Source organism: Paenibacillus sp. ICGEB2008, from assembly GCF_000307675.1.
Taxonomy (GTDB): domain Bacteria; phylum Bacillota; class Bacilli; order Paenibacillales; family Paenibacillaceae; genus Paenibacillus; species Paenibacillus polymyxa.
Map to the genome: position 1 here is coordinate 57,672 of NZ_AMQU01000023.1, position 57,671 is coordinate 115,342.

At 47.1% G+C, this 57,671-nt stretch carries 48 protein-coding genes and 5 pseudogenes (2 of these 53 cut by a window edge); 14 read left to right on the plus strand and 39 right to left on the minus strand.

Annotated elements, in window-relative coordinates; translation table 11 throughout:
• Positions 1–61 carry the start of a GNAT family N-acetyltransferase gene (locus tag C400_RS0120230; RefSeq protein WP_016819525.1) on the minus strand. Its footprint begins 734 nt before the window's first position, so the window shows 61 of its 795 coding nt (coding positions 1–61); the start codon lies at positions 59–61; its stop codon lies beyond the left edge, outside the window.
• Positions 62–418: 357 nt separating this feature from the next.
• On the opposite strand from C400_RS0120230, the gene C400_RS0120240 reads away from it, so the two are divergent.
• A complete protein-coding gene (locus tag C400_RS0120240) occupies positions 419–2,476 on the plus strand; it encodes a glycosyl hydrolase (RefSeq protein WP_231124986.1) in 2,058 nt (685 codons plus the stop codon).
• A gap of 231 nt (positions 2,477–2,707) precedes the next feature.
• Here the strand turns inward: C400_RS0120240 and C400_RS0120245 are convergent, their stop codons facing one another.
• The 6 genes from C400_RS0120245 to C400_RS0120270 form a co-directional block, all read right to left on the minus strand.
• On the minus strand, positions 2,708–4,387 hold the full coding sequence (locus tag C400_RS0120245) for an ABC transporter substrate-binding protein (protein WP_017428012.1): 1,680 nt from the start codon (positions 4,385–4,387) through the stop codon (positions 2,708–2,710).
• Between the two features lie 42 nt (positions 4,388–4,429).
• Positions 4,430–5,368 carry a carbohydrate ABC transporter permease gene (locus C400_RS0120250; protein ID WP_016819521.1) on the minus strand — a complete coding sequence of 313 codons (939 nt, stop codon included), beginning with the start codon at positions 5,366–5,368 and terminating at the stop codon, positions 4,430–4,432.
• Between the two features lie 14 nt (positions 5,369–5,382).
• Positions 5,383–6,339: an ABC transporter permease gene (locus tag C400_RS0120255; protein WP_016819520.1), complete on the minus strand. Its 957-nt coding sequence runs from the start codon at positions 6,337–6,339 to the stop codon at positions 5,383–5,385.
• Positions 6,340–6,425: 86 nt separating this feature from the next.
• On the minus strand, positions 6,426–7,976 hold the full coding sequence (locus tag C400_RS0120260; protein ID WP_017428013.1) for a response regulator transcription factor: 1,551 nt from the start codon (positions 7,974–7,976) through the stop codon (positions 6,426–6,428).
• Entirely contained in the window at positions 7,973–9,754 is a 1,782-nt protein-coding gene (locus C400_RS0120265) for a sensor histidine kinase (RefSeq protein WP_017428014.1), read from the minus strand. The genes C400_RS0120260 and C400_RS0120265 overlap by 4 nt, the downstream gene beginning before the upstream one ends.
• Before the next feature lie 130 nt (positions 9,755–9,884).
• Complete coding sequence (locus tag C400_RS0120270; protein ID WP_017428015.1) at positions 9,885–12,068, minus strand: alpha-galactosidase; 2,184 nt, start codon at positions 12,066–12,068, stop codon at positions 9,885–9,887.
• Positions 12,069–12,308: 240 nt separating this feature from the next.
• Here C400_RS0120270 and C400_RS0120275 point away from each other — a divergent pair, with 240 nt between their 5' ends.
• On the plus strand, positions 12,309–13,148 hold the full coding sequence (locus tag C400_RS0120275; RefSeq protein ID WP_026065480.1) for an AraC family transcriptional regulator: 840 nt from the start codon (positions 12,309–12,311) through the stop codon (positions 13,146–13,148).
• A 67-nt stretch (positions 13,149–13,215) separates the two neighbouring features.
• On the opposite strand, the gene C400_RS0120280 is transcribed toward C400_RS0120275, so the two are convergent.
• Genes C400_RS0120280 through C400_RS0120290 form a run of 3 tightly spaced genes read right to left on the minus strand, consistent with a single transcriptional unit; the run spans position 13,216 to position 15,364 of the window.
• Positions 13,216–14,097 (minus strand): MetQ/NlpA family ABC transporter substrate-binding protein, encoded by an 882-nt coding sequence (locus C400_RS0120280; RefSeq protein ID WP_016819515.1) that lies wholly within the window; start codon positions 14,095–14,097, stop codon positions 13,216–13,218.
• A 29-nt stretch (positions 14,098–14,126) separates the two neighbouring features.
• Positions 14,127–14,897, minus strand: coding sequence for an SDR family NAD(P)-dependent oxidoreductase (locus C400_RS0120285; RefSeq protein ID WP_017428017.1), 771 nt, complete (start codon positions 14,895–14,897; stop codon positions 14,127–14,129).
• Positions 14,898–14,902: 5 nt separating this feature from the next.
• Positions 14,903–15,364, minus strand: a complete 462-nt coding sequence (locus tag C400_RS0120290; RefSeq protein ID WP_013369209.1) for an S-ribosylhomocysteine lyase — start codon at positions 15,362–15,364, stop codon at positions 14,903–14,905.
• A gap of 277 nt (positions 15,365–15,641) precedes the next feature.
• Between C400_RS0120290 and C400_RS0120295 the strand changes: the two genes are divergently transcribed.
• Entirely contained in the window at positions 15,642–16,442 is an 801-nt protein-coding gene (locus C400_RS0120295) for a GTP pyrophosphokinase (RefSeq protein WP_016819513.1), read from the plus strand.
• A 155-nt stretch (positions 16,443–16,597) separates the two neighbouring features.
• Here C400_RS0120295 and thrS read toward each other — a convergent pair whose 3' ends face one another.
• Positions 16,598–18,511, minus strand: a complete 1,914-nt coding sequence (gene thrS, locus C400_RS0120300; protein ID WP_017428018.1) for a threonine--tRNA ligase — start codon at positions 18,509–18,511, stop codon at positions 16,598–16,600.
• Positions 18,512–19,059: 548 nt separating this feature from the next.
• Between thrS and C400_RS0120310 the strand changes: the two genes are divergently transcribed.
• Both C400_RS0120310 and C400_RS0120315 read left to right on the plus strand, forming a co-directional pair.
• Positions 19,060–19,614, plus strand: a complete 555-nt coding sequence (locus C400_RS0120310) for a TetR/AcrR family transcriptional regulator (protein WP_017428020.1) — start codon at positions 19,060–19,062, stop codon at positions 19,612–19,614.
• A 13-nt stretch (positions 19,615–19,627) separates the two neighbouring features.
• Complete coding sequence (locus C400_RS0120315; protein ID WP_017428021.1) at positions 19,628–20,056, plus strand: DUF3995 domain-containing protein; 429 nt, start codon at positions 19,628–19,630, stop codon at positions 20,054–20,056.
• 15 nt (positions 20,057–20,071) lie between these two features.
• On the opposite strand, the pseudogene C400_RS0120320 reads toward C400_RS0120315, so the two are convergent.
• Positions 20,072–21,296 (minus strand): annotated as a pseudogene (locus C400_RS0120320) (MFS transporter).
• 190 nt (positions 21,297–21,486) lie between these two features.
• On the opposite strand from C400_RS0120320, the gene C400_RS0120325 reads away from it, so the two are divergent.
• A complete protein-coding gene (locus tag C400_RS0120325; RefSeq protein ID WP_017428022.1) occupies positions 21,487–22,065 on the plus strand; it encodes a TetR/AcrR family transcriptional regulator in 579 nt (192 codons plus the stop codon).
• 155 nt (positions 22,066–22,220) lie between these two features.
• Here C400_RS0120325 and C400_RS0120330 read toward each other — a convergent pair whose 3' ends face one another.
• A complete protein-coding gene (locus C400_RS0120330) occupies positions 22,221–22,643 on the minus strand; it encodes a MarR family winged helix-turn-helix transcriptional regulator (RefSeq protein WP_017428023.1) in 423 nt (140 codons plus the stop codon).
• A gap of 166 nt (positions 22,644–22,809) precedes the next feature.
• Between C400_RS0120330 and C400_RS0120335 the strand changes: the two genes are divergently transcribed.
• Complete coding sequence (locus tag C400_RS0120335) at positions 22,810–24,279, plus strand: MFS transporter (RefSeq protein WP_017428024.1); 1,470 nt, start codon at positions 22,810–22,812, stop codon at positions 24,277–24,279.
• Positions 24,280–24,286: 7 nt separating this feature from the next.
• Here the strand turns inward: C400_RS0120335 and C400_RS0120340 are convergent, their stop codons facing one another.
• The 9 genes and pseudogenes from C400_RS0120340 to C400_RS0120380 all read right to left on the minus strand — a co-directional run bounded on the left by C400_RS0120340 (position 24,287) and on the right by C400_RS0120380 (position 34,483).
• Positions 24,287–25,363 carry a Gfo/Idh/MocA family protein gene (locus C400_RS0120340; RefSeq protein ID WP_017428025.1) on the minus strand — a complete coding sequence of 359 codons (1,077 nt, stop codon included), beginning with the start codon at positions 25,361–25,363 and terminating at the stop codon, positions 24,287–24,289.
• Between the two features lie 200 nt (positions 25,364–25,563).
• Positions 25,564–25,977, minus strand: coding sequence for a DUF350 domain-containing protein (locus C400_RS0120345; RefSeq protein WP_016819503.1), 414 nt, complete (start codon positions 25,975–25,977; stop codon positions 25,564–25,566).
• A gap of 71 nt (positions 25,978–26,048) precedes the next feature.
• Positions 26,049–27,481, minus strand: a pseudogene (locus C400_RS0120350) (glutathionylspermidine synthase family protein).
• A complete protein-coding gene (locus tag C400_RS0120355; protein ID WP_017428027.1) occupies positions 27,478–27,822 on the minus strand; it encodes a hypothetical protein in 345 nt (114 codons plus the stop codon). The pseudogene C400_RS0120350 and the gene C400_RS0120355 overlap by 4 nt, the downstream one beginning before the upstream one ends.
• Positions 27,822–28,016: a hypothetical protein gene (locus C400_RS0120360; RefSeq protein WP_016819501.1), complete on the minus strand. Its 195-nt coding sequence runs from the start codon at positions 28,014–28,016 to the stop codon at positions 27,822–27,824. Before C400_RS0120360 ends, C400_RS0120355 begins: the two co-directional genes overlap by 1 nt.
• 451 nt (positions 28,017–28,467) lie before the next feature.
• Positions 28,468–29,373, minus strand: coding sequence for a M15 family metallopeptidase (locus C400_RS0120365; protein WP_016819500.1), 906 nt, complete (start codon positions 29,371–29,373; stop codon positions 28,468–28,470).
• Between the two features lie 151 nt (positions 29,374–29,524).
• Positions 29,525–30,250 (minus strand): hypothetical protein, encoded by a 726-nt coding sequence (locus C400_RS0120370; RefSeq protein ID WP_017428028.1) that lies wholly within the window; start codon positions 30,248–30,250, stop codon positions 29,525–29,527.
• 20 nt (positions 30,251–30,270) lie between these two features.
• Positions 30,271–33,397 (minus strand): annotated as a pseudogene (locus tag C400_RS0120375) (DEAD/DEAH box helicase).
• A gap of 141 nt (positions 33,398–33,538) precedes the next feature.
• Entirely contained in the window at positions 33,539–34,483 is a 945-nt protein-coding gene (locus C400_RS0120380; RefSeq protein WP_017428029.1) for a helix-turn-helix transcriptional regulator, read from the minus strand.
• Positions 34,484–34,586: 103 nt separating this feature from the next.
• On the opposite strand from C400_RS0120380, the gene C400_RS0120385 reads away from it, so the two are divergent.
• Positions 34,587–35,126, plus strand: coding sequence for a dihydrofolate reductase family protein (locus C400_RS0120385; RefSeq protein WP_017428030.1), 540 nt, complete (start codon positions 34,587–34,589; stop codon positions 35,124–35,126).
• A gap of 84 nt (positions 35,127–35,210) precedes the next feature.
• Here C400_RS0120385 and C400_RS0120390 read toward each other — a convergent pair whose 3' ends face one another.
• From C400_RS0120390 to C400_RS0120400, 3 genes are read right to left on the minus strand one after another with little or no spacing between them, the layout of a single operon-like run.
• Positions 35,211–36,506 (minus strand): ABC transporter substrate-binding protein, encoded by a 1,296-nt coding sequence (locus C400_RS0120390; protein ID WP_017428031.1) that lies wholly within the window; start codon positions 36,504–36,506, stop codon positions 35,211–35,213.
• Between the two features lie 47 nt (positions 36,507–36,553).
• On the minus strand, positions 36,554–37,390 hold the full coding sequence (locus C400_RS0120395; RefSeq protein WP_016819492.1) for a carbohydrate ABC transporter permease: 837 nt from the start codon (positions 37,388–37,390) through the stop codon (positions 36,554–36,556).
• Positions 37,391–38,272: a carbohydrate ABC transporter permease gene (locus C400_RS0120400; RefSeq protein WP_016819491.1), complete on the minus strand. Its 882-nt coding sequence runs from the start codon at positions 38,270–38,272 to the stop codon at positions 37,391–37,393. It lies immediately after the preceding gene.
• Positions 38,273–38,480: 208 nt separating this feature from the next.
• Between C400_RS0120400 and C400_RS0120405 the strand changes: the two genes are divergently transcribed.
• The gene (locus C400_RS0120405; protein ID WP_017428032.1) at positions 38,481–40,295 is read left to right on the plus strand and encodes a sensor histidine kinase; all 1,815 of its coding nucleotides are present in this window, start codon (positions 38,481–38,483) and stop codon (positions 40,293–40,295) included.
• 7 nt (positions 40,296–40,302) lie between these two features.
• Complete coding sequence (locus C400_RS0120410) at positions 40,303–41,955, plus strand: response regulator (RefSeq protein ID WP_017428033.1); 1,653 nt, start codon at positions 40,303–40,305, stop codon at positions 41,953–41,955.
• On the opposite strand, the gene C400_RS0120415 is transcribed toward C400_RS0120410, so the two are convergent.
• From C400_RS0120415 to C400_RS0120425, 3 genes and pseudogenes are all read right to left on the minus strand, one after another.
• Entirely contained in the window at positions 41,885–42,472 is a 588-nt protein-coding gene (locus tag C400_RS0120415; RefSeq protein WP_016819488.1) for a GNAT family N-acetyltransferase, read from the minus strand. The genes C400_RS0120410 and C400_RS0120415 overlap by 71 nt on opposite strands.
• A 109-nt stretch (positions 42,473–42,581) precedes the next feature.
• Complete coding sequence (locus C400_RS0120420; RefSeq protein ID WP_016819487.1) at positions 42,582–43,706, minus strand: NADH-dependent flavin oxidoreductase; 1,125 nt, start codon at positions 43,704–43,706, stop codon at positions 42,582–42,584.
• 250 nt (positions 43,707–43,956) lie between these two features.
• Positions 43,957–44,899, minus strand: a pseudogene (locus C400_RS0120425) (bile acid:sodium symporter family protein).
• A gap of 296 nt (positions 44,900–45,195) precedes the next feature.
• Between C400_RS0120425 and C400_RS0120430 the strand changes: the two are divergent.
• Complete coding sequence (locus tag C400_RS0120430; RefSeq protein WP_016819486.1) at positions 45,196–45,951, plus strand: tryptophan-rich sensory protein; 756 nt, start codon at positions 45,196–45,198, stop codon at positions 45,949–45,951.
• A 97-nt stretch (positions 45,952–46,048) separates the two neighbouring features.
• Here C400_RS0120430 and C400_RS0120435 read toward each other — a convergent pair.
• A pseudogene (locus C400_RS0120435) lies at positions 46,049–47,031 on the minus strand (undecaprenyldiphospho-muramoylpentapeptide beta-N-acetylglucosaminyltransferase).
• 84 nt (positions 47,032–47,115) lie between these two features.
• Positions 47,116–47,496 carry a RidA family protein gene (locus tag C400_RS0120440; RefSeq protein WP_013308546.1) on the minus strand — a complete coding sequence of 127 codons (381 nt, stop codon included), beginning with the start codon at positions 47,494–47,496 and terminating at the stop codon, positions 47,116–47,118.
• Positions 47,497–47,765: 269 nt separating this feature from the next.
• Here C400_RS0120440 and C400_RS0120445 point away from each other — a divergent pair, with 269 nt between their 5' ends.
• Both C400_RS0120445 and C400_RS0120450 read left to right on the plus strand, forming a co-directional pair.
• Complete coding sequence (locus tag C400_RS0120445) at positions 47,766–48,293, plus strand: sigma-70 family RNA polymerase sigma factor (RefSeq protein WP_017428034.1); 528 nt, start codon at positions 47,766–47,768, stop codon at positions 48,291–48,293.
• Positions 48,290–49,555, plus strand: a complete 1,266-nt coding sequence (locus tag C400_RS0120450; RefSeq protein ID WP_017428035.1) for a DUF4179 domain-containing protein — start codon at positions 48,290–48,292, stop codon at positions 49,553–49,555. Before C400_RS0120445 ends, C400_RS0120450 begins: the two co-directional genes overlap by 4 nt.
• A gap of 78 nt (positions 49,556–49,633) precedes the next feature.
• On the opposite strand, the gene C400_RS0120455 is transcribed toward C400_RS0120450, so the two are convergent.
• From C400_RS0120455 to C400_RS0120495, 8 genes are all read right to left on the minus strand, one after another.
• Complete coding sequence (locus C400_RS0120455; RefSeq protein ID WP_017428036.1) at positions 49,634–50,353, minus strand: NAD(P)H-binding protein; 720 nt, start codon at positions 50,351–50,353, stop codon at positions 49,634–49,636.
• A 37-nt stretch (positions 50,354–50,390) separates the two neighbouring features.
• Complete coding sequence (locus C400_RS0120460) at positions 50,391–51,836, minus strand: ATP-binding protein (protein ID WP_017428037.1); 1,446 nt, start codon at positions 51,834–51,836, stop codon at positions 50,391–50,393.
• Positions 51,837–52,009: 173 nt separating this feature from the next.
• A complete protein-coding gene (locus tag C400_RS0120465) occupies positions 52,010–53,512 on the minus strand; it encodes an HD-GYP domain-containing protein (protein WP_017428038.1) in 1,503 nt (500 codons plus the stop codon).
• A gap of 121 nt (positions 53,513–53,633) precedes the next feature.
• Positions 53,634–54,512 carry a (Fe-S)-binding protein gene (locus C400_RS0120470; protein ID WP_017428039.1) on the minus strand — a complete coding sequence of 293 codons (879 nt, stop codon included), beginning with the start codon at positions 54,510–54,512 and terminating at the stop codon, positions 53,634–53,636.
• Positions 54,513–54,667: 155 nt separating this feature from the next.
• Complete coding sequence (locus C400_RS0120475) at positions 54,668–55,123, minus strand: MarR family winged helix-turn-helix transcriptional regulator (protein WP_017428040.1); 456 nt, start codon at positions 55,121–55,123, stop codon at positions 54,668–54,670.
• A gap of 717 nt (positions 55,124–55,840) precedes the next feature.
• Complete coding sequence (locus C400_RS0120485; RefSeq protein ID WP_017428042.1) at positions 55,841–56,149, minus strand: hypothetical protein; 309 nt, start codon at positions 56,147–56,149, stop codon at positions 55,841–55,843.
• A 97-nt stretch (positions 56,150–56,246) separates the two neighbouring features.
• The gene (locus tag C400_RS28475) at positions 56,247–56,369 is read right to left on the minus strand and encodes a hypothetical protein (RefSeq protein ID WP_016819476.1); all 123 of its coding nucleotides are present in this window, start codon (positions 56,367–56,369) and stop codon (positions 56,247–56,249) included.
• Between the two features lie 339 nt (positions 56,370–56,708).
• The gene (locus tag C400_RS0120495; RefSeq protein WP_016819475.1) at positions 56,709–57,041 is read right to left on the minus strand and encodes a hypothetical protein; all 333 of its coding nucleotides are present in this window, start codon (positions 57,039–57,041) and stop codon (positions 56,709–56,711) included.
• 141 nt (positions 57,042–57,182) lie between these two features.
• Between C400_RS0120495 and C400_RS0120500 the strand changes: the two genes are divergently transcribed.
• Positions 57,183–57,551: a VOC family protein gene (locus C400_RS0120500; RefSeq protein ID WP_016819474.1), complete on the plus strand. Its 369-nt coding sequence runs from the start codon at positions 57,183–57,185 to the stop codon at positions 57,549–57,551.
• On the opposite strand, the gene C400_RS0120505 is transcribed toward C400_RS0120500, so the two are convergent.
• On the minus strand, positions 57,536–57,671 hold the end of the coding sequence (locus C400_RS0120505; RefSeq protein ID WP_017428045.1) for a CoA-disulfide reductase. 1,529 nt of this gene lie beyond the right edge of the window; the window shows 136 of its 1,665 coding nt (coding positions 1,530–1,665); its start codon lies off the right edge, out of view — the gene reads right to left on this strand; it ends in the stop codon at positions 57,536–57,538. The two genes, C400_RS0120500 and C400_RS0120505, sit on opposite strands and share 16 nt — an antisense overlap.

Below are 57,671 nucleotides of genomic sequence, written 5' to 3' on the forward strand. Positions count from 1 at the left end.
TATGAATCTGGTCCGTTAATTGATAAATAGTTTCGTAGGTAAGCAGTCGATGAGAAATCATGTATTAGTCCCTTTCATTTCCATGTGGGTAATCTTCTTATTGGCATGATACCACAAATTGAAACTATCCTTCCCGCTTACCCCATATAGCCTTAATAATCTTGTGTTATACATCTCAAAGAATATATGAAGATTGCTTGCCACCGGAGTATAAAAATCCATAATTTAAGGATGATTTTCTCCGAAATTCATTGTATGGTTCCTGCCTCGCCTCTAATTTATGATGAAATTAAAGAGAGGTGAGGTGCCAAAAAATGAATACCAAATATTGAAAACGTATACAAATGAAGAAAAAATGCTTACAAGTGCAAGCTAGTCCTTAATCACCTGTCATCGATTACTTCAAAGTGTACTTCATATGTACACAATAATGAAAGCGTTTTCTGTAATGCATGTTGCAGGTCAATTGAGGCGGTATCATCTACTAATTCAAGGAGTGAGTCATATGCCAGATCCATGGAAAAAAAGGTTTTTCAGTATTCTCAGTTTTGTTCTCTTATCCTTTTTGTTGGTATCTCTTGATTTAATTCCAAGCTTAGCTAAAGCAGAATCAGCTCACTTGGTCACCGATGTTGAAGGGCGAACGTTGATGAATGCAAGTCAAGATTCATCCACTAATGACAATTCCTCTTCTATCGTCGTCAGCTCCAAAGATGCAATTCTTCAAGGTTACGGTGTAGAAAAACGGGATACCCCCTATACCGGCGATACGCTTTATAAAGGCGATGGCTATGTATCCTTCTTTTATGACTACGACCCAAATTCCGGCAAGTCCGACGGGACGGCCACGTTTAAAGTGAACGTGCCCACAGCAGGTCTTTATAGACTGAGCCTCGGCTACTACATTCCGGCGGGCACTGGTTCCAAGGATACCAGCATCGAGGTCAATGGCACAATGTCTGAGAACATAACGCTGGCTGCTCCTCCGAAAGGTGCGGCAGTGAACGAGAAAATATTAACCAAGATCATGCTGAATGCCGGCACAAACGAGCTTACTTTTGCAAGAGGCTGGGGATATTACGGGATCGAATACGTGAAGGTTGAATTCGCCAATCTGCCTGCTGCAATTAGCAAAATTGAAGCCGAAGACGGAGTCATTACTGGTGAGGTCAACATCGAAGCTGCTGATACAGGCTATTCGGGTAGCGGTTACGCCGCCTTCAAAAGCACAGGATCGTTAACCTTTGCCTATAATGCACCTTCAAGCGGGCTTTACAATCTTGCAATCGGTTACAGTAACCCCAATGGAGACAAAAAGACCCAATTGGTGGTCAAGGGCCAGACCAGCGAAATATCATTGCCGACAACAGCAAGCTACACAGAGGTATCCGGCGGTAAACTGATGCTGAATTCGGGAAACAATATCTTACAGTTCAATGTCGACTCGGACCAATATCATATCGACTACGTCAAGCTATCAGCAGTGTCCCCCCCGAAACTGCATCAAATTGAGAAAAAGCCAGTAAACCCGAATGCGACTGCGGAAACCACGGCACTCATGGGTTATCTCGTGGATAGTTACGGCAGCCACATTCTTTCCGGTCAGCACACTTTGGAGGATGCACAGTGGATTAAAGACCAAACTGGAAAGTATCCTGCCATGTTATCAATGGACATGATGGATTATTCCCCCTCTCGCATCGAGCATGGCGCCACCTCAACTGAGGTGGAAAAGGCAATTCAATGGGCCCAAGAAGGTGGACTTGTCACATTCGCATGGCACTGGAATGCTCCTAAGGGACTGTATGATATTCCCGGTAAAGAATGGTGGCGCGGGTTTTACACGGACGCTACTACATTCGATGTTCAATATGCACTTAGTCATCCCGAGTCGGAAGAGTATCAGCTTATCCTAAGGGATATCGATGCCATTGCTGCTCAGTTGAAACGCCTCCAAGACGCTCACGTTCCGGTGCTGTGGAGACCGCTGCACGAGGCGGAGGGCAAATGGTTCTGGTGGGGCGCCCAAGGTCCAGACTCCGCCAAGCAGCTGTACCGTATCATGTACGACCGCCTAACACACTACCATCACCTGAACAACCTGATCTGGGTATGGAACTCCGAGAGCCCCGAATGGTATCCGGGGGACGATGTCGTCGATATTGTAAGTGTGGATATCTACAACCAGGCGGCTAATTATAGCCCAAGTATCGGCAAGTATGACAGCTTGGTGAATCTCGTGCAGGGCAAGAAGCTGGTTGGTCTGTCTGAAAACGGCCCGATTAGCGATCCCGAATTGCTTCAATCCTATTCAGCGCATTGGCTCTTTTTCACTACGTGGACGGGCGACTTCATCCGTAATGGACAATATAACTCCCTGGATCATCTCATAAAAGTGTTCAACAGTGATTACGTGATCACGAGGGATGAGCTTCCTCAAGACCTGCTTACTTTATCCAAAAATAAAGCGGAGTAAGGCGCTTTTATGAGAATTACCGTATCCGTAACTATACCGTCCCGTCAGCGTCATGAAGTAACGAAGTAGTCTACTTTAAACAAACAGCGGCCACCTCTAAAAATAACCGGGGTAGCCGCTGTTTGTTTGTGCCTTGAGCAAAAGTCGTCTATGGCAAACCATTATGAAAAAAGGACCGTCTCCTTTCCGGCAGGAAAGTGGAAACGGTCCCGTTCTTTTATGTGAATCAAGTTAGTTAGTGGACCACAGCTTAATTCGGTCTTGGATATGCTTGGTAAAAGATTCTTCCATTTCTTGTACTCCGGCTTTCTCCAGTTCTGCCATATAGGCATCCCAAACCTTGTCGAAGTTTTCCGGCTTGGTCATGACAGCTTCGGGAATTCGTTTCCATGTAATATCCTTCATCTTGGCTCCGAGAATAACAGCCGGATCGTCATTGGGAAGAGGCATCGTGTAAGCTGCTCCGTATGCTCTCGGTTGGAATTCATCTTCCTTCGGGAATAGATCCTTCCAGTGCTCAATCTTATAGCCCTTCAGAACTTCCTTCTCCGACTTGTTATAAGTCGCCGTCAGCAGTTCCGGATAACTACGAGTAAAATAGTTGCCAGTTGAGTCCTTGATGCCATCACCATAATGGACCATCAAGTTCCAATATAGACCGATTCCGGACTCTTTTTGGAAAGCCGCATTGTCATTGTTCATCCGTTCAAGTACAGCCGGAATAATCGTCCGTTTGCCGTCTTTAACCGTGTAATGCTTGCCTTCAATTCCCCAGTTATTCAGGACTTGACCCTCTTCCGATGCCAGAAAATCGAGGAACTTAATAGCGCGTACCGGGTCCTTGCACTTGCTTGAGATCGAAATTCCGTATCCCCCATCAAAACCAGGCAGCCAGAAGTTGGTATCCTTGTACTCCTTGCTCATGGTGACTGGGTAATGACCGTAAGTCTGGTCGAATTTGCCTTCCGCCTTCAGTGCATTTTGTCCATCGCCATAGTCCCATTCTGGATCGGCTAGACCCAGTACGCGGCCAGAAGCCACTTTTGCCTTAAACTGATCGGTCTTCTGCACGAAGCTTTCCGAATCAAGCAATCCAATGGCATTCATGTGATTTAACCAACGGAAATATTCCTTTTCTTCCGGTCGGCGGAAATGATAAGTCGCTTGGTGAGTTTTTTGATCAATGTAGTATTCGCCGTCGTCTGGTCCCCCGGTCGTTTGGAAGCCTGAGTTGGTTACCTGGTACATATGCCAATCGTCGGCATTTAGGGACAGTCCGATATTTTTGTTGCCATTTTCGTCCGTCGGATGCTTGGTTATATAGTCCTTAATGACTTTTTCGAAATCCTGTACTGTACGAATGTCCGGGAATCCCGCTTCCTTGACGACACGGTGCTGGAGTTTAAATCCTACGTCGGGTTTGATTTTTTCTTCTTCGACAGCGGACCAGGTCGGAATAACATAGATGGATTGGTCATCTAAACTGTACTTCGCCCGAACAAGCTTGTCTCCTAGCATTTTTTTGATGTTTGGTGCATGCTTATCGATCAAATCCGTCAAATCAATGATTGCGCCAGCATCGACAAGTTTGCCGACATCCGCCTTAGCAGCGATTAAATCAGGATAGTTTCCTGTGGCTGCAATCAAGGAAATCTTTTGGACCGGGTCACCGACAGCGAATTCAGCATCTAGAGTTACTCCGGTTTTTTCCGCGATGACCTTGCCGACTTCATCCTTCATATTATTCCAATTCGTGCTGGAGTCTTCCGAAAAATAAGTAAGCGTGATGTCCCCTGTAGTTACGGCCTTGGTAGCCTCAGACGGATTATTACCGCTGCACCCTGCTAGGGTAGCCACTAAAGTCAGTGACATTACGAAAGATACGATCATTCTGTTTTTTCTTGACTTCATGGAGCGAACCCTCCCTGTATAATGAATGTTTGCTGCTTCGTTTTAGCTTTTTACCGCTCCAAGCGTCATACCTTTAACAAAATATTTTTGTAAAAAAGGATAGACGATAAGAATCGGCACGGTAACAATGATGGTAATTGCCATTTTAACCGATTCCGGGGATACCTGTGCCATACGCTCCGCCATATTAGCAGCGTCCTGGGAATTGGTTGCGCTTGTTGTCGTACTTTGCAAAATTTTCATCAATTCATATTGCAGGGTCGTCAACGATTCATTGGACCCATTAAACAGATAAGTATCGAACCAAGAGTTCCATTGCCCAACCGCCAAGAAGAGCGCTACGGTCGCTAATGCTGGTTTGCAAAGAGGAAGTATAACGCGCCAGTAGATTGTGAAATCGTTGGCACCATCCAGCTTGGCTGATTCCTGTAACGCATAAGGCAGGCCGTCAATGAAGGAACGAATAATGAAGACGTTAAACGCACTTACAAGACCTGGTAAAATATAGACGGCAAATGTATCAATTAAATGCAGTTCCTTCATCAGGATAAAACCTGGAATTAACCCCCCGGAAACATACATAGTGACAGCAAGAAAGATGGAGATGAACCTTCTAGCTTGAAAATCACTTCGGGCAAGTGTATAGGCAAGCATCGAGCCGCTGACCAAACCCGCTACGGTGCCAATGATGGTCCGCAGAAAGGAGATCTTGAATCCAGTGATTAACCCCTCATAGGTGAAAATCAAATCGTAATTCTTCAACGTAAATTGCCTTGGCCAGATGGTGATTCCCCCTCTAATGGTGTCTACCGAATCGTTAAAAGAGATAGCCAGCACATTTAAGAACGGGTAGATCGTCAGAACGGTGACCACAATCATGAAAAGATAAACAACTACCCCCAGGATTCGGTCTTGTGGTGATTTCGCCTGAAGCTTGTTGTTTAATCCGCCGACCGGCGTAGTGCTTTTGACAGCCTCCATGTCCATTCTCCTCCTTACATAATGCTCTCGTTGGTATAGCGCTTAAAGATTCCGTTAGCCGCAAACAATAGGACTAGGCTGATCACCGAATTGAAAATATTAATGGCCGTTCCGAAAGAGTAACGTCCCATCGCCAGACCATAATTAAGCGCATACAAATCAAGTACTTCAGAGTAATCGATGACCAGGTGATTGCCCAGCAGAAATTGTTTCTCGAATCCCGTACCGAGCAGATGGCCAATAGACATAATCAGGAGAATGATAATGGTCGGCCGGATTCCCGGCAGCGTAATGTGCCACATTTGCTGGAATCGGCTAGCGCCGTCCACCCGCGCAGCCTCGTATAATTCAGGACCAATACCGGCGATGGCAGCCAGATAAATAATGGCGTTCCAACCCGTTTCCTTCCAGATGTCTCCGAAAGTTACAACCCACCAAAATAATTTACCTTGGGCCATAAACTGGACTGGCTGATCGATGATGCCTAGACCCATGAGCATATCGTTTACGACACCGCCATCCGCTGAAAGCATTTTGGTGACGATGCCTGCAGCAACCACCCATGAAACAAAGTGTGGCAGATAAGATACGGTCTGAACAAATCGTTTTATCACTTGTATGCGGACCTCGTTGAGCAATAGAGCAAAGACAACCGGTACAATAAAACCAGCGACCAGTCCCATAAGACTCATAGCCAACGTGTTCCGCAGTACTTGGTAGAAATGATCATCTTGGAACAAAGTACGAAAATGCTCCAAGCCCACCCACTTCTGTTCAAAAAAACTCAAACCGGGTCTGTATTTCTGAAATGCCATTGTCCAGCCCCATAGCGGCAAATACTGAAAGACGAAGACCCAAATAACAAACGGAATAGACATGTAGTAAAGATACCTTTGGCTTTTAAATACCTTCCAAGCATTCCTCTTCGGTTTTTTGTATACGTTTTCCGAATTTGCTGTTACCGCTTTCATTTTCTCATCCCCTCTCTTAAAATCCATCATAAAACAGAGGAGAGTCAGAGCCCATACAACGGATTTCGGGAAAAATCATCCACAAATTATGGATTTCTATATTCCGACGGTGAACAGCCTTCGTACCTTTTGAATTTGCTATAAAAGTAGTTGACGCTTGTGTAGCCGACGCTTTCAGCGACTTCGTAAACTTTCATTCCCTGGTCCAGCAACTCCTTTGCCTTGTGGATACGGACTCTGTCCAGATAGGTGTTAAAGTACTCCCCAGTCTTGTTCTTGAATAGCTGACCCAAATAGGCAGTACTATAGTTTAGTAGTCCAGCCAGCGTTTCCAGCTTCAGGTTGTCTGTATAATGACTGTGAATGAAGTCGATCATTTTTTTGAATTCCTGCTCCTTTCCACGAGGTTCGGAGTCTTTCGCCAAAGCTAGCAGGAAACGGTAGGTCTCTTCCAAAAGGTCATCTAGGTGATCATGCTGGTATATCCCATTCAAAAAACGGGAAACTTCCTCCGTCTCTTTCAACTCGATACAGAACCCTGCGGTCAGCTTGTGAATGATCGCATTGGATAGAAAGAAGAACGACTCTTTGATCGACTTTTCATCTTGCCCCTGTTGGAGAAAAAATGCTGCCACCTCGTTCAACAATGGTAGTATGACATTCTGGTTTCCTACTTCCAGACTGTAATACAGGCGGAAGATGAATTCCTCCATCGTTTCTTCAGCTTTATCGACAGACAATCCGGGGGAAGCCAGCGAAGGAGAAAAGAAAGGATACGGATCTAGCAGTCGGTTCTTCTCGCTGAAAAAGGATCGTTTTACCGCTTCCTGGGCCTTTAAAAAAGATTTGCAAATATCTTCGGGAGCAGTTACTCCCCCTCCGGTTGCAGCGGCGAACCGGACCTTATCCGCAGCGTTACGAATCTCGTTGTACAGAGTTTCGCGTCGTTGTCTTCCACGCAGCGGCTCGTTGAGCAAAAGGACCGTATACGGCGGGATTACTGTGACAAGCCCCATCATCTGCCCCTCGATCGTTGCCTTCAATCCATTCGAAAGCTGGTATGCGACATCGGAACGGTCCACTTCGGAAACGCGCGGATACACGACCACAACTTCGTAGTGGGTCCACAACAAGTCTGCTTCTACTGCCTTACTTCTCAACTTGGTGGGATCTTCCGTCTTCTCTTGAGAGACGAGCAGGCTGTGCAGGTATAAATCCCGATTTATAACCTCCTTCTTACGCCACTCCCGTTGAAGGCGCTCCTCTTCGATCCGCTCGCGTACCTGCTTTAAACTGGCCGACATTTCAACAATGTCCACCGGTTTAAGGAGATAGCCGCACACCCCGTATTTGATCGCTTGTTTGGCATACTCGAAGTCGGCATATCCACTGAGGATCATAAAATGTAAATGATGACCGTCAGATCTCAAGTGCTCAATCAACTGTAAGCCATCCATAACCGGCATGCGGATATCGACGATTACGACATCGGGGGACTTTTCCTGGATGACTTCCAATGCTTCTTTTCCATTGGCTGCCGTAGCTGTAACGGTAAACCCAAGACTCTCCCATGGAATCAGCGTTTGAAGGCCTTGACGAAGCTTCGGCTCATCGTCAACGATAACTACCTTAATCATTTGGATTCACCCCCAGGTATGAAAAACTGAATACAAGTGCCTTTCCCTGGCTCGCTCTCAATGCTTAAGGCACTAGAGGTCCCATACAATAAGACAAGACGATCGTTTACATTTCGCAATCCAATTCGCTGGACCTCCTGCTCATGTACGGATGCAGCAAGCTCTTCTCGTACAAGGGCGAGACGATCACCTGTGAAACCGGCGCCGTTGTCACATACCATAACTCGGACCCCTTCTGGGATTTCCTTTACTTTCACTTCAATGACAGCTCCTTCTGCTTGATTATCCAGACCGTGTACAATAGAATTTTCCACCAATGGTTGGATAATCAGAGGTGGAACCAATATTTCCTCTAAATCCGGATCAATCGTTAAGCGATACTCCAAACGCTCTTCATACCGGAACTTTTGAAGATCAAGATAACAGCACACCCGCTCAAGCTCTTTACGCAGCGGAATCTTGTCGTTACCGGCCTCCAGACTGCTGCGCAACAACGCGCTCAACTGCCATACTGCTTTGGCGATATCGTCCTGTTGGCGAATGTGGGCTTCCATTCTGATGGACTCCAAAGAATTGAAGAGAAAATGCGGATTAATCTGGCTTGCCAGCATTTTGAACTTGATCTCGTTTTGTCTTTGCTCCACCAGACTTTTCTGACGATTCGTTTCTTGAACCTCCTGGACCAAATGGTTTACGTTACTGACGAGCGCGTTAAATTCCTTCGATAGTAGACCAACTTCATCTTTTCCGTCGATATGGAGATAGGTTTCCCATGAGCCCGCCCCTACCTGGGTCATATGCTTGCTCAAGCGAAGAAGCCTTCTGGATAGTAGCGAAGCAGAAGCATAGATAAGTAAGGCTGCAAATATCAGGCTAGCCGTGATCACGACTCCACCGAGCCATATCACTTGATTAGCATCTCGGGTAATCTCGGAAACGGAAAAAACGGAGATAATGCGAAGTCCATTCCAGCTGTTCTGTGGCGTTAGATTTGCGATCACCACTTTTGACGCTTTTCCGTTAATGAGTGTGTTGTAACTTCCCTCCTGTTGGAAAAGTATATTCTCGTCGGCATGAATTTCAGATAGATTCTTTCCGAACAACTCTGCTTCATTGGACGCGACGATCTGATTCCGGTTATCCACGATCAAGGTAGGGAACGATTCCTGATTCAGGATTGAATTTAATTGGCGCTTACTAACATTGATGACCAATACTCCTTTTTGCCCTAGTGAATTCACTGCGAATGAACGAATCAGGCTGAGATAATCGGCATCGTCCCTCTCATCCTTGATTAAGTTCCAGCCAGCCAATCCTTTCTTCTCTATAGCCTCCTTGTACCAATCTGCGGTTGTGATTCTTTCGTCCGGCTGAATAAATTCCCAGTTGTTCAATGCTCCAGGATTAGAAACATAGACTCGGATGCCGGATATCTCTTTGTACAATTGGAGGTAGTCACGAATACCTGTATACTCCCGGTAAGCCTGAATGACTTCAATGTAGCTGTCATACTTCTGGCTAGCCACCATTTTCATCCGGTTATCATTGGTTAGCCGATACGAGATGTCCAGTGGTACTTTAATCAGTTCTTCTGTACGATTTTGGACCCGATCGACATTGTTGGATACTTGCATAAAAGCGTCCTTAATGACGGCCTCTCGGAGTTTTCCCGTCAGAAACAGGCCACATAACAGCAAGGGAAGAACAGCTACCGAAATGAATGTAAGCGTCATCTTCTTCCTTAGTTTCATATCATTCATCATTCGTATAAAAAACATGGCTTGCCCTCCCCGATCAGTACGGCTGCTGCGCGCAAAATGCCCCTTTTCATATAAAAAGGGGCATGCATAACTCAATCAATTGTTTTCTATCTTTCGCCAATGTACTGTTGTACTGATCCTTTAATCCCTAAGCCTTGCTGGACTTTATGGCCCGAAGCCTGAACCATCCACTTTCATAGTCTTTCTGTCTGTAGACAAGAGGGAGGCCCAACTTCATAAGCCTATCCCCCCCATGGATAGACTTTTCCCCGCTATTTCCAGACTGAACTTCATATTCGAGTTCTGGATTTAGTCCATCAAGGCGCAGAGCTCGCCAAGGCGCGTTCGGGACAGCCATCACTTGGAAATAGTAGATGACGGCATCCTCTTGGTCTTCGGAAACAAACATCCAAGCCGACTCGTTATGTTCAAACGGACTCTTTAAGCGATACAAGTCACCCTTCTGTACTAAGCCACGAATCTGCTTGTATGCTGTGACTTGACGTTTAACCGTCTCTTTTTCCTCATCAGTGAATTTCGTGAGATCAAGTTCATATCCAAAATTTCCAGACATGGCGACATCACCTCGAAAATCAAGGGGCGTTATGCGTCCAACTTGATGGTTCGGAACGGCCGACACATGGGCTCCGATGGCGCTTACAGGATAGACAAGGCTAGTTCCATATTGAATCTTCAGGCGTTCCACCGCATCGGTATTATCACTAGTCCAGACTTGAGGCATGTAGTAAAGCATGCCTGGATCAAAACGTCCTCCACCACTTGAGCAACTCTCAAAAAGAATATGCGGAAATTCGGTGGTGACGCGCTCTAACAACTCATACAATCCAAGAACATAACGATGTGCAGTTTCAGATTGGCGCTCGGGCGGCAGTTCAGCTGAACCAATTTCCGTCAGGCACCGATTCATATCCCACTTCACGTAAGAGACTGGAGCACTGGAGAAAATGGCAGCCAGCGAATCGTAGATGTAATCGCGCACTTCCTTGCGAGTATAGTCCAGCACCAGCTGCCATCTGGCTTCGCTACGCCGCCGTCCTGGAACGTGAAGGCACCAGTCTGGATGCTTGCGGTACAATTCGCTGTCTGGAGAGATCATTTCCGGCTCGAACCAGAGCCCGAATTTAAGACCCAATTGATTGATGCGTTTCGCGACATCGGCCAGTCCGTCTGGCAGCTTCCGGCGATCTTCGTACCAATCACCGAGAGACGAATTGTCAGAATCCCGTTTTCCGAACCAACCGTCATCCAGGACAAAGAGTTCGATGCCTAGCTCAGCCCCCTCTTTCGCTATCGATACCAACTTATCCGCATCGAAGTCAAAATAGGTAGCTTCCCAGTTATTGACCAGAATAGGGCGTTCTTCATCCCTATATGTCCCTCGGCAAAGCCGAGTCCGATACAAGCGATGATATGTACGCGACATTTCTCCCAGTCCTTGACCGGAATAAACCATAACAGCTTCTGGCGTTTGGAAGCTCTCCCCTGGATTCAGTAACCATGAAAAGTCAAACGAGTTTACGCCAATGCTAAACCGTGTAGAGCCAAATGAATCTAATTCTGCTCCCGCCTCAAAGCCTCCGCTGTACACAAGGCTAAAGCCGAATGCCTCACCCTGGCTTTCCGTGGTCTCCTGCGTGACTAATGCAGTAAAAGGATTGAGCTGATGGCTGCTCATGCCTCTTTTACTATCAATTCGGGTTTCACCTTGAAGAATCGGTTTGCGGGTAATATTCCCTTCCCGAGCCCATGCTCCCGAAAGATACATGAACTCTAAATCGCTTTTCCCCGCGAAATCGACACTGGCACTTAGCGCGCGGAGGAGTCGAAGATTTTGTTCCCCCGCATTACTTAGACGAGCCGAACGAGCGATTACGTTTCGATCCGCGAAGACGGTGTAAAGAAGAACCACTTTAAGACCTGAAAAGGCATCTTTTAATTCCAGTTCCAACGTATCCGCTTCGGCTTCATTCTCGGTATAAACGGCCGGAAGCCCGGGTAAAGATGGCTTTCCCTTAATGATCCGGTAACCATCGTACTTTAACTCCGTGATGCGTGTTCCATCCTCAAGCTCTACTTGATACGCCGGTGTACGGAAGTCTCCACTCCCATACTGTGGGTATTCTTGCGGCAGCCGATCTAATCCAGCCGTCGCGGGAGTGTGAAGCAATAGATCAGCCATGGGTTCGCGGTGCCTCAACCTGTCTCCCCAGTATACATGTACAGGAAATCCATCGACAATCTGAATAATATAACTCATGCCCGACGACTGCAAATGAAACAGCCCCGGTTGCTCTTGAACAATGATACCCATTGGGAAAATAACCCCTCTCTTAGATAATAATCATCGGAGATCCACACCTAAAATGGCACTTAGAACAACCCTTTTGTAACAGCCATCAACTAAGTCCATATGGTGTAAAGCTTGATAAGATTCAATGATATAGCAATAGGTTCTATAGAAATCATATATTAATTTTAGATATGAAGTACATGGCATGGTACTCACTATTTATGTTATAATGCTTGATAATTTACATAAGGGGATTTTACCGTGATAGAGTATTTGCCACGTAGTAAACAACACTCTGAATTGTATTTAACTCAGTTTGGCATAGAGGAATGCATACCCGGTCACTTTTTTGGACCTGCTATAAGAGATCACTACTTGCTCCATTATATTTTGGACGGAGAGGGTACCTTTGAGGTCGGTGGATTCAGCTACCGCCTGCGGAAAGGACAATGGTTCCTAATCTGCCCGCAAGTCATCACTTATTATCAAGCCAATGTAGTAAATCCTTGGTCTTATTGCTGGTTTGGTTTTAACGGGTTACTGGCAGAAACACTCCTCAAGCAGGCAGGCCTGACGATGATGTCCCCAATCCTTTACTTTGAAGGAGAGCACCTGATTTATCAGTATTTGCAGCAAATGAACGAATCAAGTGAGTATCATAAAGCTCGGGAAACCAGACTGACCGGTCTGCTTTACTCAATGCTATCGGAGCTAATTGAGTTCAGTCCGGCAACGTTCTCTGGACAAAAGGAAGGTCGGGCGGAAATTTACGTTGAAAAAGTGAAGGATTTTATCGAAATGAATTATGCTCAGAAAATTACCATTGAGCATATTGCAAATTTTATCGGACTCAATCGGAGTTATTTATGTTCGTTATTTAAACAACGAGTAAACACAAGCATTCAGGACTATCTGATTCGCTACAGGATCAACAAAGCTTGTGAAATGATGGGTAACGCTGAACTTTCGATAGGCGATATTTCCCGTTCAGTCGGCTATAATGACCCTTTACTCTTCTCAAAAATTTTTAAAAGGGTAAAGGGATTCTCTCCCAAACATTATCGAGCCGAAACCCATGCTCAAATGCAAAACGACTACTGAAATTACCAGTAGAAGCCTCTAACGAATAAAAGAGGTCAACCAGAAAACTGGCTGACCTCTTTTATGTTTATTTTGCAGTTTGTCCTTCCAAATAAGAAACAGGTTCTTTAACCTCTACTTTGGTACCGCCAAATTCATCCTTAATGTACTTTTGAGTATCCTCGTTATGATAGAGATCCGCTAATTTTTGTAGTCCCTTATCGTTTGCCTTATCCGATGAAGTTACCAGAACGTTAATATTGTTCTTTGTCGCCTGACTGATCTCTTCGTGGAACAAGGAATCCTTCAGTACGTTCAGACCGCCTTCTAAAGCAATCGTGTTCCCGATCAACACCAAGCCTACATCTTGAATCACGCGCGGACCTGTTTTGTCGTCGATGAGTTCAAATTTCAGGTTTTTAGGATTACTCGTAATATCATTGACTGTACCTAAAGCATCATTAAAGTCAGCTTTAAGTTTAATCAAACCGGATGCTTCCAACAGCTTCAAACCTCTTGCTGTATTCGCCGGATTGTCCGCCAAAGCCACCAACGCTCCGTCGGTCACTTCATCAATACTTTTGAACTTTTGCGAATAAATCCCCATCGGCTCCAGATAGGTGGTGGCTATCGCCTTCAAATCGGCTTTGCTCTCTTTGTTATAGCTCACCAGATACGCCCACGATTGGAATGCATTCACGTCCACATCGCCTTGTTTAGTCGCATTGTTTGTTTCGATTCCACCGTTAATTTCCTTTACTTCAATATCCAGCTTGGCATCCTTGGCGGCCTGGGATTGAGCAATATGCTTCCAAATCTGCGCGTCAGACCCCATGGAGCCAATGACTACCTTTTGTGTTTCCGCACCGGAAGCGGAGCTGGAGCCATTACTGTCTGTACTTTTATTGCCGCATCCTGCAGCTACGAGTAATAAACTAATCCCTAATAGTAAAACGAACGATTTCTTCATGTTGTTTTCCCCCAGATCATGCTAGTATGCTAGTGCATCGTCATTCCACCTGTAACATTAATCGCTTGTCCTGTCATATATGCGGAGAGCGGACTTGCCAGAAACAGCACCACATTGGCGACATCCTCTACCTCGGCGGTTCTCCCCAATGGTACCTGCGAACAATCTTCTTCATATATCTCCTGGGCGGTCATTCCGCGAATGACGCCCCCTTCAATCCGCTCACGATGCTTCATCGGCGTTTCTACGATACCTGGACAAACCGCATTCACCAAAATTTGATGCGGAGCAAGCTCAATGGCCATCACCTTGGTCAAGCCGAGAACCGCATGTTTGGATGCACAATACCCGCCCATAGCCCGATATCCATTTTTTCCAGCCTGTGAAGCAATTTGGATAATTCGCCCCGGTTTACGCGCATCCACCATTTCCTTGGCAAACCGTTTGGACGCTACATATAGCCCGGTTGAATTGATTGAAAATACTTTCTCCCAATCAGCCAACTCACTATCAATGACATAATCCATCGTAGAAGTACCTGCGCAGTTCACCAATATGTCAGGAACTCCCGTTTCGCTGATTAGCAGATTGCACCATCTTTCGATATCATCCGGCTTGGATATGTCCAATTGAGTTTCAACCAACTGTGAATTGACCACTCTATACGGTTCTTCATATGAAATATCAGCAGAAATCACCTTAGCTCCACTTTGAATGAAAAGCTCTACAATCCCCTTGCCTATTCCCGACTTACCGCCTGTCACTACTGCTGTCTGATGAGATAGGTCTATTGAAATCATAGATTTTAAAATACTCTTTTGAAAGGATCGCGGCTAATGCCAGCCTCCAAAACAATCTTCACATATTCCTGCGCGGAGAAAAGAGAATGGTCCTTATAGTTTCCGCATTCCAAAGCAGTAACAGCCGGTACTTCTGTCGTTTCCAGAATTCTCTTCAACGTTTTTTCCAAAGCAAGTGCAATTTCCTCAGGCTCGTGTTCATTCCATAAAATCAAGTAGAATCCCGTTCTGCAGCCCATAGGAGAAATATCAATAATTCCCTTGATTTCGTCTCTCAGATACGTCGCCAATAAATGCTCCAGCGTATGTACAGCAGCTGTTGGCAGTGCGTCTTCATTCGGTTGCAGAAATCTCAAGTCATACTTTTGTACCGTGCTTCCTTTTTCATCATGCTCTACTCCCGCTGCTCTTACATAAGGAGCCTTTACAATCGTGTGGTCTAATTGAAAGCTTTCTACTTTTGCCATTTTGCTCATCCTCATTTTCTGTAATTTATATTTTTGATCTAATAACGACTACTCAACATTTGTGCTATTTTCGAAAAAATTTAATGCTTTAAATCAGCATTTTTGCAATTATACATCGGATTACTCGGTTTTACCACTATAATTATTATTTTATTTCTTATTTCTTTGTCTGTCTCTCCTTTGCCTGTACGTTTTGACATAGTGTACAATATATACGGTAATCCATTTTTACGAAATAGATCGAGGACATCGTAAGCCTCATTTAGGAGAATGCTCTGTGAATGAACCGGATTGGAAGCACTTGAATGCCGTCCCTTTGCCCTTGCAGGAATTTCAGCTACAGCTGGACCAGAACAGTGTTGACGCCAAGCAACTAGAGGAATGGAGAAAGATTCCCGTCCTTTATCAACTCGCTCTGGAGGAATTAAAGAACAAAATTAAGCTGATCCAGACGGAATGGAAGCTAATAGATGGTTTTAGCCCGATTGAGCACATTAAAACCCGGATCAAAGAACCCCACAGCATTGTGGAAAAGGTTCGGCGCAAAGGGCATGAGGTCACCCTGGACAATATATTGCGTGAAATTCATGATATCGCAGGCATGCGCGTGGTATGTGCTTTTGTCAAAGATATCTATCGTCTGATGGATCACCTCCGCACACGGGAAGACATTCGGATTCTAGAGGTCAAGGACTATATTGCCCATCCTAAGCCCAACGGCTATCAGAGCCTACATGTTATTGTGGAAATTCCACTGATCCTGTTTGAGGGCACACGCTGGATTAAGGTCGAAATTCAATTGCGCACATTGGCTATGGATTTCTGGGCCAGTATGGAGCATATTTTGTACTATAAGTTTGATAAGAAAGTGCCCGAACACGTGGTTAACGGGTTGACCGAAGCTGCACGTGCAACCTACGAACTGGATCAGAAAATGCTCAAATTGCGTGGCGAAATTTTATCGCTTAGCGAGGAACAGGATGTGGAAGAGGCCTCGGTCAAACGAGCCGAGGAGTCAGCTTTGAAGGCACTTTCCCTCCCCGCAGATCACGCCACTTCTCGGTCGCAGACGTGCTAGGCATACAGGCACAGGATAACTAAAGCATTCAATCGAGGCTGTTCCCTCTCTCGTGCTGGAGCTTAGGAACTTATGTATGATGTATAAATAAAGAGCCGTCAAAACCACTATGATCATGGTTTTGACGGCTCTTTTATATATTTTTTAATCCAATATTACTGCTTCTCGTGAATCTCTGTGCTGATTTTCTCTACGATGTCCGAAATGCTGAATGATCCCAGATCGCCTTCGCCCCGTTTACGCACAGCTACAGTACCGGTTGTTTTTTCATTTTCCCCGATAACGAACATGTATGGAACCTTCTCCAATTGTGCTTCACGGATTTTATAACCAAGCTTCTCATTCCGAGTATCCACTTCGACGCGCAGACCCGCTTTCAGCAACGCTTCCTGCACCTCATTGGCAGTCTCGATATAGTTCTCGGATACAGGCAACAGCTTCGCATGAACAGGAGCCAACCACAATGGGAATGCACCTGTAAAATGCTCAGTCAGAATGCCCATGAAGCGGTCAATCGAACCGTAGATGGCACGGTGAATAACGACTGGACGGTGCTTCTGGTTGTCCTCGCCCACATAAGTGAGGTCGAACTTCTCAGGCATTTGGAAGTCCAATTGGATTGTTCCGCACTGCCAGCTGCGTTTGAGTGCATCGAGAATGTGGAAGTCAATTTTCGGACCATAAAAGGCTCCATCTCCCGCATTAATACGGTAGTTCATGCCCAGATGTTCCAGCACGTTTTGCAAAGCTTGTTCCGCTTGATCCCACAGCGCTGGCTCACCCATAAAGTCATCTGGACGAGTGGACAATTCCACTGTGAATTCAAAGCCAAACACACTGTACATTTCGTTAATCAGCTTGATTACGTCTGTAATCTCTTTTTCAATCTGTTCTGGTGTCACGAAAATATGCGCATCATCCTGACAGAATGTACGAACACGCATCATACCGTTCAACGCACCGGACAGCTCATGACGATGCACTTGTCCAAATTCGGATATACGAATCGGCAGGTCGCGATAAGAATGAAGTTCATTTTTAAACACAAGCATATGCCCCGGGCAGTTCATCGGTTTCAGAGCAAATGTAGTTTCGTCTACTTCGGAGAAGTACATGTTTTCTTTGTAATGGTCATAGTGTCCTGATTGTTCCCACAGACGGTTGTTCATCATCAGCGGTGTACGTACTTCCTCATAGCCATGCAAACGTTGAATGTCACGGGAGTAATCTTCCAGCGCAGTACGGACAACCATACCTTTAGGCAGGTAGAACGGCATGCCCGGTGCTTCTTCGGAGAACATGAACAGTTCCAGTTCTTTACCCAGCTTGCGATGGTCGCGTTTTTTCGCTTCCTCCAGCAAGTGCAGATGCTCATCCAGTTGCGCTTTCTTCGGGAATGCTGTTCCGTAGATCCGTTGCAGCATCTTGTTGTTGGAATCGCCTCTCCAGTATGCACCCGCTACACTTAACAGTTTGAACGCTTTGATACGGCCAGTTGATGGCAGATGTGGACCACGACACAGGTCAAAAAATTCGCCTTGATCATAAATCGTAATTTCCGCTTCTTCCGGCAAATCACGGATCAGTTCCAGCTTCAATGGATCTTCCAGTTCACCAAAAATGCGAGTGGCTTCCTCACGGCTGACCACACGACGTGTAATCGGCAGATTTTCCTGCGCGATCTTCGTCATTTCCTTTTCGATCTTCGCCAGATCGTCAACGGACAATGGGTTTTCGATATCAATGTCATAGTAGAAGCCGCTGTCGATGACCGGACCAATCCCCAGCTTCACGTTTTTCTCACCGTAAATGCGTTTGAGCGCCTGTGCCAGCAAATGCGCTGTACTGTGACGATAAATTTCCAGGCCGTCCGCACTGTCCAGCGTAATAATTTCAAGGTCAACGTTCTGATCCAAAACGGTGTTCAGATCTACAGCCTTCCCGTTCACTTTACCTGCTACTGCATTCTTTTTCAGACCGGAGCTGATCGAACCCGCCACGTCGGCGATGGATACACCCTGCTCGTACTCGCGTACGGCTCCATCCGGCAATTTCACTTGAATACTCACGATTAAAGCCTCCATTTCAAATTGTGTGCTATATCAAAATTGAACGCAAAAAAACGCCTCTCTCCCTCAAGGGACGAGTGCGTTCAGCTCGTGGTTCCACCCTAGTTCGGCTCGCTACTGTACGTACATTCATGTTCATCGGAACATGCTCATGCACGACCTGCGTGGCCCTCCATTGGTATCCGTTAACGGGGATAAATCGGTGGGCGCTTACTGATGTCACTGCCACCTTGCACAGTTACATGTTCAACGTCACGGCTACAAAGGGGTAACTTCACATGCGGTTGCCGGAAAAGCTCTCAGCCTTGGCTTTTCTCTCTGAACGGCCCTTCAAGGAAATCATGTCTTTGGTCAATGCCTTGAATATTACTATATGCTACAGCATTATAGTTCAAATTCACAGGTATTTCAAGTGGGCGTTTATGTAATTTTATGCCCGTTATTGATCATCTGGCTGTGGAGACGAATCGGCTTATATTTACACACCACTAAAACCATTGTAAAATCATTTTATCTAGACGATACCGTACAGAAAGAGAGCGCGAGAGATGCCTAAGATTATTGTCACAGAAGAACAATGGATTCAAAAAGGAATGGAACGTTTTGAGCAGGGTGGAATCGATCAACTTGTTGTTGAAAAAATGGCCGCTGCTTTAGGGTGCAGTAAGAGCAGTTTTTATTGGTATTTTAACAATCGCAGCAGCTATATTCGACAGATTGTAGAGACATGGAAGGCACAGACGACGCAACAGGTTATGGCCGCGTCCATCACCCATGCTGCCGCAGATGAGCGGATTCGAGAAGTGCTAACCCAGATGTTCGGCAAGACGAAACGGGGAGATTTTCTGTTTTATCTACGCAGGCTGTCATTGAAGGATGATAGTTACCGTGCTTTACTCGATGAAGTTGAACAGATGAGAATGGAGTTTATGAAAGAGCTTTTAATCCAGAAGGGAATGCAGGCAGAGAAAGCCTTTCAGAGATCATGGATATTGTACCATTACTACTTGGGTTGGTATGAGCGTCACAAGCAAGAGACGTTAAGTGAAGAAGCCATTCAGCAGCATATTCATATGATTTGGACAGAGTGGATTTCAAATTAAGGAGGGAAGTCAGATGTTGGAGTTACTTACATGGGCAGTTGGCGGAATTTTATTTATACTGAGCGGCATGCATGTATATTGGGTATTCGGCGGACAAACAGGCGCTAAGGCAGCGATCCCAAGCACGGGAACGGATTTGCTCTTTAAACCCTCCAAAATAGGGACATCAATTGTTGCCATTTTACTAGCTTTAGCCGCTTGGTTCGTTCTGGAGTTAGGGAGAGTCGTACCATTTCAGATTTTCCATTTCTTTTATTCCTATGGTGCAGGCTTGTTGTCGTGTTTATTTATTTTACGTTCTATAGGAGATTTCAAATGGGTAGGGTTCTTCAAGAGAAAAAAAGGAACGGTTTTTGCAAAATGGGACACCGTGCTCTACTCGCCCCTTTGTTTTCTCTTGGGAACAGCCATTTTAATGATGATGCTTTTACGTACGGCGTAATTTTAAAACTGATCTTTACCCGTTTTGTTTCTTTCGTACGTCTCCACTCGTTTCTTTCTCAGTGAAAAAGTACAGTAAAGCCAGCACAGGCAAGATGACTCCAATCAGAGCACTTAAATTCCAACCACCTAATGCGTAAGACCAACCACCTAATGATGATCCAATCGCTCCACCTATGAAAAAGATAGACATGAATAATCCGTTCAGACGCCCTCTCGCTTCACTTCCCAAGGAGTAAATAACACGCTGTCCAAGCACAAGATTTCCCGATACAGCCATATCCAGTGTAATGGCTGAAATAAAGAGAAGTATGAGCGCAACCGTCGAATGACTTTGAAAAATATAGATGACCAAAAAGGACAAGGCGGCAATGACCATAGCTAGCCCGGTTAATACTTTGCTCCAGCCTTTGTCAGCCAATCTCCCGGCAATCGGAGCAGCTATTGCGCCGCCTACACCTACTAAAGCAAACAGTGCAATCCCTTGCTGAGACATGCCAGAAATCATCCGCCAAGCGTAGAGGAACAACCGTCCAAAACAGGCTGAAGGCGCCAAATAAGCAGGCTTGATACAGGGCACGCCGGCGCAATGCAGGCGTTTGTTTGAACAGAGTACCTAGTGAGAAAATCAGTTTACTGTAAGATACCGTAGGCACAGGCTTGCGCTCCGGAAGTGCTTTCGACAGGAGAATCGTCAACAACGTCAAAACAATGGCTGACATAATAAATACGGCTTGCCATCCCCAGATGCTGGTTATGAAGCTTGCCAATGGACGTGCGAACATAATCCCTAGCAGGAGTCCACTCATAACATTCCCTACAACCCGTCCGCGCTGCTCTTCGGATGCTAAATAGGTAGCATACGGTACTAATATTTGGGCAACTACAGATCCAACTCCAATGAACAAGGATGCAGTAAGGAACAACGTGGCATTGGGGGCGAAGGCAGCAACGAGCAATGCACAGACTGTAATGATGAGCGATACAATCATTAGACGTCGATTTTCAATAATGTCACTAATCGGTACGATAAACAGCAATCCCACAACATAACCGATTTGAGTTAAGGTGACAATGAAGCCCGCTGTTGTGGAAGAAAGACCCAGCGCCACATGAATAGGCCCTACCAGAGTTTGAGCATAGTAAAGGTTGGCAACAATAAGGCCACATGCTGCTGCCAACAGAAACATCATCCAATTTGAAATACGGTTACCTTCTACGGCTTGTTGTTCTCTTTGCATGATAATCCTCCTCAAGAATTTAAATACTGAACGTATAGTTCGTTAATTCGATAATCAAATAATATACTGAACGTTTCGTTTTGTAAATAGGCAAATTCAAATTTTTATTCTTACCCGATATTTGATATACTGAACGTATAGTTTACTTTTCTATGTTTTCTTATATCTATGTAAGAAGGTGAGCATTCCAGTGCAGAGTAAAAGAGGACGTCCGCGTAATGTTGAGTCGCAAAAATCTATCCTTACCGCTTCTTATGAACTACTGTTGGAGCAAGGATTTGGGGCTGTTACGGTAGAAAAAATTGCTGAGCGAGCAAAAGTGAGCAAAGCCACCATATATAAATGGTGGCCTAACAAAGCTGCCGTAGTCATGGATGGTTTCTTGTCAGCTACCATGGCAAGATTGCCCGTACCCGACACAGGTCGTGTATTGGACGATATTCTTATTCATGCTACGAATTTAGTACGGTTTCTAACCAGTCGAGAAGGTAAAATCATTACGGAGTTAATTGGTGAAGGGCAACTTGATCCAGGATTAGCAGAGGCATACCGAACACGATATTTCCATCCTCGAAGACTTGAAGCCAGGCATCTAATTGAGCGGGGAATTGAGCGCGGGGAATTGAAGGAGCATCTCGATGTTGAATTATGTATCGATCTCATTTATGGGCCGATTTTTTATCGATTGCTGGTAACTGGTTATCCATTAGACGATGCCTATGTGCGACAATTAGTCATGAATGCGTTTGAAGGGATTAGCTTGGACTGAATTGCGAATGCCATATAAGCGGCGACCGTTCTCCCGTGCAATAAACCCTCAGACTGCACCAAGCAGCCACCACAGAGTATTCTCTGAAAATGGCTGCTTTTTTCTTTTTCCTTTTTCTTTTACCCGCCGATCCTCTATGCTAACTCCTGATTTATTTATTCGTCAGGATCTGTACTAATCTTTTGCAGTAAGTCGATTAGAAGGTCCTCTTCCTCTTCGGATAAATTGCGGGCAAGACCGGCATTGAGCTCGTCCAATATCCCTTGTAAGACAGGAGCGAATTCTAACGCCTTGGCCGTAGGAGACACAAGTTGGGAACGACGATCATTGGGGTCCGTTTTACGTTCAATGTAGCCTGATTCCTCTAATTGTTTTACAGAGCGTGTCGTGGTTGCCTTGTCAAATTTAAGTTCATTCGTCAGCTGCTCCTGTGTAATGCCCGGCCGCTGCAAAATCAGCTTTAGGAAACTGTGTTGTCCCCCACTGCCGATTCCATAAGGAGCCAGTTTTTTGGACAGTATTTTTTGATTTCGACGGTACAGGTGGGAAATTAGCTTTCCAATCGGTTTTTTTCTCATCAAATACACCTCATTGGCTTGAAAATGGCAATCCCCAGCTGGGACCAAAACAAAGTTTACAATACTATTGTTGCGCACGCAACTAATTTGCTGTACACTAGAACCGTTCATTTAGTTGCGCATGCAACTAATAAAAAGGGCTTTCAACGATAAAGAGGTGTTCATAATGAGTTCAACTGCTACAACTGCTGCAACCTATCAAGAGAATATCGAAGTTCAGAAGAAACGTTGGATGATTTTGATTGTTTTAAATCTGTTTACGTTTATGTCCACTTTGGATGGAAGCATTGTTAATATTGCTCTTCCTGTGTTGTCTCGCACGTTACATTTACCCGTGGCACAAATTGAATGGGTGACAACCGCCTATTTAATGGCGATATGTACCGCTATTTTATTTTTCGGCAAGCTGGGGGATATGGTCGGTAAAATCAAAATATTCAAAATCGGCACAATCATATTCATTCTCGGCTCCCTATTGTGCGGTCTTAGCTCTTCACTCTCCCTATTGCTGATTTCCCGCATCATTCAGGCCATTGGAGCATCCATGACCATGGCGAACAGCCAAGGGATCGTAACAGATATCTTCCCGTCCACTGAACGGGGCAAAGCGCTTGGCCTCATCGGAACCTTCGTTTCTCTGGGCAGTATCGCCGGGCCGAGCTTGGGCGGTATTATTGTCTCCTCGCTGGGCTGGCAATACATTTTCTGGGTCAATGTACCGATAGGCCTGGTCGCTGTCTTTCTTGGCTGGAAGCTGCTACCGAAGGATCTGATCAAGGTGAAGGATAAGGTTGACATTCCCGGCAGCCTGGTGTTTGCCATTTTTATTCTGACCTTGTTCGTCGGATTGTTGCTGGGACAGCAGGTCGGGTATGGAGACGCACGTATTATTGCTTCACTGGTGGTGGCTGTAGTTGCTTTTGCCGTATTCATTCGGTTAGAATTGCGTCGTCCACAGCCACTGTTACAGCTCGCACTATTCAAAAATCCGCTGTTTTCGCTCAGTATTTTGTGTGCTTTTCTGGTGTTTGTCGCTAACTTCTGCTTTAACATCATTTCGCCTTTCTATGCGCAGAATATGCTGAACTTGTCGCCTTTTTATGCCGGATTTCTGCTGATGTTGTTCCCCATCTCTATGGTTATTGTGGCCCCGCTCAGCGGTGCGCTTTCCGATAAAATCGGGTCTGAACTGCTCACTTTCGCCGGGCTGGTCGTTATGGTCGTTGCCCAAATTGGATTAGCCCAGCTGCATGCAGGCAGCTCCATCCCGCTCGTCGGTCTGTGGATTGCCATGCTGGGTATTGGCAGTGGTTTATTCCAATCGCCAAACAACTCGCTGATTATGTCCAAGGTACCCCGCACACAGCTCGGCTCAGCCGGAAGTGTTAATTCGCTGGTGCGCAACGTCGGTATGGTTGTAGGGATCACGCTAGCCACATCCATTCTCTTTTATATTATGAGTAAAGAGGCTGGTTATCGGGTCACCGGCTTAGTTCCGGGTCATCCTGAAATTTTTCTGTCAGGCATGCATGTAGTCTTTATGACGTCTGCCTCCATCTGTCTTGTGTCGGCATTGTTAACAGGCTGGAGGCTGATCGGGGCTAAACGGGCAAGAACGCAACAAGAAAAGAGTTAGGGCCTCCTTACACTTCTACTAAACGCCCATTCTCTCTCCAGGATTGCAGTATTTTCTCAAGTACCCACTGATTCTTGTATCCGTCATCGAACAGCGGGGCTCGGTCCACGAACTCCCCCCTTGCCAGCTTAACAAAATCGCCATCGGCTGTATGATTATAGGTTGGTGGAACAGCCCAATTCTCGTATTCGGCATCCGGGTGTTCCAGGTCACGCAGCACGATGCGAATACTTTCCGGATTATTGAGACTAGCGTGCAGCGTACCGAGCTCGCCGTAGATATCCACTTCGATATCGTGACGTTTGCCGATGGCATTTTTGTGAGTGATGAAGGTACCCACGGTATTATCGCCAATGATGCCATGAAAAGCGGCGAGATCTTCCACATCCACTTTTACAGGCAGACCCGTGACCGGATCGGGCCGCTCAGGTGTAATGATATGTAGCAGCGCCGCGACGCTTTTAAATTCACCAATCAGAAAACGGGCCAGATCAATAATATGTGAGGCAGTATCCCCCAGGACTCCAGAGCCGGCCTTGGCTAAATTGTGTCGCCATGTATACGGATGCTGACGATACGGTGAAAATGAATCCATTAGATAGCGGAATTGAATATTGTAGATTTTACCCAGCTTATGCTCTTCCAGCAGTTGCTTGACATATTGGAAGGCCGCTCCGTAGCGATGCTTGTAGTGAACCAGCAAAGGCACTGGATTCGCAGTATACAGCTTTTTCAATTCACCTGCCTCAGACCACGTGAGCGTCAATGGTTTTTCTGCCAGTACAGCTTTGTGTTCTTCCAGCGCAATCCTAATAATGTCAAAATGCACATCATTGGGTGTCAGCGACAGAATCGCATCTACCTTTGGGTCACGGATCAACGCTTCATAATGGGAGTACCGCTTGGAAGCAGGCAGTTGCAATTGCTCTCCGATGACTTGAAGGCGGTTCGCATTTACATCACTAACGGCCACAATCGATACCCCCGACATGCTGTGTAATGATCTGATGTGATATTCAGCGATCAAGCCCAAGCCGATGATCCCCACCCGAATGGGTAGGATTGGGGAGGTAAAGGTACTCATATGTTCAGAATTCCCTTCTTTGCAATTTGGTTTGATATCTGGAGCACATTTCTTTTTGCTATGCAGTATCACCCTTACCTTTGTAGAATAGTCCCCACCAAGTGAATACAATTCCCCGTAAAAAAAAAGAATCTGCAGCTCCGTTGTCCGGTTTTGCAGATTCTTTGTACCTCTTCTCTATATTAACTACATCATTTCGACTACATCAAAAATGTACCTACGACAAAAGATACCCCGATGATGATTGAGCGTAGCAGTTGTGCCAGAGCCACATTGCCTTTAGCAATTTCCTCGCACACCTTGGTACGCGGCGTTACCAGATCAAAAATCACATAGACCAGGCACAGCACTACAATGCCTACGGCCGACCAGGTCAGCATATCGAGCCATGAATGGCTGCTATACGACACCATTCCCACGATGATACACAGGCCTAGCAGCTTTGCCCCCATGTAGATACCTGCCGCTTCATTGCCGCGTGCGATTTCCTGATTATCGTTATAACGTGTCAGCAAGCTGAACACAAAATAACCTACGATTAAGATGGCAAACAAGATAAGCAGGCCGATACCTACATTACCCAATGCGTTGCCCAAACTGATATGAGAGTCCAATTTTTTTCCTCCTTATGATACTTATGAATAGGAACAGATCTGTTCGAATAGTGTACATTGTGCAATTCAGCTTATACAGCGGGTGGATTAGAAGGTTCGTTGGCAACGGCGGCAGCGCAATAATAGGCCATATCCCCTGTTACCTTTTCACCGATTCGCGGCAGGACCCCCGCAAAACGCCCCCCGATCACGAATATGCCTGTCAGCACGTAGCCGTGAAATAGCCCTTCCTCGGTCTGCACCTCTGCGCTCTGCATGGGCCACAGCCGCTGATAAATCTTAGGCTGTCCCTCGTAATAAGCGGCAATATGTGCGGCTTCCTCCTGTTCAGGCGTTAGTGGAGCATCAACTTGATGAAGCAGATCAGGCTGGTCAGCCTTCACATTTTCAACCACTCCCAAGACGCCTTCCAGTCTCTCCTCGGGTTCAGGCTGCTCAATCAAATGCGTCCCTTTACCCTCTCGTCCCCATATACCTTTCGCCACATAAGGCTCTTGATTTTGCAGAAACACGGATGGCTCAAAATATGTAGGTAGCAGGTAGGTTCGTATGACCTCCAGCTCCCGGTCGTCAAATAAACGAAAACCGCAGAACGCTGGTGTCTGCTCATTGCGCTCGTACAGCGACCATACGGTTGCGGTGAACCCTTTGCTCTGGGTAATGATATGCTGCGGCGGATTAATTAGTCCTATTTTCCCGTCTGCCACCATATCCATTAACGCCTGCCCCACCTCAAGCCCCGTGTCCTCTTCCCGATCATCAATCAGGTATTCCAGCGGATACAGGCGATAGAGGATGTGAATCTGCTCTCCCCGGTGATACAATCCTTCGTTCGGGATAATTTCCAGTTCTTCCAGTGGCGCATAAACCACTTCAAACCCGGCTTGTTCACATAAACGCATGATATATTTGGTATTCGTCTGATCCTCGATATGCCAATCATAGCAAGTGAAGTGCACCTTTGTCCCTAAACCCTTGCGGTTATAAAAATGAATGAGCTCCGTCAAGGCAGACTGAATCGCCTCATCCATTCCAGATGAGGGTCCATGTAGAGCAATGTCATCCCTTGACATTCCCCCACTATGCAGCACCTCAAGCAGCTTTCCTTCGAGATAAGCCACCTCGGGAATCCCGGTTGGGGTATCGGTGTTATTCTCAATGCACTTGATCCCCGCTTCCCCCACAATCCAGTCCTGTCGGGTGATCCCATCCGGCGTGGCCTCCATACGTGCAGCACGCAGCAAGCTGGATGAATTCCCAACCGCTCCACCAGGTATTCATCCGGCATATAGCGCTGGATGAATTGCTGAACCTTGCGATAAATACGATGTACCGCCTCAGAAGCAGCCTGAAGCTCTACCAGCTCGCTTTCCCGATACACCGTTAAGGCCGGCACGCAATAGGACTTGCCGTACATGCGATGGTACGGAATCATACGGCTGATTTCACCCTGAAAAAGCTCGTCATGTTCATATGGTAATTGCCGAATCGTACGCATGCTCATCTTAACCCCCAGAAAAAAAAGCCGCTGTGTGAGCCGCTGCTGCCAAAACCACTGTGTGAGCTGGAAGATGAAGACGAGCTCTTGCGATAAGAACTGGAAGATGAACGGCTGCTATGATATGAGGAGCCTCCGCTATAATAGGTCGATCCGCCATAATAATACCCGCTGCTGCCTGAATCCCGGCAGGCCGTTTGCTCCGATACAGGAAGCTCGTCGCAGTCATAATATTCGTCGTCACCGCAACCCGTCAGAGCGGCCGGGACAGCCAGCATCAGGGCAAAGGCCGCCATCCGTGCACGAGAGCCGGGCTTGGATTTCATGGTTTCCCAAGAATGCTCCATCACAGATCGACCTCCTTCACAAACAAATGCACCTTTTTCAGCTGAGGGTCCAATACTGAATATATAAATTCGTATGTTTTGCCACCCAAAACCGTATAGTGATCCAGTAGCCGCTGGGCTAGCTCCAAGGTAAATACCGAACCTTCCCGCTGATCCATGCTACGGAACGCAGGCTCATGCCATACCCAGTACATGGCGCTGAATGTGGAGCTGTAGCCTCCCTCACTAGCCAGGACGAGGTCTGTGATCGACGCGCCGTAAGGCTTCGCACGTTCCCCCGTAAATTCGGTTACATAGACGGAATGATCCGTATGCTCCTCACTTTCATTCGAGATATGCGCCCACAGCTTGTCATGGAGACGCGTAGCGTCTACAAGCTTGCGCAGGAACAGCTCATCTCCCGATACGGACTCCCGTGTTAGGCTGCGCAGTTCCTTTTGAGTGTCTTCTGACCATTCGCGATACGTTAATGAATAATAAATGATGATTCCCTTCCCTTCCTGTACGCTTCTGTCATGAGGTTTACTATAAATCCAAGCATCTGTCGTCGTTCACTATACGAGATTCTACCTTGAAAAGGTTCAATTTGGAAGAAAAATACGACAAAAAGCCGCAATCCCCAGGATTACGGCTTGGTTGTAGCGGTTATAGTTTGATATTGCTTTCGTCGAAATACTCCTCAAGTGTCAGCCCCTGCTTGGCTACATCCTCTGCAATGTCTACTCCCACATAACGGATATGCCAAGGCTCGTACACATAGCCGGTCACATCTTCTTTACCCTTCATATAACGAATAATAAATCCGTATTCCGGTGCATGTTGTTCCAGCCATTCACCTTCCTTAGAAGCACCGAAGGATTGCTCCAGCTCATTGCCTACGCTGGGGCTGGATACGTCAATGGACAATCCCGTCTGATGCTCACTCGTACCTGGTACGGCGCTGACTTTAGAGGCATATTCCTGCCCCTTTGTCTTTACATTGTTGTTGAAAATAGACACCTGACGCTTATAGGAACGGTATCCCGATACCGCACGCAGCTCAATGCCGTCCTTTTTCGCACCGTCGAACAGCTTCTCCAGTGCCTCTGCCGCTTCCTTACGCAAATGCCGCTTCTCATGCGGTCCCTCGAAGGAAAAAGGCACCTGCGGCTCCACCAGATCATCCGGGACATAGCCCACAGGCAAGCTGCGCTTTTTGTTCACAACGACTGTATCTGAAGTCGCATTGGTAACAACCGCTGTTCCATCCTCTTCCTTAACCGTAGCTTGCAGCGCACTCTGGCTCCGCAACGCCATTACAGGGTCAGCTTGTCCGCTTCCAGTACCCGCGGTGGCTTGTCCAGCGCTAGCGCTGCCATTCCCCGCATCCGGCTGGGTGGAAGGCTGTACATTCTCCTGTACCGCTGTAGACGATTTTAATGGCTCACTTTCCTGTCCACCTGATCCTCCTTGCTGGCACGCTGCTAGCAATAGGCCCGGCAGGATCAGCCCCGGAATAAGCGCTTTAGTCCATCGCTGAGATGTGCGCGTCTGTTGTATATGTCGTTTCATGCTGGTATCTCCTCCAATATTGCAATTGATACATGACTTGCAGTGACTTTTCCGTTTCCCCATTGTAACTGAACTTTGGACACACTTCGAAGCTGTTATCCTATCCAATGAAGGTGAACAGTCTCGAAAAAGGAAGCATATCCCCGAATTGTTACGGATTATGACGTTTTTGCGGGATTGCAGCCCGAGCTCGCTCGGCTACCCGTTCACGTATGAGTTTCAATGCTTCTTCAGCACGGGGTAACCTCGGCAGCAAAGACGTAATATCAGTTTCCTTCTTGAAAGCAAGTTTCTGTGGCAGATGGATTTCAATGGCATGAAAGCCTGCTCCGGGACGATGCAATGCTCCTTCAGCTGCGGATTCTGCAATCCATTCGCTAATTGCTGCCGATCCGCTGCGTCCGCCCTCCGCGCGTGAGGTAGGCTCAAGCGCGGGGGAGGTTCTCTGCACATGGGATAACTCTCCAGCCCAAGCACTAAACACGTACTCCAGCAGCTCTTCCGGCGTCATTCCGATCAACGCCGGACAGTGTTGGGGCTCGTTTTTCAGTCCAGCCTGAAGAGCTTCCTTCACGTCTTCGACTGCACCCACTCCATTCTCTCTGCTGGAAACGGCGGTCTCAGCTGCGAGTTGAACAATTTCATCCAGCGACAGGCAGGCTTCTCCTTTCAGGAGACGGTAGATGTCCAAAGGCTCCGCTTTTAGCTGCTCCAGCCATGCCCCTCGCTCTTCCAGGTTCAGTACAGGCACTGGGCCAGTCCATTGGACGGGTTGTGCGGAAGGTACACCCGTCGATTCACCTTCCGGCCCATTTCCGTCAAATCCCACGATCCATCGACCGTCAGTTACGTCCAGCTTCACTCGCGGTCTCGTCATCGCCTTCATCCTTTCTCTGCTCACTCGATCCATACATCATTTTGCAACGCAATCAGACCACGCAGTTCATCATCAGACATTTCGGTGAGCCAATGTTCACCCGAGCCGACAACCTGTTCGGACAGTGCCTTTTTGCTCTCGATCAGCTCATCGATTCTTTCCTCCAGTGTCCCCTGACAAATCAACTTGTGCACTTGTACATTGCGACTTTGACCAATACGGAATACCCGGTCTGTCGCCTGATTTTCCACCGCAGGATTCCACCAGCGATCATAGTGAATGACATGGCTGGCACGCGTCAGGTTCAGACCCACGCCACCTGCACGCAAGGAAAGTACGAATATATTCGGTCCTTTTCCCTGCTGGAAGTTGTGAACCATTTCGTCCCGTCTGGTTTTCGCCAGTCCCCCATGCAGGAAATATGGCTCTTCTCCCAAAATTTTGGCCAAACGGGAAACCAATAGTTCTCCCATCGACACATATTGGGTGAAAATCAGCGCCGATTCATCGTTCTCGCGAATGGTTTCTACCAATTCCAGCAGTCGCTCCATTTTGCCCGAGTTTTCGGCTTTACTGCTGTCAGCACGGCCTGGAATAATTAAACCCGGATGGTCACAGATTTGCTTCAACTTGGTCAGCGACGACAGGACAAGCCCTTTGCGGGCCATACCGACTTGTCCATCCAGTGTTCCCAATAATTGATCCACCACGCCGCGGTATAATCCGGCCTGCTCTGGTGTCAGTACGCAATAGGACTTCAACTCCAGCTTCTCTGGCAAATCCTTGCGGATATCCGGATCGCTTTTGAGCCGACGCAGCATGAACGGGGAGACGAGACGATGAAGCTCACGCAACGCGGACCCCCGTTCCTCTCCTGCCAGACTGTACCGCTGGCGGAATGAAGACGCTGTACCAAGATACCCTGGATTCAGGAATTGGAAAATAGACCACAGTTCGCTCAAGCGATTCTCTACCGGAGTACCTGTCATGGCAATCCGATGTGGGGCGGACAACTTCATGACGCTTTGTGCCTGCTTAGTGCGTGCATTTTTTTATATATTGCGCCTCATCCAACACGATGGAAGACCAGTAGACCGCAGATAAATCGCTGCCGTCCCGGCCCGCCAAATGATAGGTAGTGAGGACGATATCATACTCGCGTACATTTTCCTGAAACTGCTCCCCGTGGAGTCGCTGGTTGCCATGGTGAATATAAAGCGACAAATCCGGTGAAAAGCGCTTCAATTCCCGCTGCCAGTTGCCAAGCAAGGACGTCGGACAGATGATTAACGCCGGACGCTGATCCTCTGCTCCGATGCCACCATCGAGCAGACAGGTAATAACCTGAATCGTTTTACCCAGCCCCATGTCGTCCGCCAGGCACACACCAAAGCCCAATCCGCGCATCGCAGCCAACCATTGAAAACCCCGCTCTTGATACGGCCGTAGTGCACCATGCAGCGTCTCCGGCACAGGACGCGGCTCTACGGAACGGAGTACCCCTCCCTCAGCCAACGACGCAAGCAATCCGGCGGATTCCGCGCCAAAGATAGACAAGCCCTTCCATGAGGCCTCGCCTGCACTTTCATTTTCCGCAGCCAAATGCATCCATTCGGACAAGCTCATTTCACCGTTTTCTCCGCGCTTGATAAAGCGCAGCACCTGACGAATTTCCTTGGGGTCTACCTCGATCCATTCCCCTCCGAGACGTACGTATGGCAAATTGGCCGCGACGATGCTTTCCAGTTCCTCCATCGTCAAGGCCGTATCCCCCAGCACAGCCTCGGCATCAAACGAAATCATGCGGTTAATGCCAACGGCCGATGTATCGGCGATCACACCATCTGGCTTGGCCCCCTGCTCTGTCGAGCGCATTTTAAGCCGCAAGCCTGCACGTCTTCGTCCCTCTCGGCTCCAGCGTGAAGGCATTTGCACAGTGATACCGTTCTTTTGTAAAGAAGGTACGGCTTCCGTCAGGAAGCGGAAGAACATCTCCGGCTCCAGGGTCAACCCCTCGGGATAAGGGCGGTTTAATGCTTCCTGCAATATAGGTGCCGCTTCAGCCGCCTGTCCGAGCCTCGTCAGCAGTTGCGCCTGCACTTGACGGTACACAATTTCACCGCGAACCAGATCACGTTCAGGATATGCCCACAATGCCAGAGCAGGCAGTCGTAATCCGGGCTCTGCATCGCTTTCTGCCCAAAAGGTAATGCGCCATTCCTGGATACTCTCTTCCAAAGAAGGCTCCAAACGAAGGCACAGACGCAATTGCCCTTCAATGGGTTCCTTGGCTTCCCGTTCGGTGACAGGCATCGTGCTTCCCTCAAGAGAGGACGCCTGAAGAACCAGCTCCTCCATCTCAGCAGGCGTTCCCTGAATCGCAACCTGACGCGAACCCGTCAACAGACTGTTCCACCACAGCTCCGCCAGCGGTGATCCTCCGCGCCGATAATCTGCCCGATATCGTCCCAGCTCACGATCTGACGCAGCCAGCACCGCGGTCGTTTCTGCATGAACGACCGCACACAAGAAGGAATACAGCACCATTCCAGCTGCATCCTCACGTGTTTCTGGCTCCTTGCCCGCAAAAACGGCCGGAGCTGCCATACAAACAGCCGGCATCGCAGCTGCCAGCTCATGAAAGCGGCGGATGTCCTCCTCTTCGCGAAGCCGAGGAATCCACACCCCTACCGCCGCATCCGGACCGCGTCGTCGCGGTCCAGAGGGACGCGCCTCTGTAAGTGATGGCACGATTTCGCCCCGCTGCATCAGCTCCAGTGCAAAATAAGCAGCCTTTTGCCAATACTGCATTTCCTCGCCAAGCGTAATGCCCGAAGCCGCACAGCCCTTCTCGTCCAAGCGAGTCAGCAGAGCCATCGTCTCGCGAGGTTCCAGTGCCAGACCCTCCAGCGTACGCCCCAGCATGGAACGTCTTTTGCCACCTCTGCCCGCGGTTTCCACGCGAGCATTGTTAGGTATCCGCACCTCGGCAAGACGCAACGCAGCCTGCCGAAACGGCCGAAGGTCTCCCTTCAGCGTCAGCCTGCGGATCACACTGCTCCACGCATCAATACGTGGTTCCGACGTCTCACCAGAAAAGCAAAAAAACACATCTCCGAGCCATATTCCATAAAGCGGTTGATTCATATCTGTCTCCCGTCCAGCCTTTTGAATTATTACTCTTCATCATATACGAAAACGGGCTCTTTTCAAAACTTTATCACAAAAATAATTGGAAAGTCATACGTTAATAACCTTAAATATTCATGTAATTAACAATTAAGAGACTTATCCTTCCTGATCGGCCTCATCATCCTTCAGATAAGGATTCAGGCTGTCTTGCAGCAGCCGTTTGACTTGCATGCGCAGCTCTTTCGGATATATAACCTCGGCCTCCGGCCCGTATTTTAACAGAAGTCTGGATACATATTTAAACTCTTCGACCGGGATATGTCCGTACCATTCCTGACCCCGCGATTTCTCATGAGAAACATTTTGGAAGAGGGGGTCTGATTCCGCCAGCCGAGCACCTAATGGTGTAAATTCTATTTTTGACGGAATTCCCGTACGCGAATCCTCCGCAGTCAACCATTCCTTAAGGGTGGGAAGGCCGGATAAGGTGTCTTCCAGTATGGTCATTGTCATCACTCTGTCTGAGCGGTACAAAATGATCCGATCTCCGCTTTGCGCAGGCATGTACCAATATCCGTGATCAAAATAGAGCCCCACCGGATATACTTTCGTCCACTTGTCCCCAGAAGCGGAGCGGTAAAGCATGTTCAACCGACGTTTATTCAACGCAGCCTCCAAAATGAGCGAGGTGTAGGGTGATTCTGCGTGAGTCGGCATCATCCGAAAAGCGATATAGTCCTTGAATTGATCGATGCTATCCCGCACATCCTGAGGAAGCTCGGCATAATAGTGCTCGGATAAATGCTCCCGCACCGACCCGAAGGGGATGTCCGGGATATTTTCCAGCAGCTGCAGCATGAGAAAAAGACCAAAAGCCTCATCGCGAGCAAGATGAAGGGGAGGAAGAAGTCGATTGGGAAGTGCCCGATAGCCGCCATGAGGTCCGGTTTCGGTATACAGGGGTAACCCGGTCTGCTGCAAATAGTCGAGATCTCTTTGAATCGTCCTGACGGAGACACCAAACCGCTCGGCCAGCTCACGTGCCGTATATTTTTTTCGGGAATCCAGTATCCTCATAAGTGCGATTCTGCGTTCGTTCATAAGGTACTCCTCTAATAAAAATAAAGTTTAAACGATTATTTTACTACGACAAAGTATGTCATAAATAGATTGTAACATAGGTGATAGAAAGGAGTGATGAACCATGGATGCTATAAAATCCAACAAAGTCGTATTGTATATTGCCGTGAGTCTTGACGGGTATATTGCACTGCCGGATGGCTCGGTGGACTGGCTGTTTGATGTCAAAGGGGATGGTGGCGACAATGGATATGCCGACTTTTACGACACTGTAGGCACGCTACTGATGGGCAGGCTGACGTATGAAGAGGTATTGAAGCTTTCCGATGATTTCCCCTATGCTGGCAAGCCTTGTTATATACTCACCCGGTCTTTAGCGAAGCATGAGCAAGCACCGCATGTTACATTTACGGACGAGGCTCTGTCTGAGCTAGTTCCGCGTCTGCAAAAACAATCGGAAGGTTTGGTATGGCTAGTAGGTGGAGGTCAGTTAGTTCAGGCCTTCATGCAGGCTGGACTGCTGGAAAAGGCGATCATTGCGATCATTCCTAAAGTGCTTGGACAAGGAATACCGTTATTTCCAGAAGGAACACTGCCAAGTACATTTGAACTCCAAGAAATAGAACGCCGCGGGGATATTGTACTGCTTTATTATAATGTATAATTATGTTAACAAAAAAAGCCTTCGGATGTTCAGGATCATGCAATCTCCCTGACATACGAAGGCTCTTCTGCGTATTTTATTTAATTATTTGGTCTTCAAATTATCCCATGTTCTCTGGAAATCCTCGAACAGCTTCCCAGCATCCGATTTACCTGCCACATAAGCTTGCATCTGACTTCCGAATTCTTGCTGCGCTCCTTCAGGATAACGGCTAAAGAACCAGCCCAGCAGTTTATTTTCCTGACTGTATTTCACCACTTCGGCACCCAGTTGGCCCATATCGGCCTCTTCTCCTTTGATGCTCTTGAACGCTGGAATGAACTTAAATTCCTTGGTGATATACTTTTTCCCTTGCTCGGATGTCACCATCCAATTTAAGAACTCTTTGGCCTCAGCTTTGACAGACGAATTTTTATTAACCACCCAGTTATTGGCGACACCTACAAACAGCTTATCTCCGGCTGTTGCATCTTCACCAATCGGCATAGGCAGAATACCCAGATTCAGTTTCGGATTAATTCCGTCAATTTGGACCTGAGTCCAGTTCCCTTGCTGCATCATGGCAGCCTTGCCAGTGGCAAAGTTCGTTACCTGCGTATTGTAATCAGTCGTGAGCGGCTTCGAATTGCCATACTTGAGCGTCAGATCGAGCAGCTTGATCCACTCGGCGAATACAGCATTGCCCGGAATTTTGGCTGTGCCATCATTCAGTCCCTTGACGAAGCCCGACGGGTCTGGCTGATTAGCAAATGCCACGTTCAGCAAATGATTGCCCAGCACCCAAAACTCCTGGTATCCATTGGAGAAAGGTGTAATCCCTGCGGCTTGCAGCTTTTGCGCAGCAACCTCCAGCTCAGACAGCGTTTTAGGAGGCTCGGTGATTCCAGCCTTTTTGAACAAATCCTTGTTATAAATAAAGCCGTATCCTTCCAGATTCATTGGCTGACCGTACAGCTTGCCATCCTTGGTCATCGGTTCTTTGGCGACATCGACCACATCACCAACCCAAGGTTGGTCGGATAGGTCCTCCAAATATTCCATCCACGTATCCAGCTCACGATATCCGCCGACATTAAAAATATCCGGCTGTTCACCAGAAGCAAACTTGGCCTTCAACGCCGCCCCATAGTCACTACCCCCACCTACGGTCTGAATGTCGAGCTTAATCCCGGGGTGAGTCGCTTCATACTCCCCCTTCATGCGATTTAGTGCTTCTGCAATCTCTACTTTAAACTGAAAAATGTGAATGGTTTTCTCCTTAACTTCCTCATTGCTTGCATTTTGCCCCCCACTGCTGTTACACCCCGCCAAAACCAGAGCAAAAGCTGCAAAAAGCAAAATCAGTGCTTGGGCTTTCTTTTTAAAAGTATGCGTTTTCATATTTATGTTCCTTTCTATTCTAGGTTTCATAGCACCATAATCAACACTCAACCTTTAACCGAACCTGCCATAATCCCTTGTATAATATATTTTTGCATGGCCAGAAAGAACGCGATGACCGGCAAGATACCCAGCACCAGAGCAGGTAATGCCAAATCCCACTGCTTCGTATATTGTCCGAAAAAGGCATAGGTTGCAATCGGAATGGTGCGCAATTCAGCCTTTTGCAGCACGAGAGAAGGCAGTAGATAGTCATTCCAAATCCAGAGTGTATTCAAAATAATAACTGTTACCATCATGGGCAGCATCAACGGATATACAATCCGGAAAAACACCCCGTAAGGCGTGCAACCGTCTACTGTAGCTGCTTCTTCCACCTCGACTGGCACACCTTTGACGAATCCGTGAAAGAGAAAGATGGACATAGGAGCCCCAAATCCCAGATAACAGATTACCAGACCACTAATACTGTTCATTAAATCCAGCGTACTTACAACCTTGACCAAAGGGATCATCACCGATTGAAAAGGAATGACCATCGCGGCCACGAACAGGCTGAACAGCACCCGATTGTAACGTGTTGGATGCCGAACCATTCGATAAGCAGCCATTGAGCTGATCAGTACGAGCAGCAGATTGCTGACCACCGTAACCACGAATGAGTTCCATAACGCTTCAGGAAAACGCGTAATGCTCCAAGCTCTAGCATAGTTGCTCCATACAAATGTTTGTGGCCAGGCCGCAGAATCCGTGAGCAGGTCACCAAAGCTTTTGACCGAATTCACGAACAAAAAGTAAAACGGGACGAGGAATACCAATGCGACGAGGATCATCACCAACTCAGTCGCCCAGGTTCCAACGCGGTAGCGATTGTTTGTTTCCATCTACGATTCCACCTCCCGACTTTTCGTCAGGCGTACCTGAAGGCTCGTAACGAGAGCAACAATGATAAAGAAAATAAGTGCTTTAGCCGTTCCCAACCCATAACGATTATTGACAAACGCTTCATTGTATATATTGAGCGCCACTGACTCTGTTGAACCAAAAGGACCACCCTTCGTCAATGACAGGTTGAGATCGAACATTTTAAACGACCATGATATCGCCAGGAAGAGACATACCGTAATGGCGGGCATGATCAAAGGCAGTATAATCGACCGCAAGATTTGCATCCGGCTCGCTCCGTCAATCTCGGCTGCCTCCAGCATATCCCGGGGCACGTTGGTCAGGGAAGAGATATAAATCACCATTAAATAACCGGCTGTTTGCCAGATAAACACGATCACAATGCCCCAGAAGGCCGTAATCTCATCTCCCAGCCAGGACAGGTTGAAAAAGGATAACCCCGTACTCTCGCCGATCGCTGCAAATCCCTTGACGAAAATAAACTGCCAGATAAAACCGAGCAACAGACCTCCGATCACATTAGGCATGAAAAAAATAGTTCGAAGCACATTTTTTGTTTTTAGCGGCTTGGTTAGAAAATACGCCAGCAGAAAACCAAAGATATTGGCTGCCACCACTCCAATCACCGTAAAACGGACGGTAAACCAGAACGCTGTCCCGAATTTGTCGTCATTTAATAAAATGTGACTGAAATTATCCAGCCCGACCCACTTTGCCTGATTGGCTACCCCATTCCACTCTGTAAAAGAATAGTACATTCCTAGCATGAAAGGGATTACAATAATGATAACGAAAAATAACGTCGATGGCCCTACAAAAATCCATTGCTGGAGCCATTGCGACGACTTGGCGCGATTCAAACCGATCCCCCCTTTGTTCTCTTTGGTGTCTGGAACGCTCCTCTACGGCATCCTTGCAAGCAGTGTGGACGTTGAATCCGTATGGATATGCAATTCACATGTTCATTATGTCGAATTAGCGCTCTGGAGAACACGCAAGATCGTGAACCATTAAGGGGGAAAATATTGACCTCAGGCCTGCCTTGAATTGTGAAAGGAGCTTACCTGCATGAAATTTCATAGCATTCGTTCTCGCCTAATCTGGTTTCTACTCATTGCGGTCACCATTCCGTTGCTGCTTTCAATGACCATGACCTTCATCCTCACCAAGCAATCCTTACGGGAGCAGGCCACCCAAGAAAATGAGCGGCTTATTTTTCAGGGAATTACGAATCTGGATAACTATTTACAGGGATTAAATCGCGCATCGATCGGAGTCTATAATGACCCTCATTTTCTGCGCAACCTGGCTAAAATTCCAGATGATTACCGGGCCGTTGCCGAGATTTACACCACGCTGCAAACGATGATGAATGCTTCCTCAGGTATTGACCAGGTGTACTTGCATTCGTTTGAGGCTGGGCAATCTACGCTGATTACCAGCACGGTTCCTTTACGGGAGTTCCGGCTGGAGCCCTTTACCGGTTCTATCCATTACGGCCCTTCCGGACTGTTCATACAACCCTCGCATATAAAGCATTTGTACGGCTTTTCGGCGGTTTCCTATGCGGAGCACAGCACAGAGCGGCAGGTATTTACACTCCACCGGGCGATTCGGAACATTCCGTCTTCAGAAACGCTTGGGGTACTGGCTATAGACGTTGATCTGGAGGCACTGCGCAGTATTTGCCGTCAATTGTATGATGCAGATACAGAGGAGCTGTTTTTAATTGATCGGAACGGAACGATCATCTATAGTGGAAAAGAATCATCCATTGGAACACACTGGAAGGAATCTGGCCTACTCAAGCGAATTTCTAAAGAAGACGAGCACGGTGTAATTGAAGATGATACAGCACTGCACGTATATGGCAAACTGGATGCCAACCTGTCAGGCTGGACACTCGTCAAGAAAATCCCTCATCGGACGCTTTATATGCGAGCTACCCAACTGACCCAGATCAATGCGGTCATTACAGGCGCCGCATTGCTGCTCGTTATTGTCGCCACGTTATGGATTTCAATAAAAATTACGGAACCGATTAAGCGGCTGACTCGCTACATAAACCAGATTCAGTCTGGTCAACTGGATGTAGACATCCGGGCCATGAGCAACGATGAGATTGGAGTGCTCTCGCGTCGTTTTAGACAGATGATGGATACCATCAACAACCTCATTTTGCGGGAATACAAGCTGGAACTGGCAAACAAGACACACCAATTGAAAGCGCTTCAGGCACAGATTAATCCTCATTTTTTATATAATACGCTACAGTCTATTGGAACACTGGCTCTACAGCATGAGGTGCCGCGAATCTATTCGCTGCTCTCTTCCCTTGCCAAAATGCTCCGCTATAACATGCGGGACCATACGATTGTTACACTCAAGGAAGAGGCTGAGCATGTAAAACAATATCTTGATTTGCAAAAGGAACGCTTCGGTGAGCAATTAGAAGTCACCTATCAATGGGATGATCAAGTTCTGAATGATCGGGTGCCTAAAATGATTCTCCAGCCGTTGGTGGAAAACTACTTTAAACACGGTGCCGATCCCCGGCTGGGACCCGGTAAGATTCGTATTACAGCCTGCCGAATCCGGGAAGGCATTGTGAGGATTGAAGTGGAAAATAACGGCGCGTCGATTCCACCAACCGAGTTGGAGCAGCTCCAGCAAATGCTGAAACGTCCGCTGAAAGCCCATGAAGAATCAGACACTAGCGAGCAGAACTCCATTGGTCTTCGTAATGTTCTATTACGTATCCAACTTCACTCGGAGGATGGTTCTAATACCCTGTGTGTAGACAATATTCTGCCTCATGGCGTTCGTTTCACACTTGAAATTCGCACCGAGCCCCATACAGAAAATCATATTAAGGGAGAGTGATCTGTCAATGAAGGTCCTGATAGTGGATGATGAAAAGCATGTACGTCACGCCATTCGGATGCTTGTACATTGGGAAGCTTACGGTGTAACCGAGGTGATTGAGGCTGAATCGGGGGATCAGGCGATTGAGGTCATTACCGCACTTTCCCCGCCCGTGGTACTCACGGATATGCGAATGCCTGGTAGAGATGGAGTAGCCTTGATGGAGTGGATTCAGGCGAATTCTCCAGCTACCAGAGTCGTGGTGGTCAGTGGCTATGATGATTTTGAGTTGGTTCGGCAGGCCATTCGCCGGGGAGGTATGGACTATATTCTTAAGCCTGTAGATCCGGTAGAGATCAATGAGGCGCTCAGTAAAGCTACTCAAGCTTGGCGGACAGCGGAGCAAGACCGGAACAGGCAGACCATGCAGGCTATGGAGGTCAACCGGATGAGGCCGCACTATGCTGATAAACTCCTGACCGAACTCATTTCCGGTACGGCGCTATCCATCACTCCCTTACGTGAGGAGCTACGTCTTCCCACAGCTATTCAGATCTGTAATGCAGCAGTGATGAGTACCACTCAACTGGATGCCGATATACTGGACAAATATAAAACGCGCCGCGCGCTTCTAGGCTTTTCCCTCATTAACATTTGCAACGAATTTCTGGGTACTTCTCAAACCGGAATTGCATTCCGTCATCTGGAGCGTACGGACGAAATTATTCTGCTGTATTGGGCCGAGCCGGCTCGTTGGCCAGTGCTCTTGCAGGAGATTCACACAGGGATTAGAACGGCGCTGCGCTGCTATATGCACATCGGGGTTGGTTCTTTCGGAACCTTTCCGATGGGGGCAGCCACAGCCTACCAAGAAGCACGGCAAGCGCTCTGGAAACGGGATATGTTGCAGGCCACCGACTGGATACATGAGAGTTCTCCGGCCCGGCAGACCGTTCGTCTTCCCCAGTTGTCTGAAATGGAAGAGGAACTACGGCTTAGTGCGCTCAGCTGTAATGCCAGTCGCGTATCTACAGCGGTAGGCGACTGGGTGGCAGCCGTAGCCGTGCTGCCTTCGGTTACAGCAGAGCAGCTCGCTGGCTGGAATCAAGAGCTGGATTGGATGCTGGCTCGCTGGCTGAATGACAGACCTGGAGATGCCGAAGGCGAGGAGCTGACAGATGAGTCCAACTCCATACCTGCCCTGCCAGTCGACAACCGTGGGGTGCTTTCCCTACCTTTATGGAAAAAACAGATCGAAAATCGATTGCTGGCAGCCGGTCAGGCACTTACGCCAAGCCATAGCCCAAACAACCCGACGATCCGTGATATTGCCCGCTATCTGGATGCTCACTATGACGAGGATATTTCCCTACAGGATATAGCGAGCCGCTTTTACCTCAGCCGGGAATACATTTCTCGTAAATTCAAGCAGGAGTACGGGGTTAATCTGTCCGATTATTTGTGCCAGATCCGGATGAGCAAGGCAAAGCTGTTACTGCTGAATGACAAGCTGCGCCTTCACCATATTGCCGGTATGGTCGGATATCAGGATGAGAAATACTTTGGCAAGGTGTTCAAAAAACTTGAGGGAGTTACGCCTGGCGAATTCAGAAGGCGTCATTCTGCAAATCCTCAGCCGTTATCGCATATAACACATGATCTTCCCACACACCATTAATCTTCAAATAGTTGAGAGCCAGCCCCTCGCGGCGAAATCCCGCCTTTTCCATCACTCGATGGGAAGGCGAATTTCTTGGCATGACTCCAGCTTGAATACGGTGTAATTCCAACTCATTCAGGGCGTAGCGGACAATATCCTGCACTGCGGAGGTAGCATAGCCTTGTCCATGATATGCAGGATCTACGAAGTAGCCCAGATTGGCATTTTGGAAGGGACCTCTAGCGACACCAGACAGCTCCATTCTGCCGATCAGCTTATCATTTTTCGGTAAAAAAAGTCCAAACGTATATCCCTGTCCGGCTTGTGCAGCTTCCAAGCCGTTGGAAATCAGACGCACCTGTTCTTCCAGGGTAAAGTAATGTTCAGGTCGTTCTGGCTCGAATGGTTTGAAAAACTCAAAATGTTGGCGTCTAATTTCTAATAAACGTTCTGCATCCTTTACTTGTAAAAGCCGAATCTGTAGACCTGGATGGGTGGACTTCATCGAAATCACACCATTCGTTTCATGGGACATTATCATTACCTTCTCTCTGTGTTATTCCTACGTAATTGTAATTCACAGTCACGAGACAAGAAAATACCCCAGGCGCATAAAAGCAGCCTAGGGTATTATTATTTAAAATTTAGTCCGTAACAGGCATCCAGCCAGGAATAGTCGTCAGCGCACCCCACAAGTAGTCAGGAATGACCAGCTCCTGCTGGGCTTGCTTGGACAATGTCGTGCGAATGGTATCCTCTGTACCGTTCTGCACTTTCTGAACCCATTGCGGCTCCATCAGCAACGGACGTCCCAGTGAAACAAGCGGTACACCTGTCTCCAGTGCTGCAAGCGCCTCGTCTGGTGTATTCAGGGAACCCACTCCCATGACTGGTACACGGTTCCCAACCTTCTCATGAATCAGAACCGTACGTGAACGTTCGTCACTACGGTCGCGGAACGAACCGCCGAAGAAATGATTTACGGAAATGTGCAGGTAATCCAGCCCTTCATCCGCCAGACGGTCTACAAGCACCATCGTATCATCCAGCGTGATGCCTGGCGTGTGTCCTTCCTCAGGAGACAAGCGGTATCCGAAGATAAATGGACGCTTCGCATGCTCTGTGATTACTTTCTTCACTTCGTGAACAATTGCCAGCGGAAAGGTCAAGCGTTTCTCAAGACTTCCTCCCCATTCATCGGTACGAATGTTGGAATGCGGAGAGAAGAATTGCTGCACCAGGTAACCGTTCGCTCCGTGAAGCTCTACACCATCATAGCCTGCTTCAATCGCGCGGCGAGTTGCTTCGCCATAGGCGCGGATGACGCGGTGGATATCGTCAGATGTCATTTCACGCGGCACAGGTGCGCCTTCTTTTTCCTCAGCTACTGCGCTTGCACTGATCGGTTGTCCGTCTGGAATCTGATCCGGTGGGCACAGGCGGCCACCATGATAAATTTGCAGAATCGCTTTCGCGCCCTCCTGATGAATCGTATCCGCCAGACGACGCAGGCTAGGAATCATTTCATCCTTGTCCGCACCAAACTCATTAACAAATCCTTTGCCATCTGGAGTTACATACACACAAGCGGTAATAACCGCGCCCACACCACCGGAGCGTTCACGGTAGTATGCCAGTTCCTGGTCACTGACTTCGCCATTTTCGTGGGAAGCAAAGTTAGTCATAGGAGCCATCGTAATGCGGTTCTTCAATGTAACACCGGATGGCAGGGTATAAGCTTCAAATAAAGGATTATATTTCGGGTTCATTCGTTCTCTCTCCTTCAGTTTAAGTCAGATCAGATCATATAGGGCTATTGAGCATGAAACGAATACGAATTCAATGTCATTTTCCTTCCATGACGAAGCCTCTTTGCTGTTGCTTACTTAAATACAGTGGTTATAATAACCACAGTATAATGATCCGCCCCTATAAAGTCAAATCCAACCTTTTTGACCTCCCTTAAACTGTCCGAAAAGTCCGAAATTTAGCCACTTTACATCAGCTATTGACAGTCGCTTATTTGCTTCCGGCTATGCTATCTTTCTCCTCCCGGCGTGAAAACCAGGTCGCGAGCAACGAGCCGGAAATATTATGCCACACGCTAAAAATCGCACTCGGTACAGCAGCAATCGGATTAAAATGAGCCGCTGCCAGCGCAGCGCCCAGCCCGGAATTCTGCATTCCTGTTTCCAGCGTAACGGCTTTACGCTTGGAAAGATCCATGCCGAATAGCTTGGCAAACCAATATCCGAGCAGAAAGCCGATACCGTTATGCAAAATAACCACAGCAAAAATAATCGGACCTGTCTCCAAAATCTTGCCTCTGCTGCCTGCAACCACAATAGCCACGATAAGTACAATCGCCATGGTTGAAATGAGCGGCAGCGCCTTGACACTGGCTTCCGCTTGTCTGCGGAATAGCGATTTGACGATTACACCCAGCACAATAGGGACAATAACCACGATGAGAATATCCATGATCAGCGACTTCGCATCAATATTCATCCAGCGTCCGGCAAGCAGACTAATCATCGCTGGGGTTGCCAGTGGAGCAACCAGCGTCGACACTGAAGCGATCGATACGCCAAGCGCCACGTCTCCTTTGGATAAGAGCGTCATTACGTTGGATGCAGTTCCACTTGGACAACAGCCGACCAAAATGACACCCACCGCAATATCCGGTCAATACTAATGCCAATACAAAGGCGAGAAACGGCATGATCAGATAGTGCCCTACCACTCCTATAGCCACATCCACTGGACGCCGGAACACTTCACGAAAGTCGGCCGCAGATAAAGTCAGCCCCATCCCGAACATGACAATGCCCAGAAATAACTGTATGTATCCTTTCAACCCTGTAAACGCCGTAGGAAAGAAAAATCCCAAACATGCAAATAAAAGCACCCAGATGGAAAAGGTCCCACCTACAAATTTTCCCACTTTCTCTAATCCTCTCATTCTACTGATCCCCTTACTTCTGTATAAGCTGATTTAAGAAAATGCACATCGGAAGCATCTTCTGGCTGCATAGTTGGCACGCCATGTGAACTCTTCCTTCAGCTTATATAGTGCTTAAAATTTTTACCATTGTACTACATATGAATGCATATACATACAACTTTTTATGATTTTATTGGGATCAAGAAACTTTTCCCCGTTCGGACATATTTGAAAGCAAAGTGGGTATATTCATAGTAGAAGATAGTGACCAGTCGGTCATTTTGAACATCATTTGTTGAGGAGGAGTTATTCCTATGTCACGAAGCCATCCGTATAAATGGTGGAATATTATTGCATTCATCGCTGTCGTTCTCGTTAATATTTTGGCTTCTACACTTCCTATTGGCGGAAGAAGCACCGCTGCTGTATCCAACATGTATCCTACCTTAATTACGCCAGCAGGTTACGCTTTTTCCATCTGGTCGGTCATCTACGTGCTACTCGCCTGTTTTGCCGTGTACCAAGCTACATCAACAGGGCAAGCCAAGACAAGCGTTCAATCTATTGGTATTTTCTTTATTTTGAGCTGTCTCTTCAACATCATCTGGATTTTCCTATGGCAGTATGTATACGTAGAACTGTGCGTGATCGTCATTATTTTATACTTGCTCTCCCTATTCATCGTATATACACGTACTCGTACACCGCAGCCAACTCGCGGAGAAATGTGGTTCGTCAAGCTTCCTTTCAGTCTGAATCTCGGTTGGGTATCTGTCGCTACCATCATCAACATTGCAGTAGCATTGGAAAAGAATGAATGGAGTGGCTGGGGTCTCAGCGATACGATATGGGCGATCATCATCCTGTTTATTGGCACCGTATTGGCCATCTTGGTCAGCTTTCCTTATCGTGACAGCATCTACCCACTTGTATTTGTATGGGCCTATGTCGCCATCGCCATCGAGCATCCACACAATGAAAATGTACGGCTGGCTGCATGGATCTTGTCGGCAATCATCCTGGTGTACGCGCTATGGCTATTCTTTGCCCGTAATCGAGACCGGGATTAAAGGAAACGAATATCATCTCCTAGCAATAAGCACAAGCGAGCATGGGTCTGAATCATTTTAGCCCAAGCTCGCTTGCTTTGTTTTTTCTAAAATATGATCAGGCATAGACTTTAATCAAATCTAAAAGCTTGCTTGTCGATTGATCCGTATTAATTTTCTCCATATTGTGAATGTAATCCAACCTTTTTTCATACAAACGAAGAATCATATCAACAAAGCGTTCAGATTCCAGCTCTTCTTCTTCTAAAAATTCACACAATCCTTGTGCTTTAAATGATTTTGCATTTAGAATCTGATCCCCCCTGCTGACTGCTTTTGAAAGAGGTATCAACAGCATAGGCTTACGCAACGTCAAGAATTCAAAAATGGAATTTGAACCTGCCCTGGAAACAACCATATCTGCCATCGCCATTACATCCGCCAGTTCATCGTTTATGTATTCAAATTGCTGATAACCATTCGTACGAATAGAATCATTCACTTGGTTCTTACCACAAATATGCACGATTTGAAATTGAGCGAGCAAAGCCTCTAAATTCAGCCAAACCAGCTCATTGATCTTCTTGGAGCCTAAACTCCCACCCATGATGAGCATAATGGGCTTATTTCGAGTAAAACCGCAGTAGGCTAACCCTTTGGCCGCCTTCCCCTCTTTTAACTCATCTCTCACAACAGCACCAATATATCGGGTATTCTTTGAGCGAAAATATTCAGCTGTTTCAGGAAAAGTAGTACAAATTTCGGTAGCAAACATGCTGGAAATCTTATTCGCTAATCCAGGGGTAAGATCGGATTCGTGGATGATGACGGGGACTCTGTTCAACCACCCAGCCAATACCACAGGAACGGAAACAAACCCGCCTTTTGAAAAAATAATATTCGGTTTTTCTTTATAATCCGGTATGCTTGAGAAATTCCCTTAAGCACTTTAAAAGGGTCCTTAACATTATTCCAGTCAAAATATCTGCGTAATTTCCCGGTTGCGACACTAAAATAACACACGTCTTCTAATCCAGAGATCAGTTTTCTTTCAATCCCTTGTTCAGAGCCTATGTATTGGACACTCCGAACAACACGCATTACATTCAAAACAACCGGATGCCACTATAGTAGTGACACCCGGTTCCATGCAAACTATTTATTATATGAACGAACCCTGGTAACTTATTCGCCCTTCAATGCAATGACTTCAATCTCCACCAGTGCGTCCTTAGGCAGACGAGCTACCTCCACCGCACTCCGTGCTGGGTATGGTTGCTCGAAGAAGGAACTGTACACCTCATTGACACTGACAAAATCGTTCATGTCCTTCAGGAATACAGTCGCTTTCACAACCTGGTTCATGTTGCTGCCGGCCGCTTCCAAAATGGCTTGTACATTGCTCAAGGACAGACGAGCCTGCTCCTGTACATCCTTGCCGAACTCACCTGTTGCCGGATTCAGTCCAAGCTGTCCTGAGGTGTAAATAAACCCGCCTGCCTCTACGGCTTGGCTATAAGGTCCGATCGCACCAGGCGCTTTTTCAGTAGCAATTGTTTTTTTCATATGGGTTGGATTCTCCTTCCTGATACTGGTTCACCGTATTATAGCATGTGAAGTCCAAAGCCACTATTCCGCGCGACGGTTTGACACGTTAGGTTTCTCTAAAGATACCTTACTGCGATGGTGCTATATTTTTTTATTTCCGCTGTAACCTTTAGCGCCCATGTATCATCTAATTCTTGTAACCTGCTACACACTAGATTGTACAAATTCAAATACAGGTACAATTACATTGATCATAGCTAGTATAGACGGGAAAGGAGCACCATCCTTTGAATCTCGAAACAAACTTATACCAAGCAAGGCACGGGGATCGCAAGGCGTTCGTCGCCTTGATGAAACAGATGGAATCCGATATGTATGGCATGGCGCGTTCCATTCTTCGCAGCAATGAGGATTGCGCGGACGCAATACAAGAAGCGATGCTCAAAGCATACAAGTCTCTGGGTGAGCTGCGTGAACCTCGCTATTTTAAAACATGGCTGCTTCGCATCCTTATTAATGAGTGCTATCTCATAATCCGCAAGCAAAAACGGGTTGTACCCGTGGCGGAATTTATAAAGGAACCGTCCACCTCGGGCGGATATGAAAAAATCGAACTACGCGAGGCCATCGACCACTTGGAGGAATCCATGCGAACCGTGATTTCCCTGCATTATTTGCGTGATATGCCGATCAGGGAAATCTCAGAGCTACTGGACCTATCAGAGGGTGCCGTCAAAACACGATTGCACCGTGCTCGCAGAACATTAATGGATCTGCTACAAAATCGCGGAGAAAGGAAGGTGACCTTTCAATGAATCCTTCAGAGTATGAGAATCAGGAACAAAAGCTGGATGAGAAATTACAATTGGAAAAAGAAAACTTGGAAGCAGATATGGCAGACATCCCTGATTTGGTAAGGCAACGCCTAGACGCATTTTATGCACAAATGGAATCAGATTCTGACCTGCTACCCGACCGTTCATCCTCTCATCGACCCGTTAAAAGGTTTCTTCGGAGAACTGCAATTACCGCTGCTTCTGCAGCGCTCATTGGCGTTATGATCATTGGCAGCGCCTATGTTTCGCCTACAATGGCGGAATCATTGAAACAGGTCCCCCTTGTCGATAGCGTGTTCAAGCTAGCCGGGGATCTTGGGCTGCAAACCGCTGACCAGAAAGGGTTGGCCACTTCATCGAATCTCAGCGTTACCCATGACGGTATTACATTGAAGGTACCTCAAATCATATTTGATGGGACACGCTTGGTCGTAGCGTTGGAAAAAAGCGGTGGGGATTCACAACATGAACCCCTGTATCCCACTACCAATACGCAAGGGCAGGAAGAGGATATAGTGGAGAAAATAGACCTGTTCATCAATGGGACGTCGGTCGACAGCAACAGTAGCGCCTTTAATCTCATGTATGGTCGTCCGGGCAAAGACAATAATTCTATGCTGATTGCGTATATGCGTGACCCTGCCAGTGGTAAAGCCGCCTTACCAGATCAGTTTGAGCTAGAGGTATATGCAAAGTTAAAAGGTGTATTCGAGCCGTTCCGCATACAAACCACGGTTCACAAAACTAAAATAAATAACAAGATACTTCAGCCGCAAATGAGCAAATCTAATCCTTATCTTGCATTTACGGTAGAAAAGTTAGAAATGACCCCTATCACGACCAAGATTACAACATCGTTCAAAATGCTGACCGATATTGCACATATGCCGGATGAGTACACCGTGGAACGAGAGTACAATAACATGAAGAATGGACACACGATCCAGTACACCAAAAAGGAATTGGATATACTCGATTATGCTGTATTCGACGAGCAGGGAAGAGAACTTCAATTGCTGAGCGGTTCTGGAGTTCCCCATACCAAAGAACGTGACAGCAAAATGATCACACTGTTTACTCCTTTTGTGGACACTCCCCAGAAGATCATTTTCAAGCCATATATCTTGCCAACCCAATCAGGAGGTAGCGCCCTACTCGATGCTAATGGCAACTGGACACGCCATTACATCGATGAATTAGAAATTACGATCGATGTGCCGCAAAATACAAACCACCCATAAAACACGAATAACGCCGCTGCTGTCCGAATCATTGGGCAATAGCGGCGTTATTATCATTTCTAAATCTTAAGCGTGGTTTTAGACATTGTCATCAGGAGTTGTTCCTGTACCAGGCTCCTCATCATCGGAGGTTAGTTCTGCACCGATGACCCGAATGATGTCATTCGGATAAATATGTACACCGCTCGCCTGCGCGAGAGCAATTCGTACCATAGCTCGTGCGATGAACGAAGCGGGAATGGCACGATAGGAAGCGAACCTGCCCGTCATTAGGCCATCTAGCGCTTTCATGACAATCGTGGCAGCGGCTTCGCCGAATCGTCGTTCAGATCTCGCTCCCAAAATAAGCGACGGACGGAACAAATGCAGTGCAGGCAATCCGATCGCGGCAAGCGCCTCTTCAGCCTCACCCTTAGTACGGTTATAAAACACACGTGAATCCGGGTCAGCGCCCATCGCAGAGATCGCAAGCATCTGTACTGCTCCAGCCTCTTTGCCCAACTGGGCTGTCAGAACCGGATAGTCCAGATCCACCTGTCGAAACTGCTCCTTAGAGCCAGCCTTTTTCATCGTTGTCCCAAGGCAGCAAAACACATCATCCACCCCTTCGAGGGCGAAGGCCAACTTCTGTGGTTGTTCCCAGTCGATGAGCGCCTGCTCTAGCTTGGGATGCTTGATGTCCAATGGACGCCTGCCCAAAACCATGACGCGGGTGTATTCTTTTTGCACCAGTAGCTCCCGTACAACATAACCCCCGACAAGCCCTGTGCCACCCACAACGACCGCTTTACGTTCCATGATATACCTCCTAACGCTCCTTGTCCCATGATTGCGATCAGGTTAATTTAAACGGCTGTTCGTCCGCCTCCTTGCTGTCGGACGGACACATAGGCAGGTACAGGGAAAAAGTACTTCCCTTGCCTTCTTCACTCTCCAGACGGATAAATCCGCCTAACAAGCGGGAAAAATCACGGCTGATGGACAACCCCAGTCCGGTTCCACCATATTTACGATTAATCGAACCGTTCGCCTGCTGGAATGCCTCAAAAATAACATGCTGCTGAAGCTTGGATATACCGATGCCTGTATCTTTTACAGCAAATACAACCCAATCTCCCTCCTGACCCTTTCGATCCAGATGCTGTGTGCTGATTTCCAGCAATACACGTCCTTCATGAGTAAACTTAAAGGCATTGGACAATAGATTGCGTAAAATTTGCTGTACTCGTTTGGAATCGGATCGGATTTCATCCGGTACATGTTCATGCACGTTCAGGCTGAATTCCAGGTTTTTATCCTTCGCTGTGACATCAAAATGCATCATCATCCCCTGCGCAATCTCACGCACACTGACTGGCTCACTTACGATTTCCATGTGCCCAGCCTCGACCTTGGATAAGTCCAGAATGTCATTAATCAGTTGGAGCAAATCATGGCCCGAGGCATAAATTAGATCACTGTACTGGTATAGCTCGTCCTCATCCAGCTCTTTTCCCTGCTCATTGATAATCTGTGCCAGGTTAATGATGCTGTTAAGAGGTGTACGTAACTCATGCGACATCGTTGCCATAAAATCCGATTTATACTGGGAAGCCATCATCAGCTGCTTGGCGCGTTCCTCTAAAATAATCTTTGCCTTTTGCAGCTGATCACGCTGCTCTGACAACAACTCATTCGCCTGCTGAATCTGATAGTTTCGCTGCTGCTCCATCTGAAAATCACGTAATATCAGTGCAAATAAAAAGCTGAGGATAACGCCGATAGGCAGTGTAAGAGGAACGACCTCTGCTACATAATAGCGCCAGGGAATGACGCCCAGGAAGGCAATATTTAACGTATTTACAATATTAACCGCTAAAATGGTTACAGATGCCTTAATAATCAAGCGCCAAGTGGAGCGGCGCATCCAGTAGTTCAAACCGGCGCATAATATGCCCAAAATGCTCATATTCAGAAAGCCGACCCACGCCGCCATATTCAGACCGAAGGTAAATCTTGTAAGACCGATTGCTACCCCAATAATAATCAGCGTGTAGGAACGGGGATACACCAATGCTGCGATAATGAGCGGAACAAAACGCAGATCGAAAATAACCGTTTCATTGAAATTAAAGCCAAAGCAAGAACTGACCCATCCGCCAAATACCACCAGCAACACTGAGCTGACATATTTGAACCGCCTAGACGTACGACTCAAGCCATATTTATAAATCACGTTCGCCACATAGGCAACGGCAATCAGCATCCCCAAATTCATTATAAACATCGTTGAAAATTGCATGGATTCACACTCCCATTGCGCGAGAAATTGGATGCCAGGCCTATGCTAGCCGATTTTGCCTTACTCGTACATCATAACATGAAGCCCCATCTTTCGACATATCCAAGAGGCTTGCGTGTGTGTATAAAAAAAGCGAACCGCAATGGCTCGCCCTAGTGGGAGTATCTATAGAGTCAGCTTGGAATGCCTCTGTTCCGGCGCCACTCCTTGACAAATAATTCGGCAAAGTAAGGATCCCACTGGGTCCCTTTACCCTCTTCCAATATCATAACCGCCTTCTCTTCCTTCATACCTTTCCGATAGGGACGATCCGACGTCATCGCATCATAGGCATCTGCTACGGCTATGATGCGCCCAAATAGTGGGATGTCTTCCCCGGAGAGCTGGTCAGGGTATCCCTTGCCATCATAACGCTCGTGGTGCGAGCGCACGCCAGGCAGATAAGGGGCCATAGCATAAGCCGGCTCTACTTGCCGAAGAATACTTTCTCCCATAACCGGGTGCATTTTAATCTGGTCAAACTCCTCGTCCGTCAGCTTGCCATCCTTAAACAACACAGCGTCAGCCACACCAATTTTACCGATATCATGCAGCAAGGCTGTTTTACGCAGCAAATCAAGATCCGTCTCGCCCAAGCCGCCCTTTCGCCCAATGAGTACAGAGTATTCGGCCACGCGCAACGAATGTCCTGCGGTATAGGCATCCCGCGCATCCAGCGCTGCAGCCAAGGTGGCAAAGTAACTGTCTAATAGCTGACCGTTCTTTTCCTCACGTTCCTTCAGGCCCTCGATCATCATGTTAAATCCTTCGACCAGCTCCGCAAATTCGTCCGAATACAAGTCACTGGCGTTACTGTTCAGGCGGCCTTCCTTCACTTCATTCATTTTTTCCAACAAGTGATGGATCGGCTGTTCGATCTCACGGGTTAGCAGCCTGCCTCCCAAATAAGCAAAGGCTACACCAGAAATTAAAATCGTACCCGCCCATGCCCAATAGGAGCCGGAATCCGTCGCCTCCAAACGTTCCAGCCGAATCTGCGTAGCTAAACAAAACAGAAACAGAGGAAAAGCACCAATTAACGTTGCACTTAACTGAAATTTATGCCGAAGTGACAGCAGAACTCGACCTCGCAGGGAAAGGTTCAATCCATATTGCTGATAGGTTCGATCCCGAATCTCCTCCAGCAGCGGTTTGATTGCTCTCATGGTCAGAAAAAATTCAACCAGTGCATGCATGGAAGCGACCAAACAAGCTCCTATACAGGCGATTCCTACATAATAAAAGGGAAAGGTAAGTTGTCCAGTATGTATCATCCATAATGCAATGACGGCTGCCGGGATAGAGAAGCCTAGCAAATGCGGTCCAACAATACGTAAAACGGACAAATTAGGCAGATGATGAACCCGGATATACACCGCTTCTACATCCCTGAGCGTCTCCTGATTGCCTTGGAAAAAACGATGAACGGGTCTTAAGTGCATTCGAAACACTATGGTTTCACATACAATCATAATGACGCTGGAAAATGCAACAATTTTGACAAGACCCAAAAGCTCATAGTGGGCTACATTTAACGTGGAAAACACAAAAATCATACATACCAGTAGTACAGCAATAAATGAACCTATAATATAGTTCAGGATAACATGCTGAATAAAGCGCTTATAGATCGGCAAAATGCTACCCCTCTTTTCATCCGTACGCTCATAAAATATCTTTGTATTCAATATCGGAGTCCAGCCGTCAAAAGTTAACCTTCTTCCATGAGCAATTTGCATGAATCCTAGGAAAATAACACTAGCGAGCGGTCCGCATCGGATTCCGGCTTTCGCAGGGCACCTTGGTCTGGCAAAGTCCGCAACCGGCACCCGATTCAGCCTCACCGCCGTTTAACACTGCCCACTTTCGAGATTCCTCGCCGTACACAAATTTCATGCAGGCGATTTTGTCATGACCGCCTTCCTTGCTGATGGCCTGCACAGGGCAGCGAGTAATGCACACACCACAAATGCCTTTGCTGCACAGCAGACAGTTACCGGTATGGCTCAGGTTCGAGGATACTCTGACATCAGGCGGCACCTGCAGATCCGTTACTACAGACAGCAGGCGGATGGCAATTCCTTTTTCGGTGATGAAGCCATCGTTGATACTGAAGGTGCCGAGACCGGCTGCATACGCAATATGCCGTTCCGACCAATTAGAGACTGGACCACCTGTGGCACCGTGGATGTTGTACCAATCCGTATCCAGCGGCGCCACAGCTCGATAGCCAAGTCCAGTCAGATATCCCGCCAAATGGTGCCTTGCCGAACGCACAAAATATTCATCGCCAAAGGTCCGTAGTAGCGCCCACTCTCTGGAGGCTCTTGCTTTTTGCGCACGATTGGCCTTGCGAATCGTCTCACTGATCGGCAGCACAACACTGACAACGGTGCCTCCACCAAAACTTCCTGTGCCGAAGGTCCGTTCGAAGGCTTCCTGCGGCGTAGCATGGTCGGGGCCCACCACTCTTTTATAATCCTCAAACAAAGGATCATTGGCCTCTGCAAATTGAATAATCGGTTCCTCGTAGTAAGGGCTCTGTAATTCTTCGCAGAAATTGCCCTTCTCTTCGCTCACATAGGCCTTCATCTCGGTTGCGATAAGTTCTTTCATGTCTGGTACGGGCGTTACCATCCTATCCACATCCCTCTTCTTAAGTTATTGTGATTCTCTCGAATTCCTGGCGGATACCCGGTGACCGATGAGTGGCTGCGTTACATATCTTAACCCCCTATTCGTGTATATACACGAATAGGTCAGCATGGCCTCCCTTATTAGGCGAAGGCTAATCACAGTCTCAATTTTTCAATTTTGGATAACAGTGCGGTCAATATCTGCAAATCGGCGCTTCCCAGTGACTCCTGTAAAAATAACTGCGCCTCCTCCCAGAGCTCTGCTGCATCGTTATATAACGCTTTTCCTCTCTCTGTCAGGGTAAGGCAGCGGTTCCGGCTTCCCTCAGCGGATGTATCCTCCACATACCCACTTTGCTCCAGGGCCTTCAAATTGCGCACAAGCGTGGTTCGGTCGAGTCGCATCTCCGATGCTAATTCGCTTACGCTTACCGGTCCCAGTACCGTTAAGTGCTTGAGCAGCGAAAACTGGCTGATATGGAGTCCACTTGGAGCCAGATACTGGTCATACAGCCCTGTTACAGCCATCGAGGCACGACGCAGATTAATGCATGTGCAGACTGAGGGCGAGTTATTCTGTGATGTTTTTTTGTCTTTCCTTGACGCAGTCATAGTTCTTGTTTCCTTCCATCTTTTCGTGTAACTACACTATTTCAAAATTCGTACGCTCTGTCAGGGCAATTTATCACAGCCTCTATTCTCTGCAAATGAAAATAAGTCTAATCCATTGCAGAAAGTGCATTATTTCCAGTCTACAATCAAAAAAACCAAAAATCCCTTGTGTTTTAGAATCATTATTGTTATACTGTATTAGTATGTATTAACCCCATAGGATTCCACGCAAGAAGCTATACTCCTATCACCGCATGGAGCTTCTCCAAATTTTATGTATAACCCTAATGTAGAATTTTGAGCTTTTGCCGAAGATTTTCACATTCACACTGGCGCGGTCATCGGAGCCGCAAGGACGAAAGAGAGGTAGGGCTTTTGTCGTTTGGAAAATGAACAGAGGAATCAGACTGCCCCTTATGAACATGCTGACCATATAATACAAGGTAGCAGGGGTTAAATATATATTATGCCGTCAAACGATGAAGTTTGAGCAGGCCGTGCAGTATACGCAAGCTGCGCAGATCCTCCGGATGATCCCCGGGGGATTTTTCATATACGGAAAACGCATCTGTGAACAAAAAAGTGACCCTGCCGATACATCGACAGGGCCTATAGCTTGATCAAAAAGGGGTTAATAGGGTCATTATAGTCTTGCTTTCTTAAAACAAAATGATATGCACCTTAAAAACTCATTAATTTTCCAGCTTTATATGGCTACTAATAGTTCGTCCAATATTCCATACTACCGGACTGTATCTTTTGGGTAGTAGGGCGTCCAGCTTCCACTTGGGCAGACTTGTAGCTGGAAGGACGCTCCCATCCTTCCAGTAAAACAATATGCTGGGTACCTGTGTTAGTTTCCCATGTGATATAGCGCTCTTGTTCCATATGTCGCAATGCAGCTGTAATTTCAGAGTCTCGCCTACCCGTTTTTGCTGACAATTCAGCCATTGTAGGCATATGGCGATGCTGGGCAAAATAATTATACAAAATACGTAGTAGCTTCCGTTCCAAATCCGGCAACATCGTTACCCCTCCCTAAGAACATATGTTCCCATTATAACACATAAAAATGCACCCTCCTACTGGAAGATGCATACGGGCTTGTATGCCCATGCTGAATTTAGTTTTTTTCCTTTTCCTGACGACCGATAGAGCGCAACCACCAAGAGATTCCTCCAACGCTTCCAAGCGCCAAAACCGTCAAGAAAATAATATAAAACAAATGAAATGTACGATCACTCATGGCAATCGCCTCCTTACTTTATGTATACACTTTCCAGCTAAGCCTGTAAACCTCTTTTTGATCCCACAATCACATTTTCGCCAAACATTTGACAATAGATACTTGCTTAGGATGCATCGGTGCACACTTATCAAAAATGGTTAATATCAAATAGGAGACAGATCAAGGAGGTTATCGAATATGAAGTTTCTATTGATCGTGATCATCATTGCGCTGATCGTTGTTTTGCTCATGAGAAGACGCAGATGAACGAAGACATCCTCTATGGTTAACTGAGAATACAAAAAGGGCTTTCGGTACATCACCGAAAGCCTTTGTTCATCTGAGGTTAAGGCTGAACTACGCCTTGTTCTTTTTGCTATATTTAATAAAAGCAATCACAAGCGCTATAGCAAACAATATTCCGCTGACTACCCATGTGGTCAGAAACGCCATACCCAAGCCGACATTAGCCCCCATGGTCGGGTGCTTCATAGCAGTAAACACCGAGCCCTGCATCATAAATATGGTACAGAACAAAACAACGGGTGCCAAAATAATTGTGCTTGCGGTCTTACGACTACCAGATACTGCAATTACACACAGAGCAGAAATCACCAAGATCACCCAATAGATAACTGCTTCCCAAATCGCTGAAGTGCCCACCTGTTCGACCTCTTTTCTATCCATCATATATGCCTCTTCTATTGTAACAGACGTCACACAGTGAACCAAGCCATAAATTTAATCAGAAAAGGGCTAAACCCTGCCGAGAATGTAATAATGTATAGTAGCAGACAAACCTACATAGAAGAAATGAAAGGAATTGATCTGATGAGAAGTGCAAGTCCTTTTGTCATTGTGAACGATGTGCAGCAGTCGGTTGACTACTACCAATCTGTTTTAGGCGGGAAAATCAAAGTACTGAACAAGCAGGACGGCAGGCTCTTACATGCCGAACTGCACCTGGGCAGCAGCCATATCCATTTTTCCGATTCCTATGGTAAACCGTTGAAAGCACAGCATGTCCAAATCATTCTCGACTGTGAGAGTGAGGATGAGCTTAAACAGGCCTACCATGCACTATCCGAAAAAGGTACCATCACTGTAGAACTACAAGATACCTTCTTTGGTGCGCTGCACGGCGAAGTAACGGATCATCTGAATCAAATTGGATGGGTGATGAACTATTTCAAAAGATGATTACGTTTAGCCATAACTGAATACGTCTTGTAGCCGCCATCAACGTTTCTCACCCGATATCCGGATTGGGTTAGAATTCTGGCCGCTAGATAGCCGCGTAGCCCGACTTGGCAGGATACC

Excerpts from the sequence above, each read along its gene's own strand:
- C400_RS0120240 (WP_231124986.1), top strand. The coding sequence starts at position 419 with ATGTACACAATAATGAAAGCGTTTTCTGTAATGCATGTTGCAGGTCAA.
- C400_RS0120245 (WP_017428012.1), bottom strand. The coding sequence starts at position 4,387 with ATGAAGTCAAGAAAAAACAGAATGATCGTATCTTTCGTAATGTCACTG.
- C400_RS0120250 (WP_016819521.1), bottom strand. The coding sequence starts at position 5,368 with ATGGAGGCTGTCAAAAGCACTACGCCGGTCGGCGGATTAAACAACAAG.
- C400_RS0120255 (WP_016819520.1), bottom strand. The coding sequence starts at position 6,339 with ATGAAAGCGGTAACAGCAAATTCGGAAAACGTATACAAAAAACCGAAG.
- C400_RS0120260 (WP_017428013.1), bottom strand. The coding sequence starts at position 7,976 with ATGATTAAGGTAGTTATCGTTGACGATGAGCCGAAGCTTCGTCAAGGC.
- C400_RS0120265 (WP_017428014.1), bottom strand. The coding sequence starts at position 9,754 with ATGTTTTTTATACGAATGATGAATGATATGAAACTAAGGAAGAAGATG.
- C400_RS0120270 (WP_017428015.1), bottom strand. The coding sequence starts at position 12,068 with ATGGGTATCATTGTTCAAGAGCAACCGGGGCTGTTTCATTTGCAGTCG.
- C400_RS0120280 (WP_016819515.1), bottom strand. The coding sequence starts at position 14,097 with ATGAAGAAATCGTTCGTTTTACTATTAGGGATTAGTTTATTACTCGTA.
- C400_RS0120285 (WP_017428017.1), bottom strand. The coding sequence starts at position 14,897 with ATGATTTCAATAGACCTATCTCATCAGACAGCAGTAGTGACAGGCGGT.
- C400_RS0120290 (WP_013369209.1), bottom strand. The coding sequence starts at position 15,364 with ATGGCAAAAGTAGAAAGCTTTCAATTAGACCACACGATTGTAAAGGCT.
- C400_RS0120310 (WP_017428020.1), top strand. The coding sequence starts at position 19,060 with ATGCCTAAGATTATTGTCACAGAAGAACAATGGATTCAAAAAGGAATG.
- C400_RS0120315 (WP_017428021.1), top strand. The coding sequence starts at position 19,628 with ATGTTGGAGTTACTTACATGGGCAGTTGGCGGAATTTTATTTATACTG.
- C400_RS0120330 (WP_017428023.1), bottom strand. The coding sequence starts at position 22,643 with ATGAGAAAAAAACCGATTGGAAAGCTAATTTCCCACCTGTACCGTCGA.
- C400_RS0120335 (WP_017428024.1), top strand. The coding sequence starts at position 22,810 with ATGAGTTCAACTGCTACAACTGCTGCAACCTATCAAGAGAATATCGAA.
- C400_RS0120340 (WP_017428025.1), bottom strand. The coding sequence starts at position 25,363 with ATGAGTACCTTTACCTCCCCAATCCTACCCATTCGGGTGGGGATCATC.
- C400_RS0120355 (WP_017428027.1), bottom strand. The coding sequence starts at position 27,822 with ATGGAGCATTCTTGGGAAACCATGAAATCCAAGCCCGGCTCTCGTGCA.
- C400_RS0120360 (WP_016819501.1), bottom strand. The coding sequence starts at position 28,016 with ATGTACTGGGTATGGCATGAGCCTGCGTTCCGTAGCATGGATCAGCGG.
- C400_RS0120365 (WP_016819500.1), bottom strand. The coding sequence starts at position 29,373 with ATGAAACGACATATACAACAGACGCGCACATCTCAGCGATGGACTAAA.
- C400_RS0120370 (WP_017428028.1), bottom strand. The coding sequence starts at position 30,250 with ATGACGAGACCGCGAGTGAAGCTGGACGTAACTGACGGTCGATGGATC.
- C400_RS0120380 (WP_017428029.1), bottom strand. The coding sequence starts at position 34,483 with ATGAACGAACGCAGAATCGCACTTATGAGGATACTGGATTCCCGAAAA.
- C400_RS0120385 (WP_017428030.1), top strand. The coding sequence starts at position 34,587 with ATGGATGCTATAAAATCCAACAAAGTCGTATTGTATATTGCCGTGAGT.
- C400_RS0120390 (WP_017428031.1), bottom strand. The coding sequence starts at position 36,506 with ATGAAAACGCATACTTTTAAAAAGAAAGCCCAAGCACTGATTTTGCTT.
- C400_RS0120395 (WP_016819492.1), bottom strand. The coding sequence starts at position 37,390 with ATGGAAACAAACAATCGCTACCGCGTTGGAACCTGGGCGACTGAGTTG.
- C400_RS0120405 (WP_017428032.1), top strand. The coding sequence starts at position 38,481 with ATGAAATTTCATAGCATTCGTTCTCGCCTAATCTGGTTTCTACTCATT.
- C400_RS0120410 (WP_017428033.1), top strand. The coding sequence starts at position 40,303 with ATGAAGGTCCTGATAGTGGATGATGAAAAGCATGTACGTCACGCCATT.
- C400_RS0120415 (WP_016819488.1), bottom strand. The coding sequence starts at position 42,472 with ATGTCCCATGAAACGAATGGTGTGATTTCGATGAAGTCCACCCATCCA.
- C400_RS0120420 (WP_016819487.1), bottom strand. The coding sequence starts at position 43,706 with ATGAACCCGAAATATAATCCTTTATTTGAAGCTTATACCCTGCCATCC.
- C400_RS0120430 (WP_016819486.1), top strand. The coding sequence starts at position 45,196 with ATGTCACGAAGCCATCCGTATAAATGGTGGAATATTATTGCATTCATC.
- C400_RS0120440 (WP_013308546.1), bottom strand. The coding sequence starts at position 47,496 with ATGAAAAAAACAATTGCTACTGAAAAAGCGCCTGGTGCGATCGGACCT.
- C400_RS0120450 (WP_017428035.1), top strand. The coding sequence starts at position 48,290 with ATGAATCCTTCAGAGTATGAGAATCAGGAACAAAAGCTGGATGAGAAA.
- C400_RS0120455 (WP_017428036.1), bottom strand. The coding sequence starts at position 50,353 with ATGGAACGTAAAGCGGTCGTTGTGGGTGGCACAGGGCTTGTCGGGGGT.
- C400_RS0120460 (WP_017428037.1), bottom strand. The coding sequence starts at position 51,836 with ATGCAATTTTCAACGATGTTTATAATGAATTTGGGGATGCTGATTGCC.
- C400_RS0120470 (WP_017428039.1), bottom strand. The coding sequence starts at position 54,512 with ATGGTAACGCCCGTACCAGACATGAAAGAACTTATCGCAACCGAGATG.
- C400_RS0120475 (WP_017428040.1), bottom strand. The coding sequence starts at position 55,123 with ATGACTGCGTCAAGGAAAGACAAAAAAACATCACAGAATAACTCGCCC.
- C400_RS0120485 (WP_017428042.1), bottom strand. The coding sequence starts at position 56,149 with ATGTTGCCGGATTTGGAACGGAAGCTACTACGTATTTTGTATAATTAT.
- C400_RS28475 (WP_016819476.1), bottom strand. The coding sequence starts at position 56,369 with ATGAGTGATCGTACATTTCATTTGTTTTATATTATTTTCTTGACGGTT.
- C400_RS0120495 (WP_016819475.1), bottom strand. The coding sequence starts at position 57,041 with ATGATGGATAGAAAAGAGGTCGAACAGGTGGGCACTTCAGCGATTTGG.
- C400_RS0120500 (WP_016819474.1), top strand. The coding sequence starts at position 57,183 with ATGAGAAGTGCAAGTCCTTTTGTCATTGTGAACGATGTGCAGCAGTCG.